At 55.9% G+C, this 52222-nt stretch carries 46 protein-coding genes and 1 pseudogene; 15 read left to right on the top strand and 32 right to left on the bottom strand.

Annotated features, from left to right (window positions below; genetic code table 11):
• From ACTF5G_RS01270 to ACTF5G_RS01205, 14 genes are all read right to left on the bottom strand, one after another.
• A partial coding sequence (locus tag ACTF5G_RS01270; RefSeq protein ID WP_438951003.1) for a hypothetical protein occupies window positions 1-657 on the bottom strand: 657 nt, incomplete at its 3' end.
• A 34-nt stretch (window positions 658-691) separates the two neighbouring features.
• Entirely contained in the window at window positions 692-1537 is an 846-nt protein-coding gene (locus tag ACTF5G_RS01265; RefSeq protein WP_438951002.1) for a sulfotransferase, read from the bottom strand.
• Between the two features lie 48 nt (window positions 1538-1585).
• Window positions 1586-2296 (bottom strand): sulfotransferase family 2 domain-containing protein, encoded by a 711-nt coding sequence (locus ACTF5G_RS01260; protein WP_438951001.1) that lies wholly within the window; start codon window positions 2294-2296, stop codon window positions 1586-1588.
• Window positions 2297-2358: 62 nt separating this feature from the next.
• Window positions 2359-4101 (bottom strand): carbamoyltransferase family protein, encoded by a 1743-nt coding sequence (locus tag ACTF5G_RS01255; RefSeq protein WP_438951000.1) that lies wholly within the window; start codon window positions 4099-4101, stop codon window positions 2359-2361.
• Between the two features lie 2 nt (window positions 4102-4103).
• The gene (locus ACTF5G_RS01250; protein WP_438950999.1) at window positions 4104-5522 is read right to left on the bottom strand and encodes a lipopolysaccharide kinase InaA family protein; all 1419 of its coding nucleotides are present in this window, start codon (window positions 5520-5522) and stop codon (window positions 4104-4106) included.
• Window positions 5515-6285 (bottom strand): lipopolysaccharide kinase InaA family protein, encoded by a 771-nt coding sequence (locus tag ACTF5G_RS01245; protein ID WP_438950998.1) that lies wholly within the window; start codon window positions 6283-6285, stop codon window positions 5515-5517. The genes ACTF5G_RS01250 and ACTF5G_RS01245 overlap by 8 nt, the downstream gene beginning before the upstream one ends.
• Window positions 6286-7017: a lipopolysaccharide kinase InaA family protein gene (locus ACTF5G_RS01240; RefSeq protein WP_438950997.1), complete on the bottom strand. Its 732-nt coding sequence runs from the start codon at window positions 7015-7017 to the stop codon at window positions 6286-6288. It abuts the gene before it with no gap.
• A complete protein-coding gene (rfaP, locus tag ACTF5G_RS01235) occupies window positions 7017-7832 on the bottom strand; it encodes a lipopolysaccharide core heptose(I) kinase RfaP (protein WP_438950996.1) in 816 nt (271 codons plus the stop codon). The genes ACTF5G_RS01240 and rfaP overlap by 1 nt, the downstream gene beginning before the upstream one ends.
• Entirely contained in the window at window positions 7829-8962 is a 1134-nt protein-coding gene (locus ACTF5G_RS01230) for a glycosyltransferase family 4 protein (RefSeq protein WP_438950995.1), read from the bottom strand. The genes rfaP and ACTF5G_RS01230 overlap by 4 nt, the downstream gene beginning before the upstream one ends.
• The gene (gene waaC / locus ACTF5G_RS01225) at window positions 8962-10026 is read right to left on the bottom strand and encodes a lipopolysaccharide heptosyltransferase I (protein ID WP_438950994.1); all 1065 of its coding nucleotides are present in this window, start codon (window positions 10024-10026) and stop codon (window positions 8962-8964) included. Before waaC ends, ACTF5G_RS01230 begins: the two co-directional genes overlap by 1 nt.
• Window positions 10023-11060 carry a lipopolysaccharide heptosyltransferase II gene (gene waaF / locus ACTF5G_RS01220; RefSeq protein ID WP_438950993.1) on the bottom strand — a complete coding sequence of 346 codons (1038 nt, stop codon included), beginning with the start codon at window positions 11058-11060 and terminating at the stop codon, window positions 10023-10025. The genes waaC and waaF overlap by 4 nt, the downstream gene beginning before the upstream one ends.
• Window positions 11061-11083: 23 nt before the next feature.
• The gene (locus ACTF5G_RS01215) at window positions 11084-12013 is read right to left on the bottom strand and encodes a branched-chain amino acid transaminase (protein WP_438950992.1); all 930 of its coding nucleotides are present in this window, start codon (window positions 12011-12013) and stop codon (window positions 11084-11086) included.
• Between the two features lie 51 nt (window positions 12014-12064).
• Window positions 12065-14923 carry a bifunctional [glutamate--ammonia ligase]-adenylyl-L-tyrosine phosphorylase/[glutamate--ammonia-ligase] adenylyltransferase gene (glnE, locus tag ACTF5G_RS01210; RefSeq protein ID WP_438950991.1) on the bottom strand — a complete coding sequence of 953 codons (2859 nt, stop codon included), beginning with the start codon at window positions 14921-14923 and terminating at the stop codon, window positions 12065-12067.
• A gap of 120 nt (window positions 14924-15043) precedes the next feature.
• Window positions 15044-16828 carry a GspE/PulE family protein gene (locus ACTF5G_RS01205; protein ID WP_438950990.1) on the bottom strand — a complete coding sequence of 595 codons (1785 nt, stop codon included), beginning with the start codon at window positions 16826-16828 and terminating at the stop codon, window positions 15044-15046.
• Between the two features lie 224 nt (window positions 16829-17052).
• On the opposite strand from ACTF5G_RS01205, the gene ACTF5G_RS01200 reads away from it, so the two are divergent.
• The 4 genes from ACTF5G_RS01200 (at window position 17053) to ilvD (ending at window position 21751) form a co-directional block, all read left to right on the top strand.
• On the top strand, window positions 17053-17289 hold the full coding sequence (locus tag ACTF5G_RS01200) for a DUF6316 family protein (protein ID WP_438950989.1): 237 nt from the start codon (window positions 17053-17055) through the stop codon (window positions 17287-17289).
• Window positions 17290-17373: 84 nt separating this feature from the next.
• Window positions 17374-18501, top strand: coding sequence for an acetylornithine deacetylase (gene argE, locus ACTF5G_RS01195; protein ID WP_438951007.1), 1128 nt, complete (start codon window positions 17374-17376; stop codon window positions 18499-18501).
• 31 nt (window positions 18502-18532) lie between these two features.
• Entirely contained in the window at window positions 18533-19840 is a 1308-nt protein-coding gene (argA, locus tag ACTF5G_RS01190) for an amino-acid N-acetyltransferase (protein ID WP_438950988.1), read from the top strand.
• A gap of 69 nt (window positions 19841-19909) precedes the next feature.
• Entirely contained in the window at window positions 19910-21751 is a 1842-nt protein-coding gene (gene ilvD, locus ACTF5G_RS01185; protein ID WP_438950987.1) for a dihydroxy-acid dehydratase, read from the top strand.
• A gap of 72 nt (window positions 21752-21823) precedes the next feature.
• On the opposite strand, the gene ACTF5G_RS01180 is transcribed toward ilvD, so the two are convergent.
• From ACTF5G_RS01180 to lgt, 9 genes are all read right to left on the bottom strand, one after another.
• Window positions 21824-23176, bottom strand: coding sequence for a tetratricopeptide repeat protein (locus ACTF5G_RS01180; protein WP_438950986.1), 1353 nt, complete (start codon window positions 23174-23176; stop codon window positions 21824-21826).
• Window positions 23177-23773, bottom strand: coding sequence for an energy transducer TonB (locus ACTF5G_RS01175; protein WP_438951006.1), 597 nt, complete (start codon window positions 23771-23773; stop codon window positions 23177-23179).
• 14 nt (window positions 23774-23787) lie between these two features.
• Entirely contained in the window at window positions 23788-24189 is a 402-nt protein-coding gene (locus ACTF5G_RS01170; RefSeq protein ID WP_438950985.1) for an ExbD/TolR family protein, read from the bottom strand.
• Between the two features lie 14 nt (window positions 24190-24203).
• On the bottom strand, window positions 24204-24719 hold the full coding sequence (locus ACTF5G_RS01165; RefSeq protein ID WP_438950984.1) for a MotA/TolQ/ExbB proton channel family protein: 516 nt from the start codon (window positions 24717-24719) through the stop codon (window positions 24204-24206).
• Window positions 24720-24722: 3 nt separating this feature from the next.
• On the bottom strand, window positions 24723-26093 hold the full coding sequence (locus tag ACTF5G_RS01160; RefSeq protein WP_438950983.1) for a MotA/TolQ/ExbB proton channel family protein: 1371 nt from the start codon (window positions 26091-26093) through the stop codon (window positions 24723-24725).
• Entirely contained in the window at window positions 26090-26935 is an 846-nt protein-coding gene (locus ACTF5G_RS01155; protein WP_438950982.1) for a DUF3450 domain-containing protein, read from the bottom strand. The genes ACTF5G_RS01160 and ACTF5G_RS01155 overlap by 4 nt, the downstream gene beginning before the upstream one ends.
• Window positions 26936-27025: 90 nt before the next feature.
• Window positions 27026-27538 carry a dihydrofolate reductase gene (locus ACTF5G_RS01150; protein ID WP_438950981.1) on the bottom strand — a complete coding sequence of 171 codons (513 nt, stop codon included), beginning with the start codon at window positions 27536-27538 and terminating at the stop codon, window positions 27026-27028.
• 4 nt (window positions 27539-27542) lie between these two features.
• Window positions 27543-28448, bottom strand: a complete 906-nt coding sequence (gene thyA / locus ACTF5G_RS01145) for a thymidylate synthase (protein ID WP_438950980.1) — start codon at window positions 28446-28448, stop codon at window positions 27543-27545.
• A gap of 24 nt (window positions 28449-28472) precedes the next feature.
• A complete protein-coding gene (lgt, locus tag ACTF5G_RS01140; protein ID WP_438950979.1) occupies window positions 28473-29276 on the bottom strand; it encodes a prolipoprotein diacylglyceryl transferase in 804 nt (267 codons plus the stop codon).
• 80 nt (window positions 29277-29356) lie between these two features.
• Here lgt and ACTF5G_RS01135 point away from each other — a divergent pair, with 80 nt between their 5' ends.
• On the top strand, window positions 29357-30115 hold the full coding sequence (locus tag ACTF5G_RS01135; protein ID WP_438950978.1) for an NRDE family protein: 759 nt from the start codon (window positions 29357-29359) through the stop codon (window positions 30113-30115).
• A gap of 20 nt (window positions 30116-30135) precedes the next feature.
• Here the strand turns inward: ACTF5G_RS01135 and ptsP are convergent, their stop codons facing one another.
• Complete coding sequence (ptsP, locus tag ACTF5G_RS01130) at window positions 30136-32415, bottom strand: phosphoenolpyruvate--protein phosphotransferase (protein ID WP_438950977.1); 2280 nt, start codon at window positions 32413-32415, stop codon at window positions 30136-30138.
• Window positions 32416-32904, bottom strand: a complete 489-nt coding sequence (locus tag ACTF5G_RS01125) for an RNA pyrophosphohydrolase (RefSeq protein WP_438950976.1) — start codon at window positions 32902-32904, stop codon at window positions 32416-32418.
• 132 nt (window positions 32905-33036) lie between these two features.
• Here ACTF5G_RS01125 and ACTF5G_RS01120 point away from each other — a divergent pair, with 132 nt between their 5' ends.
• Genes ACTF5G_RS01120 through ACTF5G_RS01110 form a run of 3 tightly spaced genes read left to right on the top strand, consistent with a single transcriptional unit; the run spans window position 33037 to window position 35519 of the window.
• Window positions 33037-33702 (top strand): HAD family hydrolase, encoded by a 666-nt coding sequence (locus tag ACTF5G_RS01120; RefSeq protein WP_438950975.1) that lies wholly within the window; start codon window positions 33037-33039, stop codon window positions 33700-33702.
• A gap of 52 nt (window positions 33703-33754) precedes the next feature.
• A complete protein-coding gene (locus ACTF5G_RS01115) occupies window positions 33755-34471 on the top strand; it encodes a pseudouridine synthase (protein WP_438950974.1) in 717 nt (238 codons plus the stop codon).
• A complete protein-coding gene (locus ACTF5G_RS01110; protein WP_438950973.1) occupies window positions 34464-35519 on the top strand; it encodes a methyltransferase in 1056 nt (351 codons plus the stop codon). Before ACTF5G_RS01115 ends, ACTF5G_RS01110 begins: the two co-directional genes overlap by 8 nt.
• Here ACTF5G_RS01110 and ACTF5G_RS01105 read toward each other — a convergent pair.
• The 4 genes from ACTF5G_RS01105 to mrcB form a co-directional block, all read right to left on the bottom strand.
• A complete protein-coding gene (locus ACTF5G_RS01105; protein WP_438950972.1) occupies window positions 35513-35899 on the bottom strand; it encodes a PilZ domain-containing protein in 387 nt (128 codons plus the stop codon). The genes ACTF5G_RS01110 and ACTF5G_RS01105 overlap by 7 nt on opposite strands.
• Window positions 35889-38096 carry a DUF1631 family protein gene (locus ACTF5G_RS01100; RefSeq protein WP_438950971.1) on the bottom strand — a complete coding sequence of 736 codons (2208 nt, stop codon included), beginning with the start codon at window positions 38094-38096 and terminating at the stop codon, window positions 35889-35891. The genes ACTF5G_RS01105 and ACTF5G_RS01100 overlap by 11 nt, the downstream gene beginning before the upstream one ends.
• A gap of 156 nt (window positions 38097-38252) precedes the next feature.
• Entirely contained in the window at window positions 38253-38741 is a 489-nt protein-coding gene (locus ACTF5G_RS01095; protein WP_438950970.1) for a tetratricopeptide repeat protein, read from the bottom strand.
• Window positions 38735-41053, bottom strand: coding sequence for a penicillin-binding protein 1B (gene mrcB / locus ACTF5G_RS01090; protein WP_438950969.1), 2319 nt, complete (start codon window positions 41051-41053; stop codon window positions 38735-38737). Before mrcB ends, ACTF5G_RS01095 begins: the two co-directional genes overlap by 7 nt.
• 112 nt (window positions 41054-41165) lie before the next feature.
• On the opposite strand from mrcB, the gene ACTF5G_RS01085 reads away from it, so the two are divergent.
• The gene (locus ACTF5G_RS01085; RefSeq protein WP_438950968.1) at window positions 41166-42188 is read left to right on the top strand and encodes an adenosine kinase; all 1023 of its coding nucleotides are present in this window, start codon (window positions 41166-41168) and stop codon (window positions 42186-42188) included.
• Window position 42189: 1 nt separating this feature from the next.
• Here ACTF5G_RS01085 and ACTF5G_RS01080 read toward each other — a convergent pair whose 3' ends face one another.
• The 3 genes and pseudogenes from ACTF5G_RS01080 to ACTF5G_RS01070 form a co-directional block, all read right to left on the bottom strand.
• On the bottom strand, window positions 42190-44697 hold the full coding sequence (locus ACTF5G_RS01080; RefSeq protein WP_438950967.1) for an EAL domain-containing protein: 2508 nt from the start codon (window positions 44695-44697) through the stop codon (window positions 42190-42192).
• Window positions 44698-44751: 54 nt separating this feature from the next.
• Window positions 44752-45808 (bottom strand): annotated as a pseudogene (locus tag ACTF5G_RS01075) (DUF2333 family protein).
• Window positions 45805-46251, bottom strand: a complete 447-nt coding sequence (locus ACTF5G_RS01070; RefSeq protein WP_438950966.1) for a copper chaperone PCu(A)C — start codon at window positions 46249-46251, stop codon at window positions 45805-45807. Before ACTF5G_RS01070 ends, ACTF5G_RS01075 begins: the two are co-directional and overlap by 4 nt.
• Window positions 46252-46551: 300 nt before the next feature.
• Here ACTF5G_RS01070 and ACTF5G_RS01065 point away from each other — a divergent pair, with 300 nt between their 5' ends.
• The 6 genes from ACTF5G_RS01065 to ACTF5G_RS01040 all read left to right on the top strand — a co-directional run.
• Entirely contained in the window at window positions 46552-48279 is a 1728-nt protein-coding gene (locus ACTF5G_RS01065) for a protein-disulfide reductase DsbD family protein (RefSeq protein WP_438950965.1), read from the top strand.
• Between the two features lie 272 nt (window positions 48280-48551).
• The gene (gene aroQ, locus ACTF5G_RS01060; RefSeq protein WP_438950964.1) at window positions 48552-48992 is read left to right on the top strand and encodes a type II 3-dehydroquinate dehydratase; all 441 of its coding nucleotides are present in this window, start codon (window positions 48552-48554) and stop codon (window positions 48990-48992) included.
• 33 nt (window positions 48993-49025) lie between these two features.
• Window positions 49026-49484 (top strand): acetyl-CoA carboxylase biotin carboxyl carrier protein, encoded by a 459-nt coding sequence (gene accB, locus ACTF5G_RS01055; protein ID WP_438950963.1) that lies wholly within the window; start codon window positions 49026-49028, stop codon window positions 49482-49484.
• 25 nt (window positions 49485-49509) lie between these two features.
• Window positions 49510-50850: an acetyl-CoA carboxylase biotin carboxylase subunit gene (gene accC / locus ACTF5G_RS01050; protein ID WP_438950962.1), complete on the top strand. Its 1341-nt coding sequence runs from the start codon at window positions 49510-49512 to the stop codon at window positions 50848-50850.
• An 88-nt stretch (window positions 50851-50938) separates the two neighbouring features.
• Window positions 50939-51817, top strand: coding sequence for a 50S ribosomal protein L11 methyltransferase (gene prmA, locus ACTF5G_RS01045; protein WP_438950961.1), 879 nt, complete (start codon window positions 50939-50941; stop codon window positions 51815-51817).
• 112 nt (window positions 51818-51929) lie between these two features.
• Window positions 51930-52222: MJ0042-type zinc finger domain-containing protein (locus ACTF5G_RS01040; protein ID WP_438950960.1), on the top strand; the 293-nt coding region annotated here is incomplete at its 3' end.

Here is a 52222-nt window from a genome sequence, read left to right as displayed (position 1 = left end):
TTCCAGAACGAGTGCGGCTGATATATTTCTGAACGTATGCGTTTTTTGAAAATTCAGGCCGCGATAAAACGAGTCTATATTAGAATTTATACATATTGCATTTTTACCTGATACGTCTGCATATCTGACGGTCCTCTTGCAATAATTGTCGTATACGGCCTCGACATCAGGATTTTCATATCTTCCCATAGCACCCACATTGAATGTACAAATGTCGGTTACCTGAATGCTAGTGGATGCATTTTCCTCTGAGAAATGCTGCAAAGTTGCAAAGCTGTCAACACCGGCAGAAAACCCCGTACCAACACGACCTGCGGTCAATGTTTTTTCTTTGCTTACAGCATCAGACTTAACTTGAATTTTTCTCAGGGATGGCTGAAAAACTTGTAACAATAACTGCAGATCATTGTTGATGTTTGCAAGTAACCTTTTAGAAAGACAGCCCTTTACAATAATATTATCGCCGCGCTGCATGGCAGGAAAAAGAAGAGCCACCACTGCCCAATTGTAACTAAGCGTCAGGCTGTCATGCTCGCTCAACCCCTTAACTTCAAACCATAATGTACCGGGGAGACCAACAGCATTTACTGAACAGCTCACCCTGATCAACCCTTTATCCAACGTACAGGATATCTCTTCAAGTAATATTGTATTCACGCTGTAAAACTACCCCTCACACTAGGAGATTTTTCTATACGGTGTGCTCAAGCCCCTCGGGGGAAAACCTCAAGGAAAACTGCTTCAGCAGTGACTGAAGATCCCGATTTTTTTCTATTTCCTCAGTCTGGCTTTCTGTCAGAAATTCGCGCCAGCGTTGATCAAAAAATTGTGCGCCCCCTTTCTCCCTGACCCACTCATATTCCTTTTTCTGAGTACCGTGGTGCTCGAAATTCCAGTAGTCCTTTTGGCCGGGCTCATAGTCGACACCGATCCATTCACAAATCGACGACAGTGTCTCATCCGGCTGTAAAGCCAGCTCCTTGTAGGTAATCATTCTGGCGGGCAAACCGGTTGATTTCACAAAAGCGTCAATTTTTCTGTTCTGGGATATCCACTTATAGATACACACAGTCAAGAGATCGCCAAAAAGCAGCTTGCCAATTTTGAGTGGTTTTTTTCTGATTTGTTTGATCCGCTCACGCAACCCGATCTGCTTCTCATCAAACCGCATCAGCCACCGCCTCGCCAGGGCGCGCGGATCCCTGACAAGATGAATCAGGCGAATATCGTATTCACTATTGGGAATAAAATTTTCAAACCATTCTGATTTTTTTGAGATATCCACCAGAAATTCAATATTGCCATCGACTCTAGAAAATAATTCTTTATATAAATCCTGCTTTTGACATTCTTTTATATCGTGATATAGACGGCAGTCATCCAGTTCTTCGCAGATATAACAGGAAACTGCATCAAAACTTTTGTAAATATTTTTTAATTCACCAAGGTGTTTACCATGACTATGGCTTCCAAGAAGAAGTGAGAGAAAATGTGATCCACTGTAATTTGAGGAAAGAATAAAAATTAATTTTTTCATAAATTCTCTATTAATTATTTATCGTGTATTTTCAAATAAGATTATTGGCTAAAAGTCATACCCAAAAAGGCTAATATCCCTTGCATAAACATTGGCAATAATTTCGGAACTTTCTTTCGAATAGCAACTTCTATAATCGCCTCTATTGCTCGCTTTTTTATGACCCAGCTTAAATATTATGTTGTTATGGCCACCTAACAAACAGTTGATCTCTGAAAGATCAGAATTTATATCTTCAAACCTGCCAATATAATCAAGATCAACAGACCCATCTCTACTTTCTATGAATTTGATTTGTGGAAGGAAGTGAATAATTTTCTGAACATTTTCATGACAAATCCACTGTAAAACAAAATCATCGAAACTATTATATTTCCTTACCAGTTTTGACCATTTTTCATCTCGCTTGTGGGCGCCACCAGAAAGCAAATAGTGGTATGCCGAAACAGCTCTGTCCCATGGGTTTCTGACGAATGTAAATGTGAAATAATTTTCGCATGATTCGGGTGAAATTTTTTCATACCAGGAATAGGGCATATGCCCAACCCGACTTACGCCAAATATAGCATCGCATATACTTGAACCAGCGGTTTTCGGAACATGAATAAAAATTGCCTTTCTGGAAGAAAAGCATTTCGGAAAATCTGTTTTACCCTCCACTATCTTTCTGAACTGTTTTTGTTCGATAGGACCCATCACACTCAGCAGAAGTTCACGCTTATGTTTTGGGGTTACTTTCCAGAAAAGGCGGAGGCTCATTTGCAAAAATGCTCGTTATATTATTTGAAATTTATTTTTATAAAACCTTAACTCTAATGGTTTCAATTCTGTGGAGAGCCTTTCACTACCAGCACATCTTCCATAATCAGATACTGTAGATCGGAACCAAAAAACATATTCAGGGCATCGGTCGGCGAGCAAACCATCGGCTCTCCCCGCCGGTTCAGCGATGTATTCAACACCACCCCATTGCCTGTCAGCTTTTCCATTTCTTCCATTAACTCATAGTAACGGGGGTTGTACTCTCGCTTGAGAGCCTGGGCACGAGCAGTGCCATCCTCATGAACGACTTCCGGTACGCGGTTTTTCCACTCATCGTTCACCTCGAAGGTAAACGTCATAAATGGTGCCGGGTGGTCGATCTTGAACATTTGCGGGGCCACTCGATCAAGCATGCTGGGGCAGAAGGGTCGCCAACGTTCACGAAACTTGATTTGTTCATTGATCCGGTTAGCTACTCCAGGAGCGCTTGGGCAACCCAAAATAGAGCGGCCACCCAGGGCACGAGGGCCGAATTCCATCCGGCCCTGAAACCAGGCCACCGGATGCCCCTCTGCCAGCAGGGCTGCAATTTTTTGGGGCACCTGGTCAATCAACTGGTAGTCGGGCTTGTTGGGATGCAGCTCGCAGGCGCGCATACAGTCTTCATTGCTGTAATTCGGCCCCAAGTACACATGCTGCATGGGCTCCGGCTGAATGCCGCGCTTCACCAGCGCATAGGAGGCAGCACCCACCGCCGTGCCCGCATCCCCGGAAGCCGGCTGCACATAGAGCTCCCTGACTTCATCCCGGGCGATAATTTTCTGGTTTAGCTTTACGTTGAGCGCGCCACCACCAGAGAATGCCAGTTTGCCCGTCTCCCGAAGGATATCGCCGAGATAATGGTCCATCAGTTTGAATACCACACTTTCAAACAGGGCCTGAATGGTGGCGGCGTAGTCGATGTAGGGCTCATCGGCAATATCACCCTCGCGTTTCGGCCCAAGCCAGTCAATCAATTGCGGACTGAAATAGAATCCGACACCGTCCTGCTTGTAGCGGCGCAGACCCACCGTGTTGACCAGTTTGGTATTGACCCGAAAATCCTTGCCATCGAAATCGATCAGCCGGGAAAAATCATACTTGCTCGCATCGCCGTAGGGCGCCATGCCCATTACCTTGTACTCCCCGTCGAGCATTTCGAAACCCAGGTACTCGGTCATGGCCCCGTACAGGCCACCCAGAGAATCCGGATCGTAAAACTCCTTGATCTTGTGAATACGACCATTTTCGCCATAGCCAAAGAAAGTAGTGGCGTACTCCCCTTTTCCGTCGACGCCCATGATGGCGGTTTTTTCCTTGAAGCCACTCAGGTGATAGGCGCTCGAGGCATGAGCCAGGTGGTGCTCCACTGGCTCAAACTCCACATCGGCGGGATTGATCCCCAACTCACGCAGCAGACTGAAAACCCGCTTGCGATAACGGCGAAAACGGCGATTGCCGTTGAGCAGGGCATCCAGCGCCCGATCGGGGGCGTACCAGTAACGTTTGGCAAAATGCCAGCGCGCAGGCGTAAAAAGTGAGATCGGCGCAAAGGGCACGGCAACCACATCCACCGCCTCCGGCTTGATACCGGCGAACTCCAGACAGAATTTCGCTGCCTGATAGGGCATTTTTCCCTTGGCGTGCTTATCGCGGATAAAGCGCTCTTCTTCCGCCGCCGCCACCAGCTTTTCGTCCACATACAGGGCTGCGGATGAATCGTGATTCAGCGCACCGGAAATACCGAGAACAATTGTCGACACTGTTAAACCTTTTTATTGATGAGTTTAATACCGCACTGGCTGGCATAGGGCCGCAGCAACTGCTCAAAATGCTGCCAGATCTTGCCCTGCCAGTTATCCATAAAGCGCTGCAGATCCTTACCGTAGGCCTCCTTGAAGACACTTTTGCAGCGGTGGCGTTGCAGCGCATCCAGATCAATCAATTGCAACTCCTCGCCGCACACAATCAGGTTTGTGGCTTTCATATCGCCGTGACTGATTCGCCCCAGCCACATGATAGCAAAGAGACGACTGACTTCCCGATCCAGCCAGTCCGGAATACCGGCGGGGCCGTGCCGCAGAAGCCAGGCCTGCAAACTCTCACCGCTGGACCACTCGGTAACGAGGTACGCCCCCTGGCGGAAGGGACCAGCTCTGTTTTCCCGCATGGCCAGCGGTCGGGGTGTCGCAATACCCAGCTGTTCCAGCCGGTGGGCATTCTGCCAGGAAATCCAGGCGCGACTGCGCCTGAAAGCACGCCCCAAGCCGTGCCAGACGTCTTTAATATTGTAACGTTTGAGCACCCAGCTACCGCTATCACCGGCCAGCTTCATCACAGTCGCTGTATTGCCGCGCTTGAGAAAAGTCGCCTGCCCCACCGCCACCTCCGGCTGGCTGATGACCTGTAACAGTCTATCAGTGACCCGCTGTCTGGCCATCACGACAAACGCACCTCTGACCCTCAGGCGCTGGAACTGGGTGCAATCGCGGATGGTCTTTGCCAGATAATGACGAATCCGTTTTTCCCGCATTCTGGCAATAATCGACTGCAATTGTTCGGGTTCCGGCGCGCCGGCACCGTAGGCCTGAATGACCTCCGGCATCAGCTGATCATATTCCGGCACCATCTGGGCAAAGAACATGGCGAGATTGTGCAGTGGCTTTTTTAGCGGATGAATACCGCCGCCATCGATCATGTACAGTTGACCATCTCTGGCGAGAAAGTTATCGAGGTGAATATCCGCCTGCATGACACCGGCGCGGTGCAGACGGCCAATCATGGCAACGGCCTTGCTCAGCAAGGCCGGCATGGCTGCTAACGGCTGAGTGGTATATAGCTGTCGCAAACTGATCGCGTTGTCGAGAAATATCGTGGCAAGGAAGTCACCGCTTCTGCCGGTGCCGTCCTTCAGAGTCCAGACCTCTCCGGGGCAGGGAACACCGACATCCCGCATGGCCTGCAGGCCGGCCCGTTCGCGCTCAAAGTCCTTGCGACGAAAAAAAAGCTTCACCAGCACATGGGCACCTCCCCAATGTGTACTGAATACCAACCTGCGCCCGGGAAGATGGCGATAAATCGCTTCGCAGACCATGCTGTCCAGTCCGGGGGCCTGCAATGCAAACGGTGCCATCAATGAAAGATCGCTGCGCTGCAGCGCCTCCAGAGTAAACGGATCAGTCACCTGGAACCTCCCGCTTGGCTTGAATTCTTTGCAGTACGGCCTGTTCCAGCGACTTCAGGGACCATGGATAGGGGCAGACCTCATTGTAGGCGGTATAAAGTAGCCGGCGTTCGTCATGGGTCAGGGGTGGACTGTGGCGAATCAGGGTGTCCAGGTCCCGAAGACCGGCCCAGCGACTGAAGATCCGCTTGCACTTTTCCAGATCAATCAGACGCAACTCGGCGGGGTTATGATCTGAAAAATACACGTGCTTGGCGTAAAGACAACCGTGCTTCACCCCAGCGGCATGCAATCGTCCGATCAGGTGTCCCAGCGCACTCAGCCCCGTGGCGCGTTCACGATCCGGCATCGGCCGGGCGAGCCAGACATCGAAAGACGAGAACTGTTCAAGCGCGGCAGTGACCAGAATCGCCCGGTCAGCTTTACTGTTTTCCCGCCCGACACAGGCAACCTCCAGTGTTTGAACACCCCATTTTTCCAGCCAGCGAATTTTCTGCCACTCGCGCAACGCAACGGGAATACCCCGTATCGGGCTGTCGGGCGTCCGGCAATTATAGTTTTCCTGACGTTTAAGATAGAAAGTTTGCTGTTGACCATTCACAGGAAAGGACAACCTGCCTACTTCGCTCCAGCCACCGCGGGTAAGATTGGGCTCATCTACCCGTTCAATAGCCAAACTCCACCAGGCAGAAAGGTTATCCAGGTTTAGCGATTGAAAAATCCCGGCAAACGCCGGTTCAAGCTGAAAAAACTGCGCTTTCATCTATTCGCGCCCCGCAAAAAATACCAGCACCTTGCGGATGAACTTCTTGTCGGCCACAGTAATCCGCTCCCTGCCAACATAGTAGAGATAGAAGCGCAACCGCACCGTTCGGCTGAGACAGTATTTCGCCACTTTGTCGAGACAGGCAATGTCCTTGACCTTTTTGTAGGCCAGTAGCGGTCCCCACCATTTACGGCCCATCGGACAATCGATCAGATAAACTTCGGGATTTGCTCCCCCGGTTACCAGAATATTGCGCCACTTCAAATCGTTGTGGGCAAAGCCGATAGCGTGGAGCTGTCTGGCCACCTCAGCCACCTGAACCATCACTTGATCCAGCCAGGTACGATTCAATAGTAGCTCGGGCCATTCTCTGACCAGTGACTGCAAGTCGACAGCACCGGGCACCGCCTCGGTTATCAATGCACCTATGGTGCCCGACTCACCGTAGGCCGCGATGGGCGGCATCCTGAGACCCAACTGCCGAAACAGCAACAGATTTTCCCATTCGGCCCTGACGCGGCTTCGTCCCAGCCAGCGCCGCATGACTTTGCCGCGCCCCGAATAGCGTTTCACATAATAGGACTTACCCTCGATTTCCGTCAGTATCAGCTCACTGATCGGACATCGGGTAATCCGCCGGCCGGTAACGGCAAAAACATCCTCCAGCGAGGAAAACCGCTCGACAGCGGTCTCACCGAGAATTGCCCTGTCGACAAACCAGCAGTGCATCAGTCGTGATACCCCTTTCTGATGCCCTTGCGTTGCAGCTGCTCAGCCTCTTTACTGACAGAGCGCCACAGGCGGTGATTTTCGTCAATAACCTGTCGCAGGGGCTGCTGTTTATATTCAACCAGAAAGCACGCCACATCCCGCTCATCAAAACCCACCCGGCGCGCTGAATAATAGAGTGCTGCCAGATCCTTGTGTCGCCAACGACGTGGGGTGCGGTGACGGATCTGCACCCGGTGCAGATCAATCAGGTAAAGCGGTCGCTTTGATACCGCAACCGCCTCCATTTCGGGGGACGTATCGAGCAGAAAGTGGCAGAGATAATAATCGCGATGATTGATACCGTTATCGTGCAGCGTTCTGGAAATTTGCGCCAACCGCCGCACCAGTGTACGGCGTTCTTCCACGCCCATGGAAGACAGCACCTGAGGATTGCAGTATTCATCCAGCGGCAATGTGGGCTCCAGCGCACGGGTAATCAGAAAGGATTTCTCGCTGGCCGGGTTCCAGCCGCGCCGACCGAATGCTACTGCCGTCATGGTCTCCACGCCCAGCTCGGTGAGACGGGAAATAGCCCGGTATTCATTTTCGGCACCCAACACGGGAGCCCGCAGATAGAGCAGGTTTTTAAGCAGCTCCCCGATACCGATACCGGCATGGGTTTTCACGAAATACGCGGCACCATTAAACTCAAACCGACTGGTGCGGCGGTCACCCATATCGCGAAACAGCTCCCCGGACAGGGAAAAGGCGGCCTCAAACGGATCGCAATCCTGCCACTGGGAGGCAAACGGTTCCGTCAGAAACAATTTCAAGCCGGGTTCCCCTCAATCACGTCCGCTGCTCGTTCCGGCATACTGTATAAATCGGTTTCATCGGCAAACCGCAGCGCATTGTCGTGCCAGCGTGCGCGATCCCGGTCACTGGCCAGCATCGTCTCAAGCAGACAGTTGAAAGCCGACTGGTCGAACGGCTGAGTAGCCACACGACCACAGTCCGCATCGAGCACATAGTGGGCATAGCCACAAACCTCGGTCACCAGCAGGGGCAGGCCGGCCACCAGGGCCTCCAGCAGTACGGTGCCGGTGTTTTCGTGGCGGGCCGGATGCAGCAGCAGGTCTGCCGCCAACAAAAAATCCGGCACGTCGGCCCGGCCTCCCGGCATAAAAACCTGCTGACCCACACCGAGCTGATCCGCCAGGCCCTGCATTTTGGCAGGATCGTCAGAACCCAGCGCCACCAACCGGGTACGCTTGCGCAGCGCTTCGGGCAGTGCCGCCAGGGCCTGAATGCTGCGATCGAGTCCCTTGCGTTCAAAGTCTGACCCTATCTGAACCAGCAACAGCCCATCGGCTGGCAGGGCGAATTCTGCACCCAGTGTCCGGCGGGCGACAACGCGCAACTCGGCGGCATTGGCCGGCGCGCGGCGGTCGGGAGAAATACCCGGCGGCAACAGATGAAAACGGTGATCCGGCGTGGCGTAATACTGCTTGAACAGCGCCTGCTGCGTGGCGGAGATCATCAACAGTTCGGTTTTTGCTGCGGGCGAGAAAACCGCCTTTTCATAGGCGGAAAAATGCCGGTAGCGCGGACTGTAGCGATACCACGGCTTTCGCAGTCGGCGGGATTTATCCTCGAAACAGGGGTCCGCTGCATAGTAGACATCAAGGCCGGGCATCTTGTTGAAGCCGACCACCCGATCCACCGGACGCCTGCGCATGTCGGCCTCAACCCAACGGGTGAACTTCCTGTAGCGGCGATGATTGACCCACGCCCGCACCGGCACTATTACTACGTCAAACCCCTCCGGCACATCCCCCTGCCAACCCAGCGTATACACCCTGATGCGGTGGCCGCGCTGCTGACAGGTTTGAGCGATCCTGACGAGATCCCGCTGCAAACCGCCAAACGGAAAATACTTGTAGAGTAAAAACGCCAGTTGCATCAGATAGCTCCATGTTGCGTCAGCAGTATCTGCAGGCGCCCAAATACATTGTCGGGGGCAACCCGGGTAAAGCATAGCGGTTGTTCGCGCTGCAGGTCGAATTGGCGTGCATCTTCAGCGGTGGGGCGGTACTGACAGGTTTTCTGCAAACAGGGCGCGCAGGGAAGGTCGCTGGCAAGGTGGATTTGCGAGGGGCCATAGGCACCAGTCAACCCCGGATTGGTGGGACCAAACAGCGACAGACAGGGCACACCGAGTGCCGCAGCGAGGTGCCCCAATCCCGTATCAACGGCGATACAGGCCTGCGCCCCCGCCACCACGCCGGCCATGCCGGCCAATGACAATGACGGCAGCACCTGTACCCGCTGGAGACCCTCGGCAAGCCGTTCTGCCCGGGCCTTTTCCTCGACATTGCCCCAAGGCAGCTGAACCCCGATCTCCCGCTCATCCAGCCTTTCAGCCAGCTGCCGCCAATACAACTCCGGCCAGTGCTTGCTCGACCAGGTGGTGCCATGAAAAAGCAGCACATAGGGTTGTCCCGGGACGACCCCGGCCAACGCCTGACGATCCAGACCGTAGTCACCGAGGCTCGTCGGCATGGAATAACCCAGCGCCGCAGAAAATAACTGCCGCACCCGCTCGACCGCGTGCTGGTCTCTCGGTACGGCAATGGGCTGCTGGTAAAACAGTGCCGCCAGGGACTCCCGCGCCGACCACCTGTCCAGGCCAAACCGCCGGCCTTTTGCATAACGGGTCAGCCACGCACTTTTCAACAACCCCTGGGCATCGATCACCGCGTCGTAGGCGCGTTCCGCAATACGACTTTTGAATTCGGCCCACTCGCCGCTGTGCCGGGCCTGCAACGGGTGTTTTCGCCAGCGCCGCAGGGCAACCGGAATCACCCGGTCAACCGCCGGATGCCAGGAGGGAATCTCGACAAAGGACTCTTCCACCACCCAGTCAAAACGAACACCGGGAATGGCGGCTACCGCATCGGTGAGTGCAGGCAAGCTATGGATCACATCACCTAGGGAAGAGGTTTTGATCAGCAATACCGACGTCACGACCCAGGCACCAGTCGATCGAGAGCCGCCGTCACCCGTTCCGGATATAACTCAACGAGGCACTTGAGATGCCCCAACGGGCATTCACGCTTGAAGCACGGCCCGCAATCCACAGGAATCGATAAAATGGCCACCTGCTCATTGAGCGGTGGCGTAAAAGCAGGGGACGTGGAACCATAAACCACTACCAGCGGACGATTCAGGGAAGCAGCGATGTGCATCAACCCGGAATCATTGCTCACCACGGCATCAGTCACCCACATCAGGTCGATTGCCTCATCCAGACTGGTTGTGCCCGCCAGATTATGACAGCGACTGCGCTGGTGCTCAGGCAAGCCATCGATAATGGCCTGCGCCACCGGGCGATCCTTTGCCGAGCCCAATAACCAGACCTGCCAGCCCCTGGCAATCTGATGAGCAGCCACCGTCGTGTAGTGCTGTTCCGGCCAGCGCTTGGCGGGACCGAATTCGGCGCCGGGACAGAGTGCCAGAATATTTTGCTTTGCCTCCAGACCAAATTGCCGGCGCAGCGCCGGAACCCGGTCTGCCTTTGCATGCAGGTTGGGGGTCGGCAGCTTATCCGGCAGGGTGGCAGTCCGGGGCAGGGCCAGCGCATCAAAACGCTGCACCATCAGGGGGTACTGCTGCCTGTCCAGATGGCGGAGATCATTCAACAACAGATAACGCGTTTCTCCCTTCCAGCCAGTCCGGCGGGGAATGCGGGCCAGCCAGGGAATCAGGGCAGATTTAAGAGAATTGGGCAGAACAATGGCCTGGCTATAGCCTTCAGCACGCAATTCCCGGGCAATGCGACGGCGTACCGACCACATCAGACTGCCGTGCCCAACCGGCATATCAATCGCCCGTTCGACCTCGGGCATGCGTGCCAGCAGCGGCCGACTCCAGGCTGGCGCCAGCACGTGAATCCGGGCGTCCGGAGCCTGCTGCTTGAGAAGAATAAACAGCGACTGTGCCATCACCATGTCCCCTATCCAGGAGGGTCCGATGATGAGAATTTTTTTACCCGATACCATGTGACGTCCCGGCAAATCCGGGCTTACTGCCCCACCGGCGCAAGCCACTCCTGATGCTCACCGCGAAGACCGCGCACCAGATCGAAGTACTGTGACTGCAACTGTCCGGTGATCGGGCCCCGCACACCTTCGCCAATGGTGCGACTATCCAGCTCGCGGATCGGCAGCACTTCAGCGGCAGTACCCGTAAAAAAGGCCTCGTCAGCAATGTAGACCTCATCGCGGGTAATACGCTTTTCCACCACCCGGTAACCAGATTCCTCGGCCAGCTGAATGACGGTTTTTCGGGTGATCCCGTCGAGGCAGGAGGTCAGCTCCGGTGTATAGAGCACATTGTCGCGAACAATGAATACATTCTCACCACTGCCCTCGGCGACATACCCCTCCGGATCCAGCAACAGGGCCTCTTCACAACCACAGTCCAGCGCTTCCCGCAGCGCCAGCATGGAGTTGATGTAATTGCCATTGGCCTTGGCCTTAGTCATGGCAATATTGACATGATGACGGGTGAAGGACGAGGTGCGAATGCGGATACCCTTTTCCAGGGATTCCGGGCTCATGTAGGAGGGCCAGGTCCAGGCGGCGACAATCACGTGGGTCTGCAGGGAATCGGCCCGCAAGCCCATACCTTCGGAGCCAAGGAAGGCCATGGGTCTCAGGTAGGCTTCGTGCAGATCGTTCTCCAGTACCACCTGCTTCTGCGCCGCATTCAATTGATCCTTGCTGAAGGGCATCTTCATGCCCATGATCTTGGCTGAATTGAACAGGCGATCGGTATGATCCCTGAGCCTGAAAATGGCTGCCCCGCGATCCGGGGTCTGATAGGCGCGCACACCCTCAAAGACGCCCATGCCGTAATGCAATGTATGGGTCAGCACGTGGACCTTGGCTTCACGCCAGGGAACCATCTCTCCGTCAAACCAGATATAGCCATCGCGATCTGCAAATGACATGGGGTGTCTCCTAAAAATTCAGACTGACCGAAAGAACCACCGGCCAGAGGTTTACTCTTCTCCGAACAATCGATGCCAGACTGCCGACACCTGCTGCCGCTGCACCGTGAAGTCTGCCGCATTGACCACAAGTTCTGCCTGTTGCAGCTGAAGTCGATGTCCTACAGATCGGTAATTTTTATAGGCGCTGGTCAGAATCTCCACATCCTCAACTGACAGAACATCACTTTCTTCGAGGCATTCGAGGATACGGATGTTATCGCTCCAGCGAGTCAAACCCGGAATATCGTAGGACCAGGCCAAGACCGCAAATTGAACCATAAATTCTATGTCGACGATACCTCCCGGATCCTGCTTCAGACGGAATAACTGCCCCTGATCTGCTTTGCCACTGGCGAGGTGTTTTTTCATCTTACCGCGCATCTCGAGCACATCAGCTATCAGCTTTTCTCTTGGCCGTGGCAGCACCAGCACTCGCCGACGGATTTCGGCAAAGGCCAGGACCAGCTTTTCGGGTCCGGCTACCGGCCTAGCGCGCACCAGCGCTTGGTGCTCCCAGGTCCAGGCTTCTCCCAACTGGTACTTTTCAAAGGCTGTCAGGGAGGAAACCAGCATTCCGGAGCTACCGGAGGGCCTCAATCGCATATCCACTTCATAGAGGTCGCCGGAGGACGTTTTGGCGGTGAGAATATGCACAATGCGCTGCCCCAACCTGGCAAAAAATGTCGCACTGTCCAACGGGTGTACGCCGTCGGTAGAAGCGGCCGCGTCGGCGTCGTGAAGGAAGACCAGGTCGAGATCAGAGCCGTGCCCCAGTTCAATGCCGCCGAGCTTACCGTAACCGACAATCAAAAATCCTGCCGTTTCACCCTCTGCTGTTTTCGGGTAGCCATGCCGTTCCACCAGCTGGTTCCAGGCTAATTGCAGCACATGGCTCAGGATTGCCTCCGCCAGCCAGGTCAGATAATCACTCACCTTCATCAAGGGCAATATTTCTTCCAGCTCACAGGCCGCCACCCGCAGGCTGTGTGACTGCTGAAAATAGCGCAGCACTTCCATCTGGGATTCCAGATCATCGGTGGGCACCCGGAGCAATTGCTGGTGCAACTCGTCCTCAAGGGTTGATTTTTCCGGCAGCGAAAACAGCGTTCGGCTGTCCAGCAACTCATCGAGAAGTGCCGGATAGCGAACCAGCTGATCTGCCACCCAGGAACTGCCGGAAAAGAGTTTGACGGTGCTCTGCAGCGCCGCCGGATTTTCCTTCAATAGCAACAGATAGGCGCTGCGACGGGCGACGGCCTCCACCAGCTTGAGTACCCGTCCAAGGGTTTCAGTGGCATTGTCCCGCTGCCCGCAAATGCTGATCAGCTGGGGCATCAACTTATCCAGTCGGCCGCGGGTGTCATTGACCATGGACTGCACCGACCGGCTACCGCGCAGCGTGTTGATCGTCTCCGCCGCCTTTTCCGGCAGATCGTAGCCTATGATCCCGAGCTCATCGGGCATTAACTCATCGCCATCGACAGCCCGCCAAACCTGCTCCGCCAACGGGTGCTCCTCAGGTGCGTCATCACCATCATCACCCCGATGTTGTTCGGCAACCACATCTTCGAATAACTGGTGAACAAACTGGCGAAATTCGTTTAGCTGTACCAGAAACTGATCCCAGCTTGAGCAACCCATCAGGTATGCGACCCGGCACTGACCTAACTCATCAGCCGGTAATAACTGGGTCTGCTTGTCCTGCCACCCCTGCAGCACATGCTCCACATTGCGCAGAAACCGGTAACCCCGGTAGAGTCTTTCGGTGTCTTCGAGCGGCAGCAATCCCTCCTGCCCCAACAGCTCCAGCACCTCTTTCAGCGGTGGTGTCTGGAACCGCCGGTCGCGGCCCCCACGAATAATCTGGAAGGCCTGGGCGACAAATTCAACCTCACGTATACCGCCAGCACCTCGCTTGACATCACTCACCAGACCCTTTCGTTGCACCTCTCTGTTGATCATCGCCTTCATCCCCCGCAGGGATTCAAAGGCACTGAAGTCGAGGTACTTGCGATAGGTAAAAGGTCGCAACATCGCCATCAGCCGACTGCCCGCCGCCCGATCACCAGCGACCACCCGCGCCTTGATCATAGCGTAGCGCTCCCAGTCGCGACCCTGGGTCTGGTAGTACTCTTCCATGGCATCGAAATTGAGCACCAGTGCGCCACTCTGGCCGTAAGGCCGCAGACGCATATCCACGCGGAATACAAAGCCGTCGGCGGTGGGGGTATCAAGCGCCTTGATCAACCGCTGGCCGAGGCGAATAAAGAACTCCTGATTGCTCAGACTACGGCGACCACCGCGAGTCTCGCCGGCTTCGGGGTAGGCAAAGATCAGGTCGATGTCGGAAGACACGTTCAGCTCGCGGGCACCCAGTTTCCCCATTCCCAGAATCACCATCTGCTGGGGCTCACCATCGGTATCAAGCGGGGTACCCCATTCATCGCAGGCCCGTGGATACAGGAAATCCAGAGCACCCTGCAGGCACACCTCGGCCAGCCGGGACATGTCGGCTGTGGTTTCCTCCAATTCCGCTGACCGGGTGAGATCCCGCCAGATAATACGGACCATTTCACGCGTTCGGAACTGGCGCAATACTCTGAGAAGTTCATCGTCACTGGCAACAGCAGTAAGCCTTGTGGCGAGGTGCTCTGTCAGTGCTGTATCGGAATAGCTGGCTTCAAGATCGCCGGACTCCACCAACTCCTGAAATATCGCCGGCTGCCCCGCACAGGCGGCGGCAACATATTCACTGCAGGACCAAACCAGCGGCAACTGTCGCGCCAGTGTCCCGCCTTCAAGCACTGAGACCAGCCAGCTTTCCTGCTCGGCGGTAGCACGCCCGGCAAAGTAATGCCTGCGCAGCACCCATTGCTCCTGCAGAACTGGCGGTAATTCTTTGGCGCTCATCGACATAGGGTAGCGTTCTCGGTTTGACAGGAAAACAGGATTGCTATGGATACGGGCACGGCAGTGACCAGGTGGGCTCTATCCGCCCGATTCAGGGGCCACTCGCATCACCTCTTCCACCGAAGTAGACCCGGCACCAACCTTCTGGGCACCACTGAGACGCAAGGTTCTCATACCCTCTTTCATGGCCTGTAGGCGCAGCGCGGAAATATTCGTATCCAGAGTGATCAGCGGTTTGATGGTTTCCGTCAACGGCAGAATTTCGTAAACCCCCTGTCGCCCGAGATAGCCGGTATTTCGGCACTCCAGACAACCTGCAGGACGGTAGATGGTCGCCGGAGGCTTGACTTTCCAGGGACGTACCAGCGACTCCCAATCTGCTGGACCAACAGTTACCGCCTCCTTGCAATGTGGACAGAGCGTTCGCACCAGACGCTGGGCCATGACACCGTTGACCGTCACCTTGATCAGGTGTGCGGGGATACCCAGATCCAGCAGCCGGGTAATCGCTGACGGTGCATCATTGGTGTGCAACGTTGACAGCACCAGGTGTCCAGTGAGGGCAGCCTGAATTGCCATCTGCGCCGTCTCCAGATCGCGAATCTCACCCACCATAATGATATCCGGATCCTGCCGCATCAGGGTTCGGATACCCGCGGCGAAATCAAAATCGATTTTGTGCTGCACCTGACTCTGGTTAAAACTGTCCTCGACCATCTCGATGGGGTCCTCGATGGTGCTGACATTCACATCTTCAGTGGCAAGCCGCTTTAGAGTGGAGTAAAGGGTGGTGGTTTTACCCGAGCCGGTGGGACCGGTCACCAATACGATGCCATGGGGCCGACCGGTCATTGCCTCCCAGCGCTTCAGATCATCACCACTGAGCCCCAAATCGGCAAAACCGCGCAGCAGCACATCGGGATCAAAAATCCGCATCACCAGTTTTTCACCAAAGGCAGTCGGCAGGGTAGATAAACGCAGCTCCACTTCGCCACCCGCCGGCGTGACGGTCTTGACCCGGCCATCCTGGGGGCGACGTTTTTCCGCGACGTTCATGCGGCCGAGAATTTTCAGCCGACTGGTAACTGCGGTCATCACCTGATCCGGCAGATCATAGACCTGATGCAACACACCATCGATGCGAAAACGAATCCGGCCCTTGTCCCGCCGCGGCTCCAGATGAATGTCACTGGCACGCTGGTCGAAAGCATACTGCAACAGCCAGTCCACAATATTGATGATGTGCTGATCCTGGGCATCGGGATCCTTGAGAGAGCCGATCTGCAATAACTGTTCAAAATTCGTGACCCCCGCACCCGGTCGGCTGGAACCCGCAATACCCTTGGCACCAAACACCGACTTGGCCAGCGAGTAGAATTCCACGGCGTACTTGGCCAGATCGACCGGGTTGACCACCACCCGTCTGATGTTTTTTCGGCTGGTCTGTTCCAGGTTTGCCACCCATTCGCTCATAAACGGTTGAGTGGTGGCGATCAACAGTTGCGTATCGCTGGCGCCGATACACAGAATACTGTGGCGGCGGGCAAACTGAAAAGACATGACATCGGTAACCCTGGGGACATCAATCTGCAATGGGTCAATATGTGCCACTTCAAGGCCGGCTTTCTCTGCCAGCCAACGCGTCAGGGTATCAATATTGAGCTGCTTGCCCGGTTCCGAGAGATTATCCGGACCCTGTCCCGCAATATAAGCCAGCGGGTGCAGTAGTGCCTGCTCGCGGCTGCGCTGTGCCCCGGCCAGCATATTGGCATCACTGCGTGATAACAGCCCATCGGCTACCAGGTCGTTGAGCACATTGCCCAAATCCAGTTGACGCTCCGGCACCTCTGCGGCTGCCACCATAACATTTACCCGATTTACCCGATTCACAGGACAGAGTATGACGGCTGAGGATGATAGCGACAATGATCACCTCGCGCATAGCCGACATGTTCCTGACTGGATCACATCGTACGAGAAGTCCTCAAAAGAAAATTATTTATTCCAGGTGGCGAGCTTTTCGGCAAAATCCAGCTAATACTCCTAATGGATCATTCCCTATATTTTCAACAGACGAGGGTGTTGTCATGGCCATCAGGCGAGGCGAGGAGGGCGCCACGCACTTCCGCTCGGAACGTATCGAATGCATGAACGGGTCCTGGTATTTTACCGTGCGCGAAACACACAGCATGCTGGGCCCTTTCCCCAGCAAGGAGGCCGCAAAAAAGGCGGCTCATGCCTATATTGAGGATATAAAGAGCGGTCACTCCGCCATTGATGCACTGTCCAATCAATATTTACTGAAAGCGTTTTCAAGCAAATAGGTGACCGGCACCTCTACTGTACCCCTGACCCTACGCTTGGCGGTGGCGATTGCTTTTTTATCTACCGACCGTACACTGAATGCCATGCAAATTCTCCCCATGCTGCAACAGCTGATTGCCACCAATTCGATCAGCAGCGTCAACCCTGCGCTCGACCAGGGTAACCGTGCGGTTATTGATTTGCTGGGGGGCTGGCTGGGAGATCTTGGCTTTGCCGTGGACATCATGCCTCTGCAGGATTCACGAAAGGCGAATTTGATCGCCACGCTGGGAAGTGGTCCCGGCGGACTGGTACTGGCGGGCCATACCGATACGGTGCCCTGCGATGAAGCACGCTGGACACACAACCCCTTCAAATTGCTTGAGAAAGACCGCCGTCTTTACGGCCTCGGTACCTGTGACATGAAGGGATTTTTTCCGCTGGTCATTGAAGCTGCGAGACAATTTTCCACTCAAACCCTTCAGCAACCACTGATTGTACTGGCAACCGCTGATGAAGAGTCCTCCATGTCCGGGGCTCTGGCTCTCGCCGCAGCGGGCAGACCCAAAGCCCGCTATGCCCTGATTGGCGAACCCACCGGCATGAAACCCATCAATATGCACAAAGGCATCATGGTGGAAAAGCTGATCATAGAGGGTCGCTCCGGTCATTCAAGTGACCCCGCCTTGGGCCGCAATGCCATGGAGACCATGTATAGCGCGATGGGAGAGTTGCTGTCACTGCGGAACGAGTTGCGCGAGAAATACCACAACCCGATGTTCAGCGTCAGCTACCCGACCATGAATCTGGGATGCATTCACGGCGGCAACAACCCCAACCGTATCTGCGGTCAATGTGAACTGGGATTTGAAATCCGACCATTGCCGGGCATGGATATGGTGACGCTACAGCAACAGATTGGTGATCGCATCCTGCCGCTTCGGGAACGGGACGGGGTCGCTATTTCATTGCAACATTACAGTGTCCCCGCCTTTGAGTCTGGTGCAGACTCCGCCCTGGTAAAAATCTGTGAATCCCTGACCAACCACACCAGCGAAGCAGTATCGTTTGCAACCGAAGCCCCCTATCTGAAAGGCCTGGGAATGGATGTGGTGGTCCTTGGGCCGGGCAGTGTCGAGCAGGCGCATCAACCCGATGAATATCTGGCCACCGAGCGCATTCAACCCACGGTTGATTTTCTGGTACAACTCATCGGTCGCTGCTGCTTATAATGACGACCAGACAACCTCTCAGGCTGACGCTGTGTCCGACTACGTAAAATTCCTTCGTGATACCTCCCCGTACATCAACACACACCGGGGGAAAACCTTTGTCCTTGCCCTGGGCGGCGAGGCCATTGCCCATGCCAATTTCATCAATATCGTCCACGACATCGCATTGCTGCACAGTCTGGGTATCAAGCTGGTGCTGGTGCATGGCGCCAGGCCACAGATTGAAGAACGGTTGACGGGCTGCGCTATCACCCCACAGTTTGACCAATACACACGGATTACTGATTCAGCCACCATGGTCTGCGTCAAGGATGCCGTGGGCAGTGCTCGCATTTCCATCGAGGCTAAACTCTCTACCGGTGCCACCAACTCGCCCATGCACGGCGCCCGAATCCGGGTTCTGGGCGGCAATCTGATCACTGCCAAGCCGCTGGGTGTTCGCGATGGCATCGATTTCCATCACACCGGCGAGGTCAGACGAATCGACCACAAAGCCATTCAGAGGCAACTGGAGGATGGGGCGATCGTGCTGCTGTCACCGATTGGTTATTCACCCACCGGTGAAGCCTACAATCTCAATTACGAAGATATCGCGACCCAGACTGCCGTCAGCATGGGGGCGGAAAAACTGATCATTTTCTGCACGGGGGGCGGCGTAAAAACCCAGCAGGGTGACCTGATGAAGATGCTGTCACTGAACGAGGTGCCCCAATGCCTCAATGTGCTGAAAGACGATATACCACTGCAACACGCCCTGATGGCCTGTTACCAGGTCTGCGAGAACGGAGTGCTGAGGGGACACATCATCAGCTTTGAAGACAACGGGGCCCTGCTCAGAGAGCTGTTTACCCTGGAGGGTAGCGGCACACTGGTGCTGAAAAATGGCCGGGAGGTGATTCGCCAGGCAACGATTGATGACGTGGGCGGATTGCTGGAGCTTATCGAACCACTGGAACAGAAGGGTATTCTGGTAAAACGCTCCAGGGAGCTACTCGAAACAGAGATATCCCGCTTTACAGTCATGCTCCATGCCGAGGGGATGCTGGTGGGTTGCGCTGCACTCTACCCCTTCATGGATGGGGTATCGGCAGAACTGGCCTGCGTGGTCACACACCCCGACTTTCTCAATCGCGGGTTTGCCAGTCGTCTGCTGGCACAACTGGAAACCCAGGCGGCACAGCAGGGTATCAGGCAGCTGTTTGTACTTACCACCCGAGCCAGCGACTGGTTCAGGGAAAAAGGCTTTGTCGACAGCTCGCTGGATGAGTTGCCGGCCGAGCGCAAATCCCTGTACAACTTCCAGCGCAACTCGCGGATATTCTGCAAGAATCTCTTATAACTGCTGATTACCCGGGCCGGTCTCTGCTATCCTTGCCACCTAGTTTTTTGCGGAAAGAAGAGGCCAACCATGCCGGTATATCGCTCACACACCACCACCAAAGGCCGCAACATGGCCGGTGCCCGCGCCCTGTGGCGGGCCACCGGCATGAAAGATGACGACTTCAACAAGCCGATCATCGCCGTTGCCAACTCCTTTACCCAGTTTGTGCCGGGGCATGTGCACCTGAAGGACATGGGGCAACTGGTCATCGGCGAAATCGAGAAAGCCGGTGGGGTAGGCAAGGAATTCAATACGATCGCCGTGGATGACGGCATCGCCATGGGCCACGACGGCATGCTCTACTCACTGCCTTCCCGGGATATTATCGCCGACTCGGTGGAATACATGGTGAATGCTCACTGCGCCGATGCACTGGTGTGTATTTCCAACTGTGACAAAATCACCCCCGGCATGCTGATGGCGGCGATGCGACTCAACATACCGACCATTTTTGTCTCCGGCGGCCCTATGGAAGCGGGTAAAACCAAGCTTTCCGAACATAAACTGGATCTGGTGGATGCCATGGTGATCGCCGCTGATCCCGATGCCTCCGACGAAAAAGCCAATGAATATGAACGCTCCGCCTGCCCCACTTGCGGTTCCTGCTCGGGGATGTTTACGGCGAATTCGATGAACTGCCTCACGGAAGCACTAGGGCTGTCCCTTCCGGGCAACGGCACTACCCTCGCCACCCATGCGGACCGCCGCAGACTCTTTGAAGAAGCGGGCCGCCGCATCGTCTCCATGGCCCGGGAGTACTACGAAGAGGATCACCTGGCCGTGCTGCCCCGCTCCATTGCCAGCTTCGAGGCGTTTGAAAATGCCATGACCATGGACATCGCCATGGGCGGTTCCACCAACACCATTCTTCACCTGCTGGCCGCCGCTCAGGAAGCCAACGTGGACTTTACCATGGCCGATATCGACCGACTGTCGCGCAAGGTGCCACAACTCTGCAAGGTCGCCCCCAGCACCCCGAAATACCACGTCGAGGATGTGCATCGCGCCGGTGGCGTATTCGGCATTCTCGGCGAACTGGATCGCGCCGGACTTTTGCATACGGACGTTTCCACGGTTCATACACCGACCATGGCGGAGGCGATCTCCCGCTGGGATATCATGTGTAACAAAGACCAGTCTCTGGCAACATTCTTCAAAGCAGGCCCCGCCGGTATTCCTACCCAGCAGGCTTTCAGCCAGGATACGCGCTGGGGTTCCCTCGATGCCGATCGCGAAAACGGCTGTATCCGCAGCCTTGAGCACGCCTTCAGTCTGGAGGGTGGATTGGCTGTGCTGTACGGCAATATCGCCCTGAACGGCTGTGTGGTGAAAACCTCGGGTGTGGATGAGTCAATTCTGGTTTTCTCCGGTCCGGCCCATATTTGCGAAAGCCAGGATCAGGCCGTCGAGGATATTCTCAACGGCCGGGTCAAAGCCGGCGACGTTGTCATTATTCGCTACGAGGGACCCCGCGGCGGTCCGGGGATGCAGGAAATGCTCTATCCCACCAGCTACCTCAAATCGAAGGGACTGGGCAAGGACTGTGCGCTGATTACCGACGGACGGTTTTCCGGCGGCACCTCAGGCCTGTCCATCGGCCACGTTTCACCCGAGGCAGCCGCCGGCGGCGCCATCGGTCTGGTCAGGAATGGCGATATCATTGAAATTGATATTCCCGGCCGCACCATCAACGTGGCACTCAGTGACCAGCAGCTGGCCGAGCGCCGTGTCGAACAGGATGGGCTTGGCTGGCATCCTGTGGAAAAACGTCCCCGGCGTGTGTCCGCAGCGCTAAGGGCCTATGCCGCAATGGCCACCAGCGCCGACCGCGGCGCCGTGCGTGATCTGAACCTGATCACCATCAAATAGCCACGGGCTTCTATTATAAAAAACCGGCCCACAAGGCCGGTTTTTTATCTGATGAATTAGTGTGAGCAGGCTCTAAATTGATTGGCAACCCGCTATGGCGGCGCCATTTTCCATCAACTGATCCCTACGGGCAGCTTCACTGCGAATATATTGCAACCACTGTTGCGCTGTTTTACGGATTTTTTCATCCGCTGCCGCCGCCTGAAATACCGGTTCTGCTTCCCAATAACAATTCAGGTTGACCAGCGCTGCGCCAAGGGTGAGGCGCGTCAGCCCCGGGCGCGATAAATCCCCTTTGCGCAGGGCGTTGCGCGCCTCCCGAACGGCGGCGGCATTATCATTGGCATCAAGGTAGGCTGACGCCAACCGCGAAGCGATTGCCCCGCTATCCGACACGTTGGCCGCCCGCTGCAACACTGGCAACGCCTTGTCGGTCTCGCGCGCCAGCTGCCAGGCGCCTCCCAGCGTCTCCAGATTTTTGGCCGTCGGTTCAATGATGCCGTTTTTCATGCCTTCATCGAGGATTCTGGCTGCCCGGAAAGGCACATCGGCACCCAGGTAGAGATACGCCAATGACAGTAACTGCCGCTGATCTTTCAATTGCCGCTGCAAGTGGAGCAGGTCCATCACGGCAAGCTGGTCACCACTGCGTTCAAGCTGACCGAAAATCCCGCCCAGTTCCTGCCAGTAACGGGGGTGGGGGTAGTGCGTCACCAGTTGTTTGAGCACCGCGACCACTTTCTGATTCTCACCCCGCTCGTAGTACAACATACGCTGCAGGGACCACCAGCTTTCCTTGGGCACTTTGCCACTGGAAAGAACCTCCGCCACAACCTGGTTGACCAGTCGCAGGGATTCGTCCTGTCGCTTGAGGTAGTAATACGCCTGAGCCAACAGGATACGTCCATCACTGCGAGGCTCCGGCGCTTCTGTCAGCCAGAGTTCCAGCTGTCGGACAGCACGGTCATAGTCCTCCTGCATGAAATACAGCTGCGCTACAGTAAAGCGGGTGGCCACTTTCTGCCGGTCGTCCACCTCCGGTTCCGCCAGCATTCGCAGGTAGTTGTCGATAGCACGGGAATACTGCTCCAGAGAATAGTGGCTGTAGCCCAGCAAGTTGTAGACCTGTGATTTTTCATAGCTGGAAGTACAGGTCCGCTCCAGCAGGTCGTGTAACTGTTCAACCAAGCCGGCAAGCTGGGTCCGGGATGGTGTTGTGTCGCCTTGCAGCAACGCCTGAACAGGCTCAAGTTGATTCGCGCAGGCCTGCCCAACCGCCTGTTTCTGACGGGTTTTTGTATCCTGGTACTGACGCGACTCGGCCGCCTCCTCTGATACAGCCCAGGGTTGAACCGGGCCAAATACCAGCACCCCCAGTAACCACCAATGAAGTAACCCAATCCGGTGTCGCAATGCTTTCATCATCTATTTGGCAATCTGAAAAGAAAATTTATACAACACCCCAGACACCTCCTCCGCCACGCCATCGACCACCCGGGGCTTGTATTTGAGTTTTTCTGCCGCTCTCAGGGCATATTTGCCAAAACCCTTATTAGCGGGCGATTCTTCGAGCAGTTTGACATCGCGCACACTGCCGGTAACCGTGATGACCACTTCCACCACCGCATAACCCTCCACACCCTGCCGCAGGGCCATGGGGGGGTAATCGGGCTGGGGCACATAGACGGGGATGTAATCCGAATCACGGGTAAATGAGCCGCCGAGACCCAACTGCAGCCCTTCCATTGAAGGTGTCATCATGTCGACGGTGCCTTTTGGCGTCTCGATATTGACCTGGAGGTCGGGCACCGGTGGTGGCGGACGCTCAGCCTGCCGGGGTTTTTCCGGCCGGACTACCTTACGCTGCTCCTCAATGGTTCGTTGCGGTTGCCAGATATCCGCTATTTTGCGCAATGACCTGTCCGGCTCAGCGCCAACCGTGGAAGTAATGAGCCCGTGCATACCGAGCAACAGCGCCAACGTCACCATCAGCGCAAGAACCGCCGCCAGTGCATACCGCATAAACAGCACGGGACTCAGGGACTCCTGGTGGAAACGGACAGGTCATCGATCCCTGCAGCACGCGCCGTATCGGCCACTTTTGACAGGGTTTCCATGGAAGCCTTCCCATCTGCCTGAATCACCAGGCCACCGTGGGGATTTTCAGTGCGCAGGCGCAGAATATGCAGGCGAAGGTTGTCGGCATCCACCTTTTGCTGGTCGACCCAGATGCTGTCGTCCTGAGCTATAGCCACCAGAATGGCAGGCGTTTGCCCGGCCCCGGTGGTGGCAACTGTGCAATCCACATCAATCCCGGGTTCACGGATAAACGTGGCTGTGACAATAAAAAAAATCAACATGATAAAAACCACGTCAAGCATCGGCGTCAAATCAATCGACTGGGGGGGATCCGGCTGGCGGAGAATTCTGTCACGCATCGTTACTCACCGCCTCAGTGGTCCATGGTCAGATGGTCGGCCAACAATAGTCGCTCCCTGTCCGCCACACGACGCAAATAGGTATTGGCAAACACCCCGGACAGCGCGGCCACCATCCCGGCCATGGTGGGAATAGTTGCCTGTGAGACACCCGCAGCCATGGCACGGGCATCACCACCGCCGCTGAGCGACAGCACCTGGAAAACACCGATCATGCCGGTCACTGTGCCCAGCAGACCCAACAGCGGGGCGACGGCCATCAGCGCCCGGATCAGTGACAGGTTGCGGTTGAGTTTCAGCGCCACCCGGGAGATCAATGCCTCCCGAATCTGGTGAGCACTCACCGAGCGCCGCTCCGTGCGAGCTTCCCAATAATCAAGCGCCGCGTGAATGTCATTTTTGAGCACCGTGCGAAAATACCACAGCCGCTCGAAGATCAGAGTCCACATCACCAGTAACAACACTGCTATCACCAGCAGAACAGGCCCACCGACATCGAGAAATTTGCGGATATCTTCCAGCAGAAACACGCTCTAGACCCCGGTCTGTTCCGCCACAATGCCCGCGCTCTGCTCTTCCAGAATATGCAGCACCCGCTGGGCCGGACTGTTGATCAAGGCGTGCAGCAGCACGGTGGGAATCGCCACACACAGGCCCAGCACCGTCGTTACCAGTGCCGCCGAGATACCACCGGCCATGGTTTTGGGGTCGCCGGTGCCAAACAGGGTGATGGCCTGGAACGTCACGATCATACCGGTGACGGTACCCAGCAACCCCATCAACGGGGCTACCATGGCAATAATTTTTAACAGTCCCAGTCCCGCCTCGATTGCTGGCCGCTCTTTAAGCACCTGCTCGTGCAGTTTCAACTCCAGCGACTCCGCATCGGCGCCACGATGATCCTCGCCCACCTTGAGCACCCGGCCAAGCGGATTGCCGGTATTGGCTTTGGAGTTGTTCAACTGGGCCGTGACCCGACGTGATATGGCTGAGAGCACGGCAAAACGCCAGCCTGCCAGCAATAGCGAAATAACACCCAGTGCTGTAATCAGATAGCCGATCCAGCCGCCCTGGTGCCAGCGTTCCAGCCAACCCGGGCTATCAATCAGGGCAGACAACAGGCTGCCGCCACTGGGTCCGGTGGGATCGATGCCGGTGCGCGTAAAACCGTCTTTGGCTGCCTGCAATTGCTGCGCAGCCTTTCTATAATCACGTCCCGGTTGGCGGGGCAGCTCAGTGACCATGTCCGTGCCCGGTGGATAGTGCAAATAGGCCCCATTCGAGAGCAAATTGAACACACCAATTCTCACCACCTGCTGCTGGACCCGCTCACCCTCTGCGGTGACCACCGTCGCCGGGAAACTGACCACGCGCCCACCTTCGATCATTTCCCGATTGATTTCGTACCAGAGCTGTTCAATCTCGGTCAGCGAGGGCAAACGGGTGTCGCCGCTCATTCGTTCGATCATATCGTCAAGAAAATCCGTGCGATCCGGATACTGGGCGCTCACCAGCGAGTTTTTCAGGTTTGTCCGGGTATCCCCGGCAGCGGCAGTCAGATGACCAAACATTTCCCTGAGGGAGCCGAGCCGGGTCTGCAACTGCTCGCGCAGGGCCGCCACTTTGAGCTCGTTTTCGGCAAAGGTCTTTTCCAGTGTTTCGGAACGGCGTTCTTCGGCAACGAGCTCGGCCTTTGCCTGCTTTAACAGTTCGGCCTGCTCGGTTTTGGCACGACGGAAAGCCGCCTCCCGCTCCAACTGTTCGCTGGACTCATTCAGCTCAGCCTTTTTGATCAGTGTCAGCAATTCATCCAGAGAAGCGGCATCCTCTGCATGGAGGTGATCGAATGCCGGCAACAGTACAGCCAAGCCAAGTAACAGCGATCTCAGCGTAGCACCGTTCATTGCACCATCTCCGGGGCCGGTATCGGCAACTGCAGCATATCCACGGCTGCCCGTTTTCTGGCCATACGAATCCCCTCTGCAACAGCACTGCGATAATCCCCGCTGTCGAGTACCTGCCAGCTGCGGCTGCGCTGATCCCAGGCTGCAGTGATCCGCTGATCCGGTGTTTGATAGATCAACGCAATACGGCCAACGCGCAACAAAGTCACCTCGCGGGGCTGGCCATCCACCGTGACGGTGTCCCTGTAGCTGTCTATACGGGCACCGTACTCACTCTCGATTTTGTAGGCTTCCAGTACCTGGCGAAATTTTTCTGCACTGCTTAGGTCCGAGCGTGACTGATTGGCCTGCAGACGGGCAATCCGGTCACGGCGCTCCTCCCGCAGGAACGGCAAATCCAGAGAGACAAATTGCTCCAGAGCATCGATCATTTTGAGGGTCAGGGGTGTGATCTGCCGTTCCATCAAGGTGGCGTTCTCGATAGATTGCTCCAGATCAGTAATAGTCTGGCGCTGATCAGCCAGCTGCGCTTCCAGCTGCGCGTTATAGACCTGCAGCCCTTCAATCTGTTTGTTGACCTGTTTGAAATTCTGGAACAATTCATCCGTTTCATCGGCAATGGTATCTACCCGTTGCTGGGACGCTTTCGCGGCCCCGATCTTGGACTTTCCCGCTGCCATGACATCATCCACGGTGGCGGCCTGGGTAACAGGCACCATGACCAAAGTAGCACTGACCATCAGCAAGACGCCCCTGAGCAGACCGAAAACCCGGTTTTCCACAACACGGCCAGCAAGACCGGCAACAGACACAGGACTGAACAACAATCGATTGAGAATCACAGAGGCTCCAACACGATAACAAAATAAAACATGCTAACCATTATCATTACGAATTGCTGAATAAGCAAATATTGCGGGCCGGAAAGGGTTTTAGCGTCTGCGGCGCTCGAGTACCTGAAAATAGTAGGGGATATCCGCCCGATTCTCTGGCTGCTTTCTCGCCACCTCACACCACCGCGTCTCATCGAAGGCAGGAAAGAACGCGTCACCCTCCACCACGGTATCGACCCGGGTAATATATAGCCGGTCTGCCAGATCAATGGCGCAGCGATAGACCTGCTCCCCACCGATCACCATTACCTCACCGGCGGCCACTGCCCCGGGGTCGACAGCGGCCAGTGCTATGGCGTCAGCCAGCGATGTGGCCGAAACAACATCGGCGTGTTGCCAGCAGGGGTCACGGCTGATCACAATATTCAGCCTGCCCGGCAATGGCCGACCAATGGATTCGAACGTTTTTCGACCCATCAGAATCGGTTTACCCATGGTGACCGACTTGAAATACTTCAGATCATCCGGCAATCGCCAGGGCAGTGTATTGTTTTTACCAATGACGCGATTGCGATCCATTGCGACAATCAGGGAAAGTGTCAGACAAACCATAGGGTTACACTGCAACCGGCGCCGAAATCGGGGCGTGTGACCGGTAGTTTTTCAGCTCGAAATCCTCAAAGCGAAAATCGAACAGATCAGTGACAGAAGGGTTAATGGCCATGTGCGGCAGCGGGAAAGGCACTCGCCCCAACTGCTCCTCGACCTGCTGCTCGTGATTGGCATAGAGGTGTGCATCGCCAAAGGTATGCACGAAATCACCCGGTTCAAGACCGGTGACCTGAGCCACCATCAGCGTCAAAAGGGCATAGGAGGCGATATTAAACGGTACCCCGAGGAACACATCGGCACTGCGCTGGTACAGCTGACAGGATAACCGCCCCCCGGTGACATAAAACTGAAACAGGCTGTGGCAGGGGGGCAGGCCGGACTTGACCATCACCGGAATATCCTTGGGGTTCCAGGCAGAGACGATCAGACGGCGGGAATCCGGGTTGTTGCGGATATCCTCAATCACCTGGGCCAACTGGTCAATGCCCTCAAAGTTGCGCCATTGCTGGCCATACACCGGGCCCAGATCACCGTATTGAGCGGCAAAGGCCTCATCATCCCTGATCTGGGCCACGAACCATTTCATCTGTTCGCGCCACGCTGCGCTATACATGGGATAGTCTTCGGCCCGACCGGTCTGGTTGAGCCAGCTCTGGAACGGCCAGTCGTTCCAGATATTGACACCGTGTTGCACCAGATAGCGGATATTGGTATCGCCACGGATAAACCATAACAGCTCGTGAATGATCGATTTAAGGTGGACTTTCTTGGTGGTGACCAGCGGAAAACCCTCGGCCAGACCGAAGCGCATCTGGTAACCGAATACGCTGAGAGTACCGGTACCAGTGCGGTCTTCCTTACGAACACCACTGTCCCGGATATGGCGCATCAGGTCGAGGTATTGCTTCATGTATGTTTCCCTTTCTCCACTAAACTAACGGACGGTATCGATGTTACCCGACCGCAGCCAACTCCAGAGCATCAGGCCAACTCCCACAGCAATCATCGGCAGGCTGAGCAACTGCCCGCGCGTCATCCAGTCGAAAAGGTCAAAGCCGATATGGCCATCGGGCTGCCGAAAAAACTCAACCGCAAATCGAAAGCTGCCGTAGAGGGTCAGAAACAATCCGCCCACCATGCCGACGGGACGGGGCTTCCGGGCAAACACCAGCAGTATCAGGAACAGCACCAGCCCCTCCAGAAATGCCTGGTAAAGCTGGGAGGGGTGCCTTGGCAACTGCTCCGGGTCATTGGGAAACACCATGCCAATCCAGGAGCTGGTTGCACGACCCCACAGTTCCTGGCCAATAAAATTGCCGATCCGGCCTAACCCCAAACCTATTGGCACCATGAGGGTGACAAAATCGCCAATCGCCAGAAAAGATTGGCTAGTCCGGCGACTGAACAGCCAGAGGGCAATCAGCACCCCCAAAAGACCGCCATGGAAAGACATCCCGCCCTCCCAGACCCGGAACAACCAAAGAGGATCCGACAACCATTTATCGAGATTGTAAAACATCACATAACCGAGGCGGCCGCCGAGGATCACGCCAAACGCACCATACACCACCAGATCTTCGACCTGCTTGCGGCGCACCGGAGACCACGGCCTTTCACTCTGGCGCAGTGCCAGCAGCCACGCAGCCATAAATCCCACCAGGTACATCAGGCCGTACCAGTGGACCGTCAATGGTCCCAAAGCAAAGGCAACGGGATCAATCTGGGGGTAGCTCAGCATGCTATCAGTTCTTCTACAGCGGGGAATCTGGGGGGATCATAGCCTGTCACCGGGTGGGGTACAATGTCGGTATGTGTTTGATGGTACTGGCTTGGCAAACCCATCCCGAGTTCCCGCTGATCGTCATCGCCAACCGCGATGAATACTATCGGCGGCCCTCGATGCCGATGCATTTCTGGGCAGAAAACCCCGATATTCTCGCGGGTCGAGACTTGCAGGGCGGAGGTACATGGCTGGGAGTAAACCGCAACGGCCGCTGGGCTGGCGTCACCAACTACCGGGAGGGTCGGGAAACCCCGGCCCCTCGGTCCCGCGGTGATCTCACCCGGGAGTTTTTAGAAGGTGGCTCGCCGGCTATCGACTACGCCGGGCAGGTTATCCGCAAGGGAGGGGACTACAATGGCTTCAATCTGCTGATCGGCGATAATGAAACGCTGGTGTATTGCTCAAATCGACATAGCGCCATAAGAATTTTGCCGCCAGGAATTTACTCGCTGTCCAATCACCTGCTGGATAGTCCCTGGCCCAAGGCACAACATGCCAAAGCTGCGTTGACACAACTGCTGCAAAGGCAGCGGACGCCCGATTTTTCCTCTCTGGCCGCCTGCCTGCAACGGCAGGTACCTTTCGCCGATGAAGTCTTGCCGAATACCGGAGTTGGCATGGCAATGGAGAGAATGCTGTCACCGCCGTTTGTCTGTGGCCAGGATTACGGCACCCGTTGCACAAGTGTGTTCCTGGGAAATCGTTTCGGGGCGATGCAAGTGGTGGAGCAGAATTATCAACCGGGCGGCCGACCAGCACAGCGCTTGTCCTTCAACCTGGATGGCCATCGCTGAAATTCAATTGGGGCTGCCTCTCAATGCAGCGCAGTGCCACGAAACAGAGCGGCGACCTCAGGCTTTTTCAGTGCTTTTTCCATGTGCCGCCAGACTGAATTGGCGTCCGGCATCAGCATGACCTCCTCCAGCAATTTCATTGCTTCCTCAAGGCTCACCTGGCGGAGTATCGCCTTGACTTTGAGCAGGTTGGTGGCGCTCATCGACAACACCCGAAAACCCAACGCCATCAACAGCACCGCACCAATCGGATCACCAGCCATCTCACCACAGACACTGACGGGCGTGTTCTCACCCCTCGCGCCCTCGGATATGGCAAGCAAGGCTCGCAACACACTGGGATGACAGGCGTGGTAGAGATCCGCCACCCTCGGATTGTTGCGATCCACCGCCAACAGATACTGCGTAAGATCATTGGTGCCCACCGAAAGGAAATCCACCCGCCGCGCGAGCTCCCTGATCTGGTAGACCGCAGCGGGCACCTCGATCATCGCGCCGACATTGGGCATTTCGATCTGGTAGCCCTCTTCCTCGGTCAGCTCATCGTAAACCTGGTAAATCAGCTGCAGTGCACTCTCCAGCTCCGGGACATTGGAAATCATCGGCAGCAGGATACTGAGATTGTTCAGCCCTTCGCTGGCACGCATCATCGCACGCAGCTGTACCAAAAAAATCTCCGGGTGGTCGAGACAAATGCGAATACCGCGCCAACCGAGGAAGGGGTTCGCCTCTTCAATGGGGAAGTAGGGCAGGTCCTTGTCGCCACCAATATCCAGCGTCCGCATGGTGACGGTACGAGGGGCAAACATTTCCAGATGCTCCCGGTACGCCTTGCGCTGTTCTTCCTCCGACGGGAAGCGATCCAGCATCAGGAACGGAATTTCGGTGCGGTACAGGCCAACCCCTTCGGCACCCCGATCGAGCGACAGCATGGAGTCAAGCCGCAGCCCGGTATTCACCCAAAGGGATATGTGGTGGCCATCCGCCGTCACACAGGGTTTGTCCGTCAGCTTTTCCAGATCGGCTTCGAGCAGTTTCTCCTCATGGATTTGCTGAGTATAGGCCTGCCGCAGTTCGTCGCGGGGCGAGACAATTACCTGACCCGTGTGGCCATCCACAATCACCTCTTCACCGTCCAGCCATCCCCAGGGCAAGTCCATCACACCCATGACCGTGGGAATCCCGATAGCACGACCAAGAATCGCCATATGGGAGTTGCGGGACCCTTTCACAGACACAATCGCCGCCACATTTTCCAACGGCACATCGGCAAAGGAGGCCGCTGACAACTCCTCACCAACCATTACCATTCGCTCGGGAAACTCGGTGCGCTTGACCTCGGATTGCTGAAGATAGGCGAGCACCCTGCGCCCGAGATCTTCCACATCAGAGGCGCGCTCACGCAGATAGGCATCCTGCATGCTTTTGAACAGACGAATATGCCCCAATACCACCTGTGACCAGGCGCTCTGAGCACAAAAGCCTTCCTTGATCAGGCCGAGCACCTCTCCACCCATGGAGTGGTCGTCCAACATTCTGACATAGACATCAAATAGGGCGCGCTCCTCATCACTGAGCTTGCCCACCATCGTCTCATCGAGAGCGCGAATATCCTTTTTTGTCTGCTCCATGGCATGACGAAACAACGCCAGCTCGGCATCGGTGTCCTGCACTTTTCGCATCGGCACGGCTTTCAGATCGGCAGGGGAGGAGATCACCACCACTGTACCAATGGCCACACCGGGCGCACTGGCCACACCGGGATAAATCCGTTCGTGAATAATCGCCTGCTGGGGATTGAGCAGTTGATCCAGCTCGCCGGTAGCATCCGCATGAGCAATCACGCCCGCCAGTTGCGCAGAGACTGTCACCAGAAAGGATTCTTCACTCTCATCAAAGCGACGACGATCCTGCTGCTGTACCACCAATACGCCGAGTACTTTCCGGTGGTGAATGATGGGGGCACCGAGAAAAGAACGGAAACGCTCTTCTCCCGTTTCGGGGAAAAAGGCAAAATTGGGGTGGGCATCGGCTTCTTCGAGATTGATCGGTTCGGCCCGGGATGCCACCAACCCCACCAGCCCCTCCCGACTGGAGAGGTGGATTTTGCCTACCGAATCGGGGTTGAGACCGTCAGTGGCCATCAATACATAGCTATTGGTACTCGGGCTGTAGAGATAGACCGAACACATGCCGGTATCCATCACCTCTTTTACGAGTTGAACAATCAACCGCAACACCTCGCCAAAATCCTTGGCGGCGTTAACCTGCTGAACAATGTTCCTGAGTGATTCCAGCATCTAGCTTTGACGCTCCAGTTCACACTGCATGGGTGCCAACTCCTTCAATGCCCGGCGATACACCTCTTGCTTGAACTCGATAACCTGATTGACCGGATACCAATAGCTCACCCACTGCCAATGATCAAACTCCGGCTTGCCGCTGAGATCCAGCCTGATCCGATCCTCCTGGGCCAGCAGCTTGAGCATGAACCATTTCTGCTTCTGGCCGATGCACAGCGGCCTGCTGTTCCTGCGCTGCATCGCCTTGGGCAACCGGTAACGCAACCAACCACGAGTACAGGCGAGCAATTCCACATCGCCGGACTCCAGACCTATCTCCTCATACAGTTCACGATACATGGCATGTTCAGGTTTTTCCCCGGGATTAATGCCGCCCTGCGGAAACTGCCAGGCATCCTGACCAATACGCCTGGCCCATAACAACTTGCCTGCACCATCTGAAATCATGATGCCGACATTGGGGCGAAACCCTTCTCGATCGACCACCGAACCAACCCCTACCCTGTTACTTTAATGATAATGCCAATTCACGAAGTTACATGAAATAGTTGGTTGAGGACAGCCCTATCTATGGGTAAGCTAAGCCGCCTTTTTTGACGAATCATTCTCGGAAAACCCATGGCACTTGCACTTTTTGACCTGGACAATACCCTTATCGGAGGTGACAGCGATCACGGCTGGGGCGAGTTCCTCGTGAACCACCAGATCGTAGACAGCGCGTATTACAGGCGCATGAATGACGAGTTCTATCGGGACTACCTGAACGGGGCTCTGGATATGAACCGTTACCTTGCCTTTGCCCTGCAACCATTGGCAAAACTGTCACCTGTGGAGCTGACGCGACTGCACGCCCAATTCATGGAAGAGGTGATTGCGCCGATGTGGCTGCCGAAAGCCGAGTTGTTGTTGCAGAAACACCGCGAGCAGGGCGACCTTGTCATGGTGATTACCTCGACCAACCGCTTCGTAGTGGAACCTATCTGCCGGAAGCTCGGGGTAACCGAGCTGATCGCCACTGAGCTGGAACAACGGAATGGATACTTTACCGGACGGGTATCCGGCGTGCCCAGCTACAAAGAGGGCAAGGTGGTTCGCCTCAAAGCCTGGTTGACAGAGACTGGCAACAACCTGACAGGCAGCTGCTTCTATAGTGACTCGATCAACGACCTGCCGCTGCTGCAGATTGTTGATCGGCCCGTTGCCGTCGATCCCTGCGATGCCCTGCGCCGGATCGCCGAAGAACGTGGCTGGGAAATCATCAGCCTCAGGGGTCGACTTGACTGACTGATCATTGCCTGGGCAGCCCCCATCCAGCACACTTGCAAAGAACTCGTCCATGGGTACCACACACTTGCGATTAGACAAATTCATCAGCAATGCCACCGACTTCAGTCGCTCTCAGGTCAAGCTCTTGGTCAGGTCCGGCAGGGTGAAAGTTGAAGGTACCACTGCCCACGACCCGGGATTGACCATCGGGGATAACGCGGTAGTTTCTGTGGACGAGCACCCTGTCGGCAGGCCGATGGCGCGATATTTCATGCTGCACAAACCTGCTGGAGTGGTCTCCGCCACCAGGGACAGCAAACACCCTACCGCACTGGATTTGCTGGATGAACCACGGCCCGACCAACTACAAATCGCCGGCCGGCTTGATATCGATACCACCGGCCTGCTACTGATCACCGATGACGGCCAGTGGAATCACCGAGTCACTTCACCCCGCAGCCAGTGTCTGAAAACTTACCGGGTTGTGGTTGCCGAACCCCTTGATTCAGGCATTATCGGAAAATTCGCCCATGGACTATGGCTCGCGGGTGAAAAACGCCGCTGTCTACCGGCCACACTGGAATTGATCGACAACACCGAGGCCCTGCTCACGATCGGCGAGGGCAAATATCACCAGGTCAAGCGTATGTTCGCCTCACTTGGCAATAACGTTATCGGCCTGCACCGACTCCGCATAGGAGGTATTGCACTGGATGCCGACCTTGACCCCGGCGAATACCGGGCACTGACAAAAGCCGAAATAGCGAGCGTGAACGCCCTTGACTGATCCCGCCTTTCAATTATTGCTCGATCCGCTCCGGCAAGCAGTGGGCCGACAATTGTTGGTGACTGACGAGAACCTGCACGATGCACCACTGGACGGATTGCAAAATCGCAACATTCTGCTGATTACCAATCGCTATGACCTGTTCGAAAGCAGCCGTGCACAGGGTATTGACAGTGAGTTCAGCGATTTTGATTTCAATCATCTCGCGGATGGCAGCTTCAACCAGGTGCTCTATCGGGTGTCCAAGGAGAAACCGATTGTCCATCACGTCATCAACCAGGCACGCCGTCTGCTCCCTCCCGGCGGCCCGCTGATCATGGCGGGGGCGAAAAGTGATGGTATCAAGACCTATGCGGAAAAAGCCGGACACTATTTCGGCGACCGGGCACGTCCCGAAAAACTGACGACCACTTATCGTGTACGAATCCGGCACCTGACATCCACTGAACCGGCTCTGGATGACCAGCAATATGGGCTGCTCCGGCCCTGCGTTCCATGGCGGGACAAACGATTGTTCAGCAAACCCGGGCAGTTCGGCTGGAACAAAGTAGATCAGGGCAGTGCCTATCTGGCCACTCACCTGAAGAATTTTTTTCGACGGTTTGATCCGCTGCCAACCAGTATCCTTGATCTCGGCTGTGGCTACGGCTACCTCTCTGCCATGGCGGCAGAGCTGATCGATGCCGAGATCACGGCCACCGACAACAATGCCGCTGCCGTCGCCTCGTGCCAGAGAAATTTTATGGAGCAACGCATTAAAGGCACCGTCGTCGCTTCAAACTGCGGAGACAGCCTGACTCAGTACTTCGACGCGGTGATTTGCAACCCGCCTTTTCATCAGGGCTTCAGCACCGACCATGCGCTGACCAGACGGTTTGTCAGCAGCTGCCACCGTCTGCTTCGCAGCGGCGGACATGCGCTGTTTGTGGTGAACCGGTTCGTGCCACTGGAACGTTTTGCGGAGACGGACTTTGACGTGCAAAAACTGGATGAGAACCGCAGCTTCAAGCTGGTTCTGTTGACCAAATCAACACCTCGTCGTCAATAATACGTGCGGCTGGTGTCGGAACCGGGGTGGTCGATAGCAAAACCCTCAATCAGCTCAACAAGTTGTTCAGCGGCGTGCCCGGCAAGGTCAATGATCTGGCAGCCCGCCCAGACCCTGTCCTGCTGACCCATGCCCCGGGTCCAGAGACAATCAATACCCATCGGAATGGCATCCAGCTGATGATCGGCGGGGGTATGGGGTATCAGCGCGACCCGATAGAGACGATCGGGCCGGAAAGACAGCTCACCCATCATCAGAAACCCCTCCAGGTGGATATCCACCAATACACCGAGCAGGTCTCTGCTGGCCTGATCCACCACATCCACCTGGACATTCAGCTGGTAGCGTGATGAGCGTCTTCGCTCCTGCTCAGCCCGCATGACGATCATTCCGGGCAGCAGATTGAACCTGCTGGTTCAGCTCTGAGAAAATGGTTTCCATGGTACGTTCCACCAGCGGCTTGGTGTTCTCTGTGACGATATGCATCTCACCGGCAAGGATTGCCTGCGCCAGGTCATGGCCCTGTTTCATACCGGTCCGCTTGCCGGTTTGGTCGACAAACAGAAACTGCATTGAGTCCGGGTTGAACCAGGCGACTTTTTCGCGGTGTCCGTCACGGAATTCAAACCAGCTGCCAAATTCTATCAATCGCAATTTTTCCAACACGGCTTTCTCGCGATCAGTGCACTGGCGGCTGCCGGTCCGCTCACTGGCGCGCCGTCCCGCCAGTTGCACCAGCTTGTTGCGAAGCTCCGCAGGCGCGGCCTCCGGTTGCAGGTCTTTCTCCCGCAATTGATAAATACGATCGATGGAGCGCTTTAGCTTGAAGGCTTTATTGGCATCGTAGCCAATCATGTCGAAGCCTTTCTGAATCTGAGTTTCCATCCAGGGATAGTGCTGACGCCAGCGCCTCCATTCACTCTCGGCACCCGTCAGCTCGAGCCCCCAAAGCAGATCGTCAATCAGCTCCAGACTCTGTCTCCAGGATTGGCTGCCATCACCAAAACGCAGCAATACCAGCACCATGTAGTCCGTCCAGGGCTGCAACAGGAACAACAGTGGCGCAGATGGGATCTCTTTTTCAGCGACTCGCTGGTGAATCTCCCGATTGACCCGCTGCTTTACTTCATACAACTGGTCTTCACCCCGGGCTTGCTCCATGGCCCGCTTTTCCAGCAGCTTTACCCGAAGCTCCACTTTCTGCACAAAACTGTTGACGGTCATCAACAGCGAAGCGATCAATCTGGTATCCACATTCTGCCGGTCGAGTACCGAGCGGACCGTTTTTCTGATCTGCTCAAGCATGTCGAACTCACAGGAGCCATCGTTACTGACCCATTTGCCACCGGCATCAGCCAGGGTATTCAACAACAACCGGGCGGGATGGTCCTGCCGACGGAAGAAGTCCGCCTCGGCAAACGCCAGCTTTAGAAATGGCGTATGCAGATAGCTGAGCAACGCCTTGACGCAGTCGGGGATCAGCTCATCATTGAGGATGTACTCGAACAGCATACCCACCAGATCAATGATTCGGGCATCGTCTGTGCCGAGCGCCGGCACGTCCTCCGAATCGGTAATTTGCTGGAGCTGGCTGACAAGTTGTTCTCTGGCATGCGCGATATCAAACGGCTTTATCTCCCGGGCAGTCGCCAGGATATCCGCCGCCATCAACTGGTTGAACTGCTGCAACTGTACCGCCGCTTCAACCAACTGGCGCTCCGAATACTGTAGTGGCTGCCCGGCAGGAACAACTCGCTGACCCGGCACTCGGGCAACCAGACGATCCTGCAATAATTGAATACTGTCGAGCAGCTGATTCTGGTAATCAGCGGCAGAGAGCTGCTCCGAGGGCAGCGCCAACGATGCCATCGTTACCACATCCTCCAGCACCGGTATCCGGGAGGATGGCACGCTGGCATGTCGCCGCTGTGGCTGTGCCCCGGTGAATAGGGCAGAGTCACCCGCCTTTGCCTTGTGGATCTGATAGCGGAGATCGGGAAGCACCCCAAGTGCTTCCAGTCTTGCAGAGCACTGCCCGTAGAGCTCTGCCAAGCGTGCGATAAACAGCCGATCAAACAATTTGTAGATCACCAGCTTTACCGGCAACCCGACATCCATGGCGACCAGGGATCGCTGTAACGCCTGGCAGAAACATCCCGGCGAGATGGGCATCCGGTGCTCCGTACTTTTGCCACCGACCAGCCGGGTCATACGGCGGGTCAACACCCACAGTGGCTCGGTATAATCCACATTGGCCCGGGTTCGAATCGCCGATAGCGCCAGATCCTCTTCCAGGGCATTCTGATCCATTAATGTCAGCGCTGCATTGCCGCCAGTGCCAGCGCGTATAGCATGCAATTCGCCCGAGATGAACTGGTCAAAATGGTGATCCATTTCACGCAGGAAAGTCCGCAATATTTCATTATGTCGGCTGCTGATTTGCGCCCTGGCATGGAGGAACTCAAAATCCCGTTTTTCTTCAGAGGGTTTCTGGGCATAGTCGATCAGACGATCGTGGACAGTGTGCAGAAACGTTTTGATGGCCTCGCGCGAGAATGCCAGCGTGATTTCACGCACAGCAGCCAGCCCGCTGTCAGAAGATTCTCGGAAGCTGTCAGTCGATCCGCGGTTATTCATTGAGTGGCAGGCCACGCTCGGTGTGGTTGATAACGCAAATAGTGTTCTGAAATAAGGGGAAAAACAAGTCGGTCTCGGTATTCACGGGAAATCCCGCTAACGCAGTGCGCCAATCCGGGACAACAGTGACTGGAGGTCGGCCTTGATGCCCGGATTCTTCCCGGCAAGAGGCAACCCCTGTCTCGCCAGCTGCTCCGCCAGCCCCAACTGAGTCATGGCAAAATAGTTGGACGCCATCACCAGATAAACCTCCGGCTCTGTATGATTAATCCGCAACGCCCGTTCGGCCACCGCATTGGAACGGTCGTAATCCCCGGCTTCATTCAGCCGCCAGGCCTCTTCCAGCAAGCTCGATACCGCCCCGCTCGGCACCACCTGAACCGGACTGGAAGGGGTAATTCTTCTATCCTCGTCATCGGGGACTGCAACAGGGGGAGAAAACTCGGGCTCTGGCGGTGGTGGCACCGGAGAGACCGGTGGACTTGCAGACCCGGACTCGCTGATGGGGGCATAAACGGGCGCGCAGCCACTGATCAGGGCGACCGTCACCAGCATCCCCATCAGGAGGCTCTTATGGATTACCATCGAAATTTATCCTTTAACCAGTCCATGACACCATCCATCGTGCCCGGACGACAGGCACTTTGACGGGTGGGCTGACTGCCATCAATAAAAGGCAGATACCGGGCACCTTCACAACCTTCCCTGCTCAGCAGCCCCGTTTCGGGCTCAACCCAATGATAGCTGACCCCTTCGGGCTGATTGAAGACCATCGAACGATTGTCGAGCGAGGCCATGATGTCAGTCCAGAGTTGCAGTGCTCCTGTGCCGCCGGTCAATGGCATCATGCCATTGTCGTCCCGTCCCAACCAGACCACGCTCAGGTAATTGCCGCTGAAGCCGGCGAACCAGCTGTCCCTCTGGTCGTTGGTAGTACCGGTTTTCCCGCCCAACACCAGATCCCCTGGCAACCGCTGATAGGCGGTTTTTCCTGTGCCTTCGCGCAGTACGACCTGCAAAGCATAGTGCAGCAGGTGCATGGGCTTCGAATCAAAACGCTGTTCTCCCTCAAAGGGGTAGCGCTTCAACGGAATATTTCCGGCGGTAAATACTGAATCAATGGCCCGCAGTGGCGAGTAGAAACCATTTGCTGCAATCGTGTGGTAGAACTGGGAGACCTCCAAAGGGGACATGGGCACAGCACCCAGCGTCAGCGATGGCAGTGCCGGCAGAGAACCCTGATAACCCAATTGTCTGACCGTCTCGACCACACGATCGACGCCAATATCCAGTCCCAGGCGGGCTGTAGCCTGATTATAGGAATTGGCCAACGCCTCATAGAGGGGAACCAGGCCGTGACTCACTCGCTCATAGTTCCTGGGTTGCCAGATATCCCCATTGGGCAGTTTCACGGATAGCTCGCCGTCATCAAGCATTGACGCGATGGTGTAGCGAGACGGCTGGGACAGCGCGCTGAGATAAACCGCCGGCTTGATTGTGGAACCGATCTGGCGGCGGGCGTCCAGGGCCCGGTTAAAGCCGGCATAACCCGCCTGCCGGTCTCCGGCCACGGCGATCACCTCGCCGGCTCCGACCCGGACAATCACGGCCGCGCCCTGCAACTTGCTCTGCTCGATAGGATAACCGGATTCAAGATTGTCGATACGACTGGCCACCCGCCGTTCCAGCTTGTGCTGTACCTGGGGGTCAAAATGAGTAAAGATTCGCAGCCCCTCGGTCTGCAAATCGGACTCCTTGTAATCCCGACGCAGCTGGCGTTTTACGAGATCCAGATACGCGGGATACTGCCAGCGCCCACCCCCATCGGACTGCGCCATCACATCCAGTGGCTGCTGTTGCGCAAGGCGGGACTGTTCGGCACCCAGCAGGCCCTGCTCAGCCATCATCTCCAGCACCAGATTGCGTCGGGCCATCGCCCGCTCCGGCTGACGCCATGGATTGTAGTAGGAGGCCCCTTTGACCATGCCCACCAGCAGCGCCACCTGGTGCACATCCAGGTCCGTGATTGACCGCTGGAAATAGTGCCGGCTGGCCAGGCCAAAGCCGTGCACTGCACGATCACCCGACTGCCCCAGATAGACTTCATTGACGTAGGTTTCGAGAATTTCGTCCTTGCTGAAATGTATTTCCAGCAATACCGCCATGACCACTTCCATCAGCTTGCGCGACAGGGTGCGGTCATGGCTCAGGTAGAAATTCTTCACCAGCTGCTGGGTCAAGGTGCTGCCGCCCTGGGCCACACGGCCCTGTTTCAGATTCGCCAGCATGGCGCGGGCGATGCCCCGAAAGGAAACACCGTAATGGTCGTAAAAGTCCTGATCCTCCACGGCCAGCAGTGCATTGGCCAGCGAGGACGGCAACTGGCTGAGCTTGACCAGCTCCCGATCCTCCTTGTGGGCAGGATAAATCCCACCCATCACCATCGGCTCGAGCCGGGCCAGATCGATGGGATTGCCAGCGGCGTCGGTCAGCCCACGAATTTTCTGGTCGGCAAAGCTCAAGCGCATCAAACGGGCGGTTTCCCGGCCATCCCAGAACTCAAAACCCCGGGAAAACAACTCGACCCGTTGCGCTGCGACGCTGTACTGCCCCGGCGTTTTCGCAGCACTGACCCGTTGGTAGCCCAGCTTCTCCAATTCCCACTGCAAATCTTCCCGGGTGAGTGATTCGCCGGGATACAATTCCAGTGCCCGACTGTAGACATGGGAGGCAAGAGACCATTTTTTCCCGGAAAACTTCTGGTACACCATGGCATCGAGCACCAGCAGTGACACCGCCACAATCAGGATCAGTAATATCAACAGACCTGATAACCAGCGGCGGCCAGGGCGCGCCTTGCTCAACCGTTTGCTGCTTTTCTTTCGCGTTCTGGCCAACAGATTCTCCCGCAAATCACCGAACCACCACCATCGCCCTTACCCGCGACCTTTACTCCTGATGCCAGCGGGGCATAATAACTGCCCCGTTGATTTCCTCAATGCCAAACTTATGAAAAAAAAATATCACGTCTATGGTATCGGTGCCGCGCTGGTGGATACCGAGATAGAAGTCACCGATAACGACCTTCAGCAACTCAGCATCGACAAGGGGCTCATGACCCTGGTCGATGAGCAGCGCCAATCTGAACTGATGGACCATCTCTCCGATCACCTGACAGCCTGTCGCAAGGCGGGCGGCGGCTCAGCTGCCAATACCATCATTGCGGTCAGTTGTTTTGGTGGCAAGACATTCTACTCCTGCAAAGTGGCCGACGACGACAACGGACGCTTTTATCTCGATGATCTGGGCAATGCCGGCGTGGACGTCCACAGCAACGGTGAGTTGCCGAGCGGTATTACCGGCAAATGCCTGGTGCTGATCACACCGGATGCCGAACGCTCCATGAACACCTATCTCGGTATCAGCGAAACCCTGTCCAAAACCGAGTTGAATCACGATGCGATCGCGCAGTCGGAATACCTTTACATCGAGGGTTATCTGGTCACCTCGGAAACCGGCCGCGCTGCGGCTATCCTCGCCAGGGAAATTGCCGAACAGCAGGGCGTCAAAACAGCCCTGAGTCTCTCGGATCCCGGGATGGTGGCATTTTTCAGAGACGGACTGCAGGAAATGATTGGCGATCAAGTCGATTTACTGTTTTGCAATAGCGCCGAAGCCTTGGGCTGGACAGACTCGGAAACGGTGGAGGAAGCCGCCAAAAGGCTGCAGGCGACCGCCAGAACCTTTGTGATTACTCTCGGCGCGGAGGGCGCTCTGGTTTACGATGGCAGCGCACTGATCCGCATCCCGGCACACCCCGTGACAGCCGTGGATACCAATGGAGCCGGCGACATGTTCGCCGGCGCGTTTCTCTATGCCGTCACACAGGGTCACAGTCATGAGGTGGCCGGTCATCTCGCCAGCATGGCGTCGGCCAGCGTGGTCAGCCAATATGGTCCCCGACTCGACCACCAGCAATACCCGCACCTGCTCAGCACACTCGACAACCGCCATGCCGGGCGTAACGGCTGAATCAGGATAACCTGGCCAACGGCTGGGGGCGGGCGATCAGAAAGCCCTGGGCGTAATCCACGCCAATTTCCTGAAGCATCGATAACTGGGTATTGTTTTCCACACATTCGGCAATCGTCGCAATACCCATGATATGTCCCAGGTGATTGATGGTGCTGACCATGGAATAATCCACCTCATTCAACTCCATGGTGCGGATGAAACTGCCGTCAATTTTCAGGTAATCGACCGGCAACTCCTTGAGATAACCCAATGAAGACAGGCCGCTGCCAAAATCATCCAGCGAGAAATAACAACCCAGATCCCTGAGCGCGTGGATCAGATCCATGGCGCGGTCAAAATGCCTGATGGCAGCGGTTTCAGTGACTTCAAACTGTAGCTGGGAAGGGCTCACGCCCGTGGCATCAAACTTGCCAATAATGTAATCCTTGAGACCCTCGTCACTGATGGTGTTGCCAGAGAGATTCACGGCAAAGCGCTGCTCGGGCCTGGTGCTTTTTTCCAGATAGGCAAATATATTGTTCAGCACCCAGCGGTCGATATCTTCCACCAGACCGTAATGTTCGGCAGCGGGAATAAACTTTCCGGGCAGGATGATGGCGCCCTCGCGATCGACCATGCGCACCAGCACTTCGTAATGTCGGACCGTGGCATTGTCCTGGCTGGCAACCGGCACAATCGGCTGACAGTAAAGGACGAAGCGATCCTCTTCCAGCGCTTCGGTAATCACGGGGATCCATTGAGCGAGACTGTGGCGTTCTGCCACTTCGACACTGCGATACTGGAAGTTGATGCGATTGCGACCGGCTTCCTTGGCAGTGGCACAGGATATACCCGCCGCCACCAGTACATCAATTTCAGAAACCGTATTGCGGTCAATCACCTTGGCGCCAATGCTGGCACCTATCTTCAGACGCCGCTCCTCCCAGGGGAAACTGAACTCCTTGATCTGCCAGAGCAGCTGCTCGGCCACCTCGCGACTCTCTTCAACCGTGCGATCATTCAGCAACAGTGCAAATTCGTCGTTACCGATCCTGGCCACCACATCCCTGCTTTCAGCATGCTTCTCAAGCAACCGGGCAAACTGACAGAGCAGTTCATCGCCAGCGTTGTGACCGCAGGTATCGTTAATGACGGAGAAATTATAAAGATCAATGTACAGCAGGGTGTGTGTACTGTCATCGGAGTGCGCCGCATCAATCGACTTGAGGATCTCATTCTCCAGGTGCCGGCGGTTGGCCAGCTGGGTCAGTGGATCATGGGTCGCCTGCCAGGTAAGGCGGGTTGACACCCGACGTGCTTCACTCACCGAGCGAAACACCAACACGGTGCCGGTGATCTGATTGAGCCGATTGCGCAGTGGCGTCGCGCTGGCTACCACGGGAAAAGGTTGCTGGCCCGGCACCGAAAGCATCGTGTTATCCACCACAGAGACCGCCTTGCCACGGGTCAGGGCCGATCGACACGGGGACTCCACCGGATCGCCGGACTCACTGAGTAATGTCATCAGATCATCAATATAACGGTTGGGTTGAGGATCATTGATGCCCAGCAGCTCCATACCAATCGGATTGAGGTGCTCCACAAGCCCATGCCGGTCAGTCAATAAAATACCATCCACAACCTGACTGAACACCGCATTGATCAACTTGCGCTGATGAAACAGGGCCTCGAGATTGGCAGATTGAAGCGTCATATCCTGAAACAACAACACATGACAGTCCCGGTGGGTGACGGATGGAAAACAACTTACCCTGAGCGCCAGGTTTTCCCCATCTGCGGTAGCCCCTTCCATAGTCAACTGCTTTTCACTGCCCCCCGCACGCTCAAGTGCGACCTTGATGTTGTCGGCAAGCTCAATATTGATGGTAGGAAGTAATACTCGCAACGGCCTGTTTTTCAGCTGCTCAGCACTGTAACCAAACAGTGTTTCCAGCGCTTCATTGCCATCCATAATAAGGTGATGACTGTCCAGCATCAGCAGGGGTATCTGATCGGTATCCAGATACGCAGGGAACCGGTGGCTGCCGGCTACTGGCCGCTCGGGCTCTTTTTTGATCGCGGGTTTATCCGGCGTTGCATCAAAAGGCGCTTCATCGATCTGGACCAGACAGCAGTGGCCAAAATCGGGCAATTCCAGCGGTGTAAAACTCACTCGATGCAGAGGCAATTCACGACGACTGCCCGCCATCGCTGATTCGGTGAAATCCAGAAAATCCGGATTTGCACGCTGACTCCAGTGGGTACTGACACCCTGGAAGAGAGCCTCATCTATCGCTTGGGCAAACGGGCTGCCAACCAGTGCCGGGAACAGCGAATCAAAGGCCCGCCGGGCAACGTTTTCCGGCGGCATACCGGTCCACTCTCCCAGCCATTGATTCCAGTAGCGGATCACCAGACGACTATCCAGCAGCAACACCCCCACGGTCTGAGTGTTGAGCAACCGATTCTCCAGACCGTGATCAGACAGGGCATCGGGCCTGAAATCTGACTGAATATCAATACTCATGGGTCACAGGCCCTCACCGGCATTCCTGAGGCTGTCGCCCGCAACAAAGCCTGATTACCCCTGATCAAGCAGATCTCTCAGGTCAATAATCGAGGCATTTGCCCGACTGACATAGGATGCCATCACCAGCGAGTGATTGGCCACCAGACCAAACCCACCACCGTTCAGCACCATAGGACTGAAGATAGCCTCCTGACTCGACTCCAGCTCCCGAATAATCTGCTGCAAACCCACCCTGGCATTTTTTTTGCGCAGCACTTCATCGAACTCCACCTCAATCGCCTTGAGCAAATGCACCAGTGCCCAGGTAGTCCCTCTGGCCTCATAAAAGACATCATCTATCTCCAGCCAGGGCGTTTTGACATTAACGTCACCGGTCTGCCCGAGGGCGGCCTGACTGTCCACTTCCACCTGGTCCATATTGATGCGCCGCTGGCCAACACTCGCACTGAGCCTTTGCGAGAGGCTTCCCAGACGGGTTTCAACGGTCCCCAGCCAATAGCGCAGACTGTCGGCACGCGGGTAGAACTTCGCACCGGCATCATCGTCAGCCAAGCGTTCGAGATAGCTCTCGAGATAACGGACTCCGGCCCGGTACTCCGACTCCGTCGCAGGTAACACCCAGCTGTGATGATCGAAGTTCAAGCGCGGCTCTGCCAGGGCAAGATCCCTGTCTTCGGTAGACTGGGAACGCGACCGGCTGAAGGCCTCGCGCATGGCCTTACTGAAGTCGCGCACCTGGATAATCACCCCGTACTCCCAGCTCGGCAGATTATCCAGCCAGATGCCAGGGGGGGGCAATGTCATTACTCAGATACCCGCCACGCTTTTCCAGCAGCGTTTCAATGACGGCAATCAGAGTGGCCGCAGCGGTCGTTCCCGAGACCTGCTGCTCAGCACGCTGGGCGGCATTGTCACTGACATCAAAAAGTGACGGCTCCTCGGTCCAGTACCAGCCGAGCAAAAAAACCACCAGCAGGTACAGGCCGACCATCAATAACACCGAGCGCCACCAGAGAAAACCTTTTTCGGCAGAGGCTTCAGCGCGATACTCGCTAACATCGTCGGTAACACCCTTGCGCCATGCTTTGATTTTTTCGGCAATGTTCATCGGCTAATACCTTCTCGTAATACATCGCGCACAGGAACGCTTAGCTCAACATCGGGGCAGGCTTCAAATAACAGACTGACGGGATACTCCTCACCATCCAGCAACTTTGCCTGTAGGCCAAACAGCATCAGATGGTAACCCCCGGGTCTCAGGTCCACCTGGCCACCGGCCGGAATAGTCAGTTCCGGAACCCGCCGCATGGACATGACGCCATCCCGATGGCGGTGCTGGTGAAGTTCGGCACGACTGGCGATCGGCGATGCGACACCCAACAGGCGGCAGTCATGACCATAACCGTTGTAAATCGTCATAAAAGCCGCGGTAACCGTCTGCCCGGAGGGCAATCCACGGATATAGGCCTCGCTAACCACCAACTCCACGGCGTTCGCCTGGACCGTGAACAATATTGGAAAAATCACAAGATAACGCTTCAAAAATGACAAGGCTTTCTCTCCCGCTAAGGTTGACGACTATAACACCGCCATTCGCACCGGCAAATGACTCGCCTCAATCACATCTGCTCCGTACAATACGAACTGATCGGGGCAAGACCTGTCTCATATTCTGTCCACACTGACGGCCACCCGTCCCAGAGTCACATATGAACCCGGCCTGTAAGGAGGGGATGACACCCCGCCGCTATAGTCGGCCAAAAACAACGGGGGCGTTTCCGTCACAAAGGTGTTGATTCAATCCGTGTTCACAGGCCGCAAAAAACGCCCGCAATACTACAGAGAAGCCTGATGCATCAACGACTCACCCGCACCCTGACATTTTTGCTGCTACTCACAACCTGCGCGTTCAGCGCAGCACAGGTGTTCCCCTCGTCATCCTCGGCAAACCTGCTTGGCACCGATGCCACTTTTTTACCCGTCGAAGATGCCTATCAGCTGGAAGTATCCCTGAATGCCGGGCAACTCACACTGGACTGGCAGATCGCTCCAGGCTATTACCTCTACCAGCATCGCTTTCAGTTATTTGATTCGAATCAGCAACCGATTGAATTAAAACCAGTTTTTCCTGCAGGGAAGCAGATTTATGACGAGTACTACGAAAGAGAGCTGACTGTTTACTACGAACAGATCACCTTTGACCTGCCACTGGATCCTGCTGCTTATCAAACGCTGTTCGTCGAATCCCAGGGTTGCGCGGACGCCGGACTCTGCTATCCGCCCCGAACCCAGAAAATCAGTATTGATCCGGACACAGGGGCCATAGCCGTCACCGAATCCCAAGCGCCAGCCCCGGCGGCTCAACAGCCCGCGACGACCAAGCCATCGACAAGCCTTTACCCCATCCTGCTGTTTGCTCTGCTGGGCGGCATCATTCTCAATCTGATGCCCTGTGTTTTTCCGGTACTCTCGATCAAGGCCCTGAGCCTTACCAGCCATCAACTCAGCTCCCATGGCAGGCACCTGCACGGTCTGGCGTATACACTGGGGGTGGTGCTGAGTTTCATGGCTATCGCCCTGCTTCTCATTGTGTTGCGGCGAACAGGCGAAGCGGTGGGCTGGGGCTTCCAACTGCAATCGCCCGTATTTGTCGGATTGCTGGCCTACCTGTTCATCCTGATGGGCTTGGGCTTTTCCGGGCTGCTCACGCTAGGTACAGGCCTGATGAATGTCGGCCATTCCACCACCAGAGGCCACAGCCTGCGATCCTCTTTCATGACCGGCCTGCTGGCCACCGTCGTGGCCAGCCCCTGTACGGCACCTTTCATGGGCACTGCGCTGGGTTTTGCGCTGGTGCAACCCGTCTGGACCGCATTGTCGGTATTTCTGTTTCTGGGCCTGGGCATGGCCCTGCCACTGCTCTTGCTGTCCTGCTGGCCATGGCTGGGCACCCGGCTTCCCCGCCCCGGCCCCTGGATGGAAACCTTCAGGGAGGTCCTCGCCTTCCCGCTTTACCTGAGTGCCGCCTGGCTGCTCTGGGTACTGGGCCGACAGGCGGGAAGCGACACGGTGATCGCGATGGTCACCGGCATCATCCTGATCCTGTTTGCCCTCTGGCTGATCAAACTGCGCAAAACGCCATTCACCAGACTGGTGGCGGTTACCGCCGTCATTATCGCTCTGATTATCCCCTGGCAGACTTATCGGGGCAGCGGCGTACAGCTCACCCATTGGGAACCCTACACCGAAACGAGGCAACAGCAGCTGCTTGATCGGGGTGACGCCGTTTTCGTCAACCTCACGGCCGACTGGTGTATCACCTGTCTCGCCAATGAAAAAATGGCGCTGAGTTCATCGCGCATTACGTCGGCCTTTACCGAGCAGCAAATCACCTACCTCAAGGGTGACTGGACCAACTACAACCCGGAGATCACCCGACTACTCAACCTCCATCAGCGATCTGGCGTGCCGCTTTACCTGTTTTACCGAAAAGGACACCGCCAGCCTGTGATTTTGCCCCAACTACTGACAGAAAATATCGTCATATCTGCCATATCGCCACAGTTGGCACCAAAATAAGCCTTATTTCACAGAAGTTACAGAATATCGCAAGAATTTGCCGCCATCCTCAGCCAACTACCGGAAAACCGGCTTAAAACGGCCCGATCGATCTGGCATCGATACTGATAAAACAGTTATTTTCGTTAAACATGTGTCAAACAGAAGCTAAAATCCGCAAAATATAAAAAATTGGACAGCTTTTCATTTTTGTTGCAGACTTCCACCCATTGACCAGTGCCACAGCGCTGGCTTCGTTAATTCTCTGATGACATCCCACCGGCGGGGACATTATGGCCACCATACTGGTATTACACGGCCCCAACCTGAATCTCCTCGGCACTCGCGAGCCAACGCTTTACGGTAGCGAAACCCTGCAGGATATCAATCGGCGTCTGACCGATCAGGCTGCAGCGCAGGGACACCACCTGCTGACACTGCAGAGCAATGCTGAATACGAGCTGGTAGAACGGGTGCATGCGGCCAGCCGGGAAGGCGTGAATTTTATTATTATCAACCCCGCAGCATTGACCCATTCCAGTATCGCCCTGCGCGATGCGCTGCTGGCGGTTGATATCCCCTTTATAGAAGTTCACCTCTCCAATGTGCATGCCCGTGAAGCCTTCCGACACCAATCCTTCTTCTCGGACATCGCCAGAGGCGTTATTTGCGGACTGGGTGGCCAGGGCTACGGCCTGGCACTGCAAGCCGCACTGAAACAACTGGATACCTGACTCACACTTCCACACCATTTGGAGCAACCGCAGATGGATATTAGAAAAATCAAAAAGCTGATTGAACTGCTCGAAGAATCCGACATCGGCGAAATCGAAATCAAGGAAGGCGAAGAGTCTGTCCGGATCAGCCGGAACAGCCCGAGCGCAATGTCGATGCCTATGATGATGCCAGCTCAGATGCAGACACACCAACAACCTGCCCAGACAAGTGTGGCACCAGCCACTACTGAGCCGGAAATACCTGCCGAACCCGCTGGCCACGCCGTCAAATCACCCATGGTCGGCACGTTTTATCGCTCCCCCTCGCCGGGCTCGGCGGCCTTTATCGAGGTGGGCCAGCAGGTCAAAGCCGGCGAAGTGCTCTGCATTGTCGAGGCCATGAAAATGATGAACCAGATCGAAGCGGACAAAGCCGGCATTGTCAGTGCCATTCTGGTGGAAGACGGTGAGCCCGTTGAATTCGACCAACCCCTGGTCATGATTGTTTGAGCCGCAGCCCACAGGAGCATCAGCAATGCTGAAGAAAGTGCTTATTGCCAACCGGGGCGAAATTGCACTGCGCATTCTGCGCGCTTGCAAGGAGCTCGGTATTAAAACCGTGGCCGCCCATTCGAAGGCTGACGTCAACCTGAAACACGTGCTGCTGGCCGACGAAACGGTCTGCATCGGACCCAACCCCTCCAGCCAGAGCTATTTGAACGTTCCAGCCATCATCAGCGCCATGGAGATCACCAACGCCGATGCGGTTCACCCCGGCTACGGCTTCCTGGCTGAAAATGCCGACTTTGCCGAACAGGTTGAAAAAAGCGGCTTTATCTTTATCGGCCCCACGGCTGGCGTAATCCGCATGATGGGCGACAAGGTCGCGGCCATTGATGCCATGCGCAAGGCGGGGGTACCCACTGTGCCAGGATCCAATGGCCCCCTCACCGATGATGAAGATCGCAGCCGCGCTGTTGGCCTAGAGGTGGGCTATCCGGTGATCATCAAAGCGGCAGCGGGTGGCGGTGGTCGCGGTATGCGCGTGGTTCGCGAAGAGAGCGAACTGCTGAAGGCCATTCAGGTGACCCGATCAGAGGCAAAGTCTGCCTTCGGCGATGAAACGGTTTACATGGAAAAATTCCTCGAAAATCCCCGGCACGTGGAAGTACAGGTGCTCTCCGATGGTCAGGGCAATGCCATTCACCTCGGCGATCGCGACTGTTCCCTGCAACGACGCCACCAGAAAGTGCTTGAAGAAGCCCCGGCACCGGGCATTCCCGAAGATGCGCGCCAGCAAGTACTGGAAGCCTGCGTCAACGCCTGCGTAAAAATTGGCTACCGGGGGGCAGGCACGTTCGAGTTTCTCTACGAGAACGGGCAGTTCTTCTTTATCGAGATGAACACCCGGGTTCAGGTGGAGCATCCGGTCACCGAAATGATTACCGGCGTCGATATTGTCAAGCAGCAGCTGTTGATCGCCAGCGGCGAAAAGCTCAGCCTCCGCCAGAGCGATATCATTTTTCGCGGTCACTCCTTTGAATGCCGTATCAACGCCGAAGACCCCAAAACCTTCATGCCAAGTCCCGGCAGGATTACCGCTTACCATGCCCCCGGTGGCAACGGCGTGCGCGTCGATTCCCATATCTACGCCGGATACACCGTTCCCCCCTATTACGACTCACTGGTCGGCAAAATCATTACCTACGGTCAGACCCGGGAAGCGGCCCTGTCGCGCATGGCCAATGCCCTCGACGAGCTGCATATCGAAGGGATCAAAACCAACATTACCCTGCAGCGGGATCTGGTCTGCGATGCCAACTTCCGCAAGGGTGGTGTGAACATTCACTATCTGGAAAAAAAGCTCAACCTTTAGACAAACTCTCGGATACTCTGAGCCCGCAGCCAACAAACAATTTTAACCAAGCCCCGTATACCGGGGCTTTTTGTTCAACAGAGGTCCTATGCCCTGGCTACAATTGATCATTAACGGCTCGCACCAATCTGCCGAAGCCATTGAAGATGCCCTGCTGAACAGCGGTGCCTCCTCGGTCACTTTCGAGGATAATGCCGACCAACCCATTCTGGAACCCGCCCTGGGGGAAACCCCTCTCTGGCAGCAAACCCGGGTTACCGGCCTGTTCGATGCCGAGGTCTCAACTGAACAGGTAATCCTCCAGTTGGCAGCACAGTTGGGCGACCACCTGCCTGATTACCGCTGGGCACCGCTGGAGGATCGCGACTGGGAGCGGGAATGGATGCAGCACTACCAACCCATCCGCTGCGGTAACCGCCTGTGGATTTGTCCCAGCTGGCTTGCTCCACCTGAACCGTCGTCGATCAATCTGTTGCTGGACCCTGGACTCGCATTTGGCACCGGCACACACCCGACCACCTTTCTCTGCCTGCAATGGCTCGACGGCATTGAGCTAACGGGAAAAACTGTCACTGATTACGGATGCGGCTCCGGCATTCTGGCCATTGCTGCCCTGCTGCTCGGCGCAGACTCGGCCAACTGTATTGATATCGACCATCAGGCACTTCTGGCGACCACAGACAACGCCCAGCGCAATGGACTGGCGCCCGAAAAGGTATTGACCTATCTGCCGGAACAGGCCCCGCAAATTGCCACTGATCTGGTCATCGCCAATATTCTGGCGGGACCGCTCGTCGCACTGGCGCCGACATTGAGCGCCCTCACTCTGCCCGGGGGGACGCTCTGCCTGTCGGGCATCATTGAGTCCCAGGCTGGCGAGGTCATGTCAGCCTATGCCCCCTGGTTTGATTTCAGACCCCCTGTCAGCCGGGAACAATGGGTCAGGCTAACCGCTATCAAGCGCTGAGCCATACCGCTAAACTAGCGGCCTGCTAACACTAATCTGACTCATTGCTGCTGGAGGTCAATTAGTGTTGACAGGCCCTAATCTGACTCATGCGATGTCCCGGCAATCAACCATGAACGAAATCATCACCCGCTGCCCCGGCTGTTCACTTTCCTTTCGGGCGATGCCTGCTCATCTTCAGGCGGCCAACGGGCTGGTTCGGTGCGGCGCCTGCCTGATGGTCTTTGATGCAAGAGAAAATCTCGTCGACGCAACACTTCAACCTGAGACAGAGGGCAGCCACCACACAACACCCTCCGCTCAAAGCGATACCATCAACCCTATAGGGCAGGAGCAGGAGCAGGAGCAGGAGCAGGAGCAGGAGCAGGAGCAGGAGCAGGAGCAGGAGCAGGAGCAGGAGCAGGA

Source organism: Porticoccus sp., assembly GCF_965660005.1.
GTDB lineage: Bacteria > Pseudomonadota > Gammaproteobacteria > Pseudomonadales > Porticoccaceae > Porticoccus.
Note: the sequence above shows the minus strand (reverse complement) of the source record. Positions and strands in the feature narration are given on the sequence as shown.

Excerpts from the sequence above, each read along its gene's own strand:
- ACTF5G_RS01120 (WP_438950975.1), top strand. The coding sequence starts at position 33,037 with ATGGCACTTGCACTTTTTGACCTGGACAATACCCTTATCGGAGGTGAC.
- aroQ (WP_438950964.1), top strand. The coding sequence starts at position 48,552 with ATGGCCACCATACTGGTATTACACGGCCCCAACCTGAATCTCCTCGGC.
- accC (WP_438950962.1), top strand. The coding sequence starts at position 49,510 with ATGCTGAAGAAAGTGCTTATTGCCAACCGGGGCGAAATTGCACTGCGC.
- ACTF5G_RS01230 (WP_438950995.1), bottom strand. The coding sequence starts at position 8,962 with ATGCAACTGGCGTTTTTACTCTACAAGTATTTTCCGTTTGGCGGTTTG.
- ACTF5G_RS01260 (WP_438951001.1), bottom strand. The coding sequence starts at position 2,296 with ATGAGCCTCCGCCTTTTCTGGAAAGTAACCCCAAAACATAAGCGTGAA.
- ilvD (WP_438950987.1), top strand. The coding sequence starts at position 19,910 with ATGCCGGTATATCGCTCACACACCACCACCAAAGGCCGCAACATGGCC.
- ACTF5G_RS01115 (WP_438950974.1), top strand. The coding sequence starts at position 33,755 with ATGGGTACCACACACTTGCGATTAGACAAATTCATCAGCAATGCCACC.
- ACTF5G_RS01095 (WP_438950970.1), bottom strand. The coding sequence starts at position 38,741 with ATGGTAATCCATAAGAGCCTCCTGATGGGGATGCTGGTGACGGTCGCC.
- ACTF5G_RS01215 (WP_438950992.1), bottom strand. The coding sequence starts at position 12,013 with ATGTCATTTGCAGATCGCGATGGCTATATCTGGTTTGACGGAGAGATG.
- argE (WP_438951007.1), top strand. The coding sequence starts at position 17,374 with ATGCAAATTCTCCCCATGCTGCAACAGCTGATTGCCACCAATTCGATC.
- ACTF5G_RS01150 (WP_438950981.1), bottom strand. The coding sequence starts at position 27,538 with ATGGTTTGTCTGACACTTTCCCTGATTGTCGCAATGGATCGCAATCGC.
- accB (WP_438950963.1), top strand. The coding sequence starts at position 49,026 with ATGGATATTAGAAAAATCAAAAAGCTGATTGAACTGCTCGAAGAATCC.
- ACTF5G_RS01160 (WP_438950983.1), bottom strand. The coding sequence starts at position 26,093 with ATGAACGGTGCTACGCTGAGATCGCTGTTACTTGGCTTGGCTGTACTG.
- prmA (WP_438950961.1), top strand. The coding sequence starts at position 50,939 with ATGCCCTGGCTACAATTGATCATTAACGGCTCGCACCAATCTGCCGAA.
- lgt (WP_438950979.1), bottom strand. The coding sequence starts at position 29,276 with ATGCTGAGCTACCCCCAGATTGATCCCGTTGCCTTTGCTTTGGGACCA.
- thyA (WP_438950980.1), bottom strand. The coding sequence starts at position 28,448 with ATGAAGCAATACCTCGACCTGATGCGCCATATCCGGGACAGTGGTGTT.
- ACTF5G_RS01080 (WP_438950967.1), bottom strand. The coding sequence starts at position 44,697 with ATGAGTATTGATATTCAGTCAGATTTCAGGCCCGATGCCCTGTCTGAT.
- ACTF5G_RS01200 (WP_438950989.1), top strand. The coding sequence starts at position 17,053 with ATGGCCATCAGGCGAGGCGAGGAGGGCGCCACGCACTTCCGCTCGGAA.
- ACTF5G_RS01105 (WP_438950972.1), bottom strand. The coding sequence starts at position 35,899 with ATGCGGGCTGAGCAGGAGCGAAGACGCTCATCACGCTACCAGCTGAAT.
- ACTF5G_RS01265 (WP_438951002.1), bottom strand. The coding sequence starts at position 1,537 with ATGAAAAAATTAATTTTTATTCTTTCCTCAAATTACAGTGGATCACAT.
- ACTF5G_RS01170 (WP_438950985.1), bottom strand. The coding sequence starts at position 24,189 with ATGCGTGACAGAATTCTCCGCCAGCCGGATCCCCCCCAGTCGATTGAT.
- waaF (WP_438950993.1), bottom strand. The coding sequence starts at position 11,060 with ATGGTATCGGGTAAAAAAATTCTCATCATCGGACCCTCCTGGATAGGG.
- ACTF5G_RS01245 (WP_438950998.1), bottom strand. The coding sequence starts at position 6,285 with ATGAAAGCGCAGTTTTTTCAGCTTGAACCGGCGTTTGCCGGGATTTTT.
- ACTF5G_RS01135 (WP_438950978.1), top strand. The coding sequence starts at position 29,357 with ATGGTACTGGCTTGGCAAACCCATCCCGAGTTCCCGCTGATCGTCATC.
- ACTF5G_RS01085 (WP_438950968.1), top strand. The coding sequence starts at position 41,166 with ATGAAAAAAAAATATCACGTCTATGGTATCGGTGCCGCGCTGGTGGAT.
- ptsP (WP_438950977.1), bottom strand. The coding sequence starts at position 32,415 with ATGCTGGAATCACTCAGGAACATTGTTCAGCAGGTTAACGCCGCCAAG.
- ACTF5G_RS01175 (WP_438951006.1), bottom strand. The coding sequence starts at position 23,773 with ATGCGGTATGCACTGGCGGCGGTTCTTGCGCTGATGGTGACGTTGGCG.
- ACTF5G_RS01205 (WP_438950990.1), bottom strand. The coding sequence starts at position 16,828 with ATGGTGGCAGCCGCAGAGGTGCCGGAGCGTCAACTGGATTTGGGCAAT.
- ACTF5G_RS01180 (WP_438950986.1), bottom strand. The coding sequence starts at position 23,176 with ATGATGAAAGCATTGCGACACCGGATTGGGTTACTTCATTGGTGGTTA.
- ACTF5G_RS01240 (WP_438950997.1), bottom strand. The coding sequence starts at position 7,017 with ATGCACTGCTGGTTTGTCGACAGGGCAATTCTCGGTGAGACCGCTGTC.
- ACTF5G_RS01065 (WP_438950965.1), top strand. The coding sequence starts at position 46,552 with ATGCATCAACGACTCACCCGCACCCTGACATTTTTGCTGCTACTCACA.